We start from the raw sequence: 42,020 nt of genomic DNA, 5'->3' as shown, positions 1-42,020 counted from the left end.
GTATCACCTCCAATAAGTTTTGGGTACAATATAATAATACTACAAAAGTAAATCAACACCAAGTGTGGGGGTGATGCCCTTTTTCGAAATAGCTTATAATCAATATTCTGTAAATTGAATTTACACAATTAGTAGTAAAATAAAATGGGGGGATCCCCCATTTTTAATTTTTTATTAGTATATAAACATATTTTTAAGAGGTGTTTTTTTATGAAAAGAATTAGCATTAAGGATGTTGCCAAAGAGGCCGGTGTTTCTATTTCAACAGTCTCTAGAGTTATTAATAATAGTACTTATGTGAATAAAGAATTAAAAAAAAAGGTTGAAATTGCAATAAAAAAGTTGAATTACAACCCAAACATCTTAGCCCAAAATTTAAGACGTGGTAATACCAAAACAATAGGATTCGTAATTCCAGATATTACAAATCCTTTTTTCCCAAATATAGTAAAAGGGGTTGAAGACTATTTAAAACAGAAGGATTATACTCTTCTATTAAGTAATTCAGATCAGAATTTAGAAATAGAAACTAAAATAATCAATACTTTAATTTCCAAACATATAGACGGTATTATATTTACAGGAACAGGATTATATAATCCAACTTTAGAAAAATTAATAGATAAAGGTCTAAAAATAGTTTTTCTTGATAGGATTTTGGAAGATGTCAATGCTTCTTATGTTATTTGTGATAATAAATCTGGAATTTTAGATTTATTAAATTATTTATATAATAATGGAAAAAGGAGTTTTTATTTTATAAATGGAAGTAAAAATACATTTAGTGCAAAAATAAGATATGAAACATTTATTGATTTTATGAAAGAAAAAAACATATATAATTATAAACACGTTTATACTAATTTTTCTTATGAAGCAGGATTCAAATTTGGAAAACGCATAAAATCATTACCTGATGTAATTATAGGAGGAAATGATTTAATTGCATATGGTATAATTGATTCTCTTCAGGAAAAAGGAATACAAATTCCTCAAGATGTTGAGGTTACAGGTTTTGATGATATATTTTTTAGTAGACATTATAAACCTTCGCTAACTACTATAAGACAACCAATATATGAATTGGGGTACAAAGCAGCTGAATTAATTTTAAATTTAATTGAAGAAAAACAAAAAAAAATAAGAGGTATTATATTAAAACCCACATTGATAATTAGAGATTCAACGAAATAAATATTTATTTTAAATCTTTTCTTAAATCTCTCGCATTATGTAAATATATAAAATTTTGAGTATCACTCTCACAAAGAATTAAAAATCTTATTATTCCGTTTGCAGAATTCTCAAAAACAGCTTCCTGGAATGTCATTAAAGGTATATTATTTAATCCGAAGTGCTTTCGTATGGCTGTTATAGGATTATATGCTGTTATGTCTGGAGTTACAGAACATAATATAGCAATTATATTTTTTATGTTATTATTTTGAATGATTTTATTGTATAATTCTATAGAACGATTTTTTATATGTTCTTTTTCATTTTTATCTATAGAAGTAGCGCCTCTAATTCCTATCATAACACACCTCTTTTATTAGAATCATTTTACATTATATCATAAGAATACATAAAAATTATGATAATTATCAAATTTCTGTAAGATATTTCCAATATCGTTGAGGCATAAATTGTTTCTGAAGACGTATATTTTTTCTTTCTGATATAGCAACATTTTTAAAATATGTTTTCCATAAACTTTGAAACTCTTTTTCAGAAGAAGATATACTTTTTTCTAAGTTCATATTATAATTTAATATTTTGACTAACTCTAATTTTTTATCATATATAATAGCCAAACCATGCTTTAAATCGTGAATTATCCATATTTTATTTTTTAGTCTGTCACTAAAATGTGAAGCAAGCAAAGTGATTATATTATGATCCGGTTCAAATGGTGCATATAGGATTCCATTAAACAACTCTCTAAATCTCAATAACCCTAAAAATCTCTGTTTTTCCTTTATAACCTTATATATTGCATTTTTAACACTTAAAACATAGTTTTTTTCAATATGTATTTCTGCATTTCTTTGCATTTTAAGAGATAAATTAAAGTATTTTATTATACTACTCTCAATATTTTCTATTTCGGAAAGATATGCAAGATAAATATTTTTTAATATTTGTTTATCCAATTTTTTTATAATGAATTCGCCAACTATTCTTGATTTTTCAAAGTCCGATTCTATATAGTCAATTATGTTAAATATTGTTGGATTGCTTTTTTTGAATACAAGATCAGGTATAAATCTTTTATTATAACAATAAAAGATTAATGTTAATAATCCCTGAAAAGTCCCATCATAAATAAGTATTTTCATTATCTCGCCACCTTCTGTATTGAGTTTGGTAAGAATAGTGGAATTTTATATTCTTTGTTTTTTAACAACTCTTCTTTAATTGTGTCTGGTGTTAATAATAAATTTGAATAATATTTTCCATTACAGGTTATAAAATATTTTGCTCTTTTTAAAACAACTCCTATTTTTCTTAACTTTTCAAAGGTTAATGGAGAATATTTTCTAATTTTTATAATAGTTAAAGCTGATTTTACACCTATCCCTGGAACTCGTAAAAGCATTTCATAAGATGATTTGTTTATTTCCACGGGAAAATATTGAAAATTTCTCAACGCCCATGAGGTTTTAGGATCTAATTTTTCATCTAAATATGGATATTCTGTATTTACAATTTCCTCCGCTTTAAATTTATAAAATCTTATGAGCCAATCTGCTTGATATAATCTATGCTCTCTATTTAGCGGTGGTAAAATATCGGGTAATTTTTTGTCATTATTCACTTTTATAAAAGCTGAATAATAAACTCTTTTCATGTTGAATTTTTTATACATTATTTCTGCGAGTTTTAAAATTTGAAAATCATTTTCTGGTGAAGCTCCAACAATTAATTGAGTACTATGACCTGCAGGAATAAACACAGGAGCTTTTTTATATTTTTTTCTTTCTTCAATATTTGCTAACATATTTTTACCAAGGTATGACATTGGTTTTAATATATTTTCTCTTTTTTTCTGTGGGGCCAATAATTTCAAACTTTTTTCACTTGGGAGCTCTATATTTACGCTTAATCTATCAGCATAATAACCAGCTTCACGAATTAATTTCAAATCAGCTCCTGGAATTGCTTTAAGGTGTATATATCCGTTAAATCTTTCATCGATTCTTAATTTTTTAGCAACTCTTAACATTTGTTCCATTGTATAATCTGGACTTTTTACAACCGCAGAACTTAGAAATAATCCTTCTATGTAGTTCCTTTTATAAAAATTTATTGTTAATTTAACAATTTCATCTATTTTGAAAGTAGCTCTTTTCACATCATTACTCGACCTATTTATGCAATATACACAATCATAAATGCATGCGTTTGAAAATAGTATTTTTAGAAGAGATATACACCTGCCATCTCCTGTCCAACTATGGCATATTCCGCTATTCACAGCATTACCTAATCCATTTGAATTATTTTTTTCACTCCCGCTTGAAGCACAAGAAACATCATATTTAGCAGATGCTGATAATATTTTTAATTTCTCTAACATTTCCATAGTTTCACCTACTAAAAAATAATATTTTAAACATCTACAATTATTATACTACATTCAAGTATGAAAAAACAATAGAATTATGTAAATTTTATGTTATAGGAGGAGTTTTTATGAAAAAAAATTTTTTGATTATTTTTTTATTGAGTGTATATTCCATAATTTTTGCTATTTCAGAAGGGAATTTTATTATTAGTTCTAAAGATTTAGAATTACCTGGAGAATATTACGATGGAAATAATTATTTTTGGAGAGCAGATTATCATCTCGAAGATTTAAAAGAAGCAACTGATTTAAATATTGAAATTCATAATATCAGTGATGATTCGACTGTACTTTTTTTTGATGAAGGTAATAATGAGAAAAAAAATTGGAAATATATAAAATCATTATTGGATAATGCGAAAAAATTTGTATGGATAGCAATATACGATGTTAATTATTATCCTTTTATAAAAGAATTAAAAGAGCTAAAGAATAAAAATATCGATATAAGATTAATAATAGAATCACAAAACATCAATTCCTATATATCTGGATTAAAAAAATCTGGCATATTGGTAAAATATGATAAAAATTATAAATTAATGCACAATAAATTTATAATTATTGATGGTTATTGTGTAATAACCGGAAGCACCAATTTTACAAATAATGGTTTTGGATATAACTCCAATAATTCAATAATAATATTTTCAAATGAGTTGGCACAGGATTATATGAATGAATTTAATGAAATGTATAACGGATATTTTGGTAAAAATTCGATTGATAATAAACCATATAAAAAAGTAGAATTTGACAGTGGATTAATAGAACCTTATTTTACTCCAGAAGATGATTTAACAAATAGAATAATAAAATTAATAAATGAAGCCAATAAAAAAATCCATGTTATGATATTTACATTCAGCAAACGTCAAATAGCTGATGCATTAATAGATGCAAAAAAAAGAGGTGTTGATGTCAAAATTATTGCGGAAGAATATCAATCAAATTATAACTGGGCTCAGATAAATTATTTAAAACAAAATGGCATTAATGTTATATTAGATAAAAATGACAAAACGTTTCATCATAAAGTAATTATAATAGATGAAAAAATAACTCTTACCGGTTCTTTCAATTTTACGAATTCTGCACAATATAATAATGATGAGAATTCTTTAATAATTCATAGTAAGTATATATCAGAAGTTTATGAAAAGGAATTTGAAAGATTATGGCAAAAATATCAAAAATAAATTATGCTTTTATTATCGCGCACAATCACCACCTAAATCTTTTATTTTTTCTATCGCATGTGGGATAGCAGGTAATAATACCTGCAAGTTTTCTTGTACAGCTTTTGGACTTCCAGGAAGATTTATAATTAATGTTTTATTTGCAATTCCAACAACAGCTCTTGATAGCATTCCATGAGGAGTTTTTTTTAGAGCTGTTGTTATCATGGCTATTTCCATGCCATATATCCTTCTTTCAATAACTTCTAAAGTAGCTTCTGGAGTTACATCTCTTGTTGTTAATCCCGTTCCTCCAGTTGTTAATATTATGTCGATATCTTTTTTTATTAATTCTTTTAATTCTTGAGAAATCTGTTCTTTTTCATCTGGCAATATTTTATATCCAATTAATTTTCCGCCTATGTTATTCATTAAATCTTGAATTATTTTTCCACTAATATCTTCCCTTTCACCCTTTGAGCCTTTATCGCTTAAAGTTAGAACAAAATATTTCATAAATTATCCTCCCTTAAAAAATGTCCGCTTTTCCCACCAGATTTTTCAATTAAATATATATCCGAAATTTCCATTTCTCTGTCAATAGCTTTACACATATCATAAATTGTAAGGGCTGCAATATTCACAGCAGTTAATGCTTCCATCTCTATACCAGTCTGAGAATGTGTTTTTGCTAATGAAAATATTTCGATATTATTATCGTTTATTTTAAATTCAATATCAATTTTCGAAATAAATATATTATGACACATTGGTATCAATTCAGAAGTCCGTTTTGCTCCCATAATACCAGCTATTTTTGCTGTAGTTAAAACATTACCTTTAATTATTTTTCCAGAAACTATTGCTTTTAATGTTTCCTTTTTCATCTTTATCTTTCCATGAGCACGGGCTATTCTTAAAGTTATGTTTTTCCCAGATACATCAACCATATTAACATTTCCATTTTTATCAATATGTGTAAAATCCATTCTACCCCCCCATTTTATGCATAGGCGTTTTCTTTGTTAATTTACTTAAATAGTGTCGTTTGGGTTTCTCAAAAATAGCAAATTTTATTTTCTCTTTTAATTTATCTTCTTCTAAAATAACATCTTTTATTGAAATATGGTAATCAAAAGCCAAACATGGATAAATTTTTCCATCTGCAGAAATTCTAATTTTATTGCAGCTTGAACAAAAATTATGTGTAATAGCAGAAATAAAACCTATGTATGAATTTAGTTCCTTTATTAAATAGTAATTTGAAGGACCTGAACCGAATTTTATTTTTACAGGAATTAAATTATATTTTTCCTTTATTTTATCCTTTAAAGTTTTTTCGCTAATAAAATCACTATCATTATAATTTTTTCCAATAGGCATTAATTCAATAAATCTAATAGGCAAGTTCAATTTTGCCGCAAATTCAATTAAATCAAAGATTTCTGATAAATTTCTTTTTTGAATAACTGTATTGAGCTTGACTTTTAAACCTATTTTCAGTGATTTTTCAAGCCCATTTAAAACATTTTGCAGTTCATCTCTTTTAGTAATATTTTTGAAATTTTCACTATTCAGAGAATCCAGGCTAAAATTCACTTCATTTAAACCATTCTTTTTGAGTTCATCAGCAAGATAATACATTAAAGAGCCATTTGTCGTTATACTAAATGTTCCAAAATATTTTTTTATTATTTTAGCAACATCAACAATATCCATTCTCAATGTTGGCTCTCCACCTGTTAACCTTATCTTTTTAAAATTTAAATCCTTTAAAGTTTTAACTAATACTTCTATTTCTTTTAATGTAAGTAGTTCATTATCTTGCATAAATTTTACTTCTTCATTCATGCAATAATTACATCTAAAATTACATTTATCAGTTAACGAAAGTCTAATATATTCAACTTTTCTATTGTATTTATCTTTCATAATAATTACCTCGATTCTGTGTATTTCCAGAAATTTTGTACTATTCTAATGAATACAAATATAATCATTGACATAATAAATATTAAAGCGGTTAGCGCTAATGCCTGTTTTAATCCATATCCCTGAAATTTATCGTAGGTAAGGACAGATAAAGTCATGGGATAATATGCTAATATAGCAACAGCACCAAATTCTGAAATACTTCTTGCCCACATTAATAAGGAACCTGTAATTATTTCATGTTTTACCATTGGTAAAGCTATAAAAACAAAGCTTTTAAAAGGTGTTGCACCTAAAGAACGTGCAACTTTCTCATATCTTATATCAACTTTTTTAAACCCATCTTTTACCGAATTTACAAAAACACTAAAACTCAAAAAACTCATCGCTGCAACAATTCCCCAAAATGTATGTACAAAAGAAATACCAAATAACCCAAAACTTTTCCCTATAAATGAATTTCTTCCTAAAGTCATTAATAATGCGATTCCCGCAGCTGTGTGGGGAATAGTCTGAGGAATATCGATAATAGCCTCTAAAATGGCTTTAAAGGGAAAATCAAATCGAATAATACCATAAGCAAAAGGAATGCCAAATATTACGGCTATTAATGTTGCTAATATTGCTGCAGAAAAAGTTATTTTAACAGTATTTAAAAATTCCGGAGTTTTAGAAATCTCAATTAATAGTTGATAATCTACATTTAGAAATACAGTAAGAAAAGGTAATAATATCGCAAATACAAAAGCAAAACTAATAATTATAATTATATTTCTGAACATATGATTCCTCCGTCAAAACTCCATTAAAAATTTTATAAACTTTTGAATTATTAATAATTTCATTTTTATCATGGGTTACATGAATAGTTGTTAAATTATACTCCTGATTGATTTCATGCAATAATTTTAAAATATCCTTTTTTATATCCTGATCTAAAGCTGATAATGGTTCATCAAGTAATAATATATCAGGCTTTGTCACCAGAGCTCTTGCTAATGCAACTCGCTGTTTTTCTCCCCCGGATAGAACCTGAACTTTTCTATTTAAGATATGAGAAATATTTAATCTTTCTATTATATAATGGAAATATTCAAAATCACTAATTTTTTTCATTTTCATACCAAATTCAATATTTTTTCTTACATTTAAGTGTGGGAAAAGATGATAATTTTGATATACAAAACCTATATTTCTTTTCTCCGGCGGTAATAAAGTAATATCCTTTTTGCCAAAAAATATTTTTCCCTTATGTTTTACAAATCCTGCAATTGATTCCAAGAATAGTGTTTTTCCTGACCCTGTTGGACCAATTATATAAATATAATTTCCAGAATTTATTTTTAATCTATTTACATTTAAAAAAAAATGATTAAAAACAATCTCAAAATTTTCAATTAATATTTCCAAATTAATACCCCCATAATTCCTTTAAGTCTTCAGGTAAATTTTCTGGAAAGTCAACATTCGCAAATAAATTCATCCCTTTTTCTTTAAAAATTTCTTTTCCTTTTTTGGAATACATAAATTTTATAAATTTCACGGCAATATTATAATGAGGTGCATTTTTTAATATAGTAAAACTATAGTTTATAGGTTTCCCATAAATCTTTATTTTTTCCCCATCTTTTCCAGGAACTTCTACAAATACTTTTTTATAATTTTCTTTATATTTTATTGAAGAAAGATTTATTTTTTCAGGTAATTCTATATATTTTAAATTATATTGAAAAGCAATTGATTTATACAAAAATGCATAATCCATTTCATTAGCCTCTAAATATGCAATTAAATCAACTGATTTTTTTAGAATCATTCTATTTCTGGAATTCAAAAATTTTTTATATAATCCATTTTCATTATAATATTTTTCTGCTAATTGCAGTGTCATTAATGTTCTATATCCCGCTGGATCCAGTTCTGGATTAGAATGTCCAAAAATAACCTTTTTATTAAAAATAATTTTATACCAGTTTTTTTCATTTATTTGAACTTTATATTTTGAATTATCAGTATAAGCCAAAACAAGACTATTATTAGAAAAAACAACATTGAAATTCGCATATCTGTTATATAAAAACTCTGGGATAATAGTATAATCTGCGACAAAAGCAATATCGGCTAATTGATTTAATTCTGTAATTCTCCTTGCAATTACTAAACTTCCAGACCCCATTAATTGAACATTTATATCAGGATTTTCTCTTTCAAATTCAATGGATAGAGCTTTTAAAACATTGGTTAAAGAACCCGCATGAAAAATTACCAACTTTTCGGCCGGAGTTTGAACTGATAATACTAGAAAAACATATATCAAAATTTTTATCAAAATTTTTTTCATAATATCACCCCAAAAATTCAAACATTTACTGTCTTGCCAGTATAAAAAATAACTTTATCTCCAATTTTTATTTCGCCACCTTCAAGTACCTTTAAAAATATTCCTTCCAGTGGCATAACACATTTTCCAATAGTCTGATAAATTGCACAAGATGTATGACATTTTTTCCCTATTTGTGTAATTTCTAACAGAGTATTACCAATTTTTACTTTTGTTCCTACAGGTAATTTGTATATTTCTCCGCTTTTAATAGTAATATTTTCCGCAAAATCACCATATTTTAGCTCATATCCATACTTCCGCATCTTATCAATACTTTCTTCTGAAAGCATTGATATTTGCCTATGCCAATTTCCAGCATGTGAATCACCAACAATTCCCCAATTGACTTTTAATTCTGCTTTTTGAACTGGTTCTTTAACAACTCCCTTTTTTTTTGAAATATTAATAGAAACTACAACACTTTCTATCAAAGCAATCCCTCCAATAAACCAAGCATTATTTGTCAAAACACCATAATGTTCTTTATATTTTTGTTTTATAAATTATATCATTTTTCATATTTTTTACAAAATCCCATAATTACATTTCTAAAAAATTAATTTAAAAACAACTTTCAAATTCTTGTTATTTTAATGTATAATTTAAAATATCTTTTTTTATTCTATCTATTTGAATTCTTTTTTCTTTTATTTTTATACATCAGTTCGTCTGCTTTTGAAATAATAGAATCAAGTGTTTCCTTGTGATTATATTCGATAAATCCAAAACTTACACTGTAATTAATTTTACTTTTTTCACTGAGTTTTTTAAGTTCTTCTGTTATATTTTTTTCGAGTCTACGAGCATCTTCTAATTTACAATTATATAAGCCAACAAAAAATTCATCACCGCCATAACGAGCTAAAATGTCAGATCTTCTTATATGTTTTTTAATTGTTTCAGATATAACTTTTAAAGCTTTATCTCCTTCATTATGACCATATGTATCATTTATGATTTTTAAATTATCAACATCTATAAAACCTATTGTAACTGGTTTTTTTTCTCTTTTGGATAAAAATATCAATTCTTCTAAGAGGTGAAACCCGGCATTTCTATTATATATTCCTGTTAAAGAATCATAATGAGCTAATTTTTGCAATTTAAATTCATTTTCTTTTAATTTTGTAATATCTCTGCTGATTAAAGCTATACCAATAACCTTCGAATCTCGATATATTGGATAATAATTATTGCTTACCCAATATATGCTTCCATCTAATCTTTTTATGGGTTTTTCAACTATGAAATTTTTCTCATTTTTAAGAGAAAATTCAATTTCATCAAAAAACTGATCTTCTCCTTTAAATATTTCCTTTAAATTATCATTTTCTTTTATTTTTTTATTAAAATCTCTTTTAGCCCATTTTTTGAAAACAGAATTAGCCAAAATAATATTTAAATTTTTATCAACATATAAAATCCCATCCTGGCTATTTTCTATTATAGATTTTAATAACATTTCTGATTTTTCAAGTTTTTCTTTTGTTATATTTAACTCCTTAGTATATTCTTTTAAAGATTTTAATAAATATTCCAATTCCAAATTTTGATTTTTAGTAATTTGTATTTGTTTTCTTAATTCAGCTGTTCTTCTTTTTATTATATTATTCATAACCCATATAATTAAAGCTAATACTATGAGTATTAATAAAGATATTGTAAGAATTAATGTTATCCATAACGGAATTTTGGCATTATGTAAATATTTACTTGTAATTGTATAATATACAGAATTAGGGTTGCTTTTTAAATTTGTTAAATTGGAATCTATTTTATGTATAATATCCCGCAAATTGTCTTTATGATATATCAAATATGCATTGATAAGATAAAATGAAATAGGCGTTTCAAATGCATTATATTTTTTATAAAGCATCATTCCAACGTAATAATTTACCAATCCTGCATCAATCTCTTTTTTTATTAAAGCTCCAAATATGTCTTCATATGTATTGTATTCTAAAAATCTTATGTTTAAATCAAATGTATCATCAATTTTTTTTAGCCCTTTTTCTCCAAGATAAAAAATATCATTTTTTAATACTCCAATTGTTTTGTTTTTTAAATCAAAAAAATTATGTATTTTTGTATTTTTTAAAGTGAAAATTTTTCCATATGTGTCATATAAAGGAACAGTATTATACTTAAAAATTTCACTTCTATCTTTTGTATACCCAACTCCTAATAAAATATCTATTAAATCATTTTCTAAATATTCCAACCCTTCAGAAAAGTTTAAATAAACATATTTAACATCTATATTCTCTTTTTTAAATATATAATCCATAATTTCCGGAAGAATACCTTTTATTTTACCATTTTCGGCATACATAAGGGGAGGATTTTCATATACTCCAACTTTGAGTGTATTTCCAAATAAATATGTAAAAGATAAAATAACTAAAATAATAAATATTTTTTTCATTGGGTATACACCTCAAATAAAAGTTTTTTATTTATTTCACCATACTTATCGAATTTTACGACCCCAAAGGAAGTATTAAATGTATTATTTAAAAGATATTTTTTTATTTCTTCTGATCTATTTGGCGTATTTTTATAAGCATAATATAATATTTCCAAAGTTTCATAAATAATATTTGCATAAATATTCGGATATACATTATATAGCTCCTTAAATTTAAGGGAATATTCTGAATATTTTGAAAAGTAATAAGGTAATATTATATTTTTTTTATTATCTAACAAATCGATTAAATGTTTATCATTAAACCAAGGTAAAATTATTATATTTATTTTCGGATTCATTTTTTTCAATAAGTTTATTATTAAAGCACTTTTGTTGATAGAGCTTATCATAATATATGCATAATTTTCATTATTATAGTACAGTTTGATTTTTTCTATTGAATTTTCCGGTGTATTTAAAGGAATAAGATTAATATTTCCATAATAAAAATCCTTAAAATTCTCAAATGAATTATTTATATAAATCGGATTTTCATATCCTTTTATAATAAGAATTTCGTCTGTTTTTTCATTCAAATATTCTGCGATTTGCTTTTGTTCATTTTTATTACTAGGAATAACCCTTACAAACCAATCATCTTTGTTTGTATAAATATCGGAAGTAATAGAAGCACCTATTCCAAGAATTTTATCTTTTTTAAGCAGGGGATAGACAGGATTAAATGAAGTAGAATCTGTAGCAAATATCATTATGCTCACGTTTTTCTTTTTTAATTTATTATATACTTTTAAAGAATCCTCGGCATTTCCTTTTGCATCTTCATAATAAATCTTTATATTAGAATATTTATATTTTTTGGAAAATGTGTTGACTGCCTTAACAATATCTTCCATAGAAAATGTCTCATCTCCAGAAAAATTCCCAATTATGCCTATTTTTAATGGCGATTTTATAATATAAAAGAAAAGAATAAATATTAAAATAAAAATAAATATAAAATTTTTTTTCATGATATCCCCCATAAAAAATTTTTACATGAAGTAATTATACTATAATTTATTAAAAATACAAAACAATGATGTAAAAATTAATTATTGATTCCATAATTTATTGAATAAATCGAACAATATTTGTCTAATATCTTTATTGTATATAATTAAGATATATTCATCATTTTTTTCGCGAGCTCTATATGTTAGATTATAACTTCCCAACAATAAACCATGTTCATTTACTAATAATTTTAAATGCATATTTCTATATTTTTTTAAAATTTTATATTCTATACCTTTTAGATATTTTAAATTTGATACAAACTTTTCATTCCAGTTATCGGCAATAATTTTTACGTCAACATTTATGGATGATAATTTTTCAAATGAATATAATATTCGACCATCAGTAAATGAATAAGTAAATATATATAAAAATTTTTTAGATGATAAAATAAAATTATTTATAGCGTTGTATATATTTTTTGAGGGTCCGGTTATAAAAATTATTTTTCCAATATCTTTTGAATAAATAGATTTATTCTCTATATTCTTGTTTTTTCCAAATTTACCATTTTGAAAATTTTGAAATTCTTTTAAAAAAAGAGATGTTATTGCTTGATCTTCTGTATATATATAAACATTTAAATCTTCAAATATACTACCGCTTGTAAAATTCCCCGTTCCAAATAGTACACTTTTATTATCAAATATCATGAATTTTTCATGTAAATATCCCTCAGTATTTTTATCAGGCAGTATATTATTGCTTTTAATATCATACATATTAAATTCTATAAAACCTTCGACATTGTTCTTGTTATTTAATATAGACAAAAAAGGGGCATTCAAACTCAATGATACAAATTTTATATTGTTAGAAATAATAATTTTTTCCTCTATAAAATCTGCCAATTCATAAGACGGAGTAATAAAAATTCTATAAGAATATAAAAATAGAGAAAAAAATAAATATAAAATCAAAAAAAATTTTTTCATGATGTACCTCCAAAAACCAAAAAGCTCCAGAGGAGCTTTTTGGTTGATAATATAATATTAAAGTGTATTCAAACACTTAATTCAAAACATAAAAAAATACTGCAATAAAATGAGAAATACTTCCACCTAAAACAAATAAATGCCATATCATATGACTATAAGGTAACTTCCTCCATATATAAAAAACAGCACCAACGGTGTATAATAAACCTCCTATTACAAGCCATATTATTCCACCTAAAGGTAATGAAGATATTAATGGATTTATTGCGAAAATTATCATCCAACCCATTCCAATATATAGAAGCGTTGAGATTATTCTGAATTTTTTTACAAAAAAAGGTTTTAACCCTATACCGATTAATGCTAATACCCATATAGTTGTGAAAATCGTCCATCCAATTTTACCGTTTAGTGTTACTAAAGTAAATGGAGTATATGTGCCTGCTATTAATAAATAGATTGAAGAATGATCTATTATTTCTAATATTTGTTTTGTTTTTTTATGTTGAATACTATGATATAAAGTTGAAGCAAGGTATAATAAAAATAAACTTATTCCATATATAGTAACACTAACGGTTTGTAAAAAAGTTCCTTTTAACGTTGAAAAGACAATCAATAAAACTAAAGCAGCTATACTCAAGATAGCCCCTATACCATGAGTTATAGAATTTGCAATTTCTTCTCCTTTTGTATATTTTTCATAATTATCTAAATCTTTAATAATTCCACCTTCTCTTATTTAAATTTTTTCTCTATTTCTAATACAAGCCCTTCTGCTGTCGCTAAATTGGTAGCAAGAGGTATATTATGTACATCACAAACTCTCATTAAAGCAGAAACATCTGGTTCATGAGGTTGTGCTGTTAAAGGATCTCTTAAAAATATAACAAAATCCATGCTTCCTGCTGCAATCATTGCACCTATTTGCAAGTCTCCTCCATATGGACCTGACGCAAATTTTGTTACATTTAATCCAACCTTTTCTTCTATTAAAGTTCCAGTGGAACTGGTAGCATAAAGATTACATTTTTCAAATACATACTTCCATTCCTTTACAAACATAACTAAATCCAATTTCTTTTTATCATGAGCAATTAATGCAACATTTATCATATTTTCCCTCCATATTATGAATTTATGTTCAAATATAGTACACTCCTATAATTATAAATTAATAAAAAAAAAAGACCCTAACTAAATAAGCCGGGTCTTATAATAACTCTCACTAATAATTATATCATAAAAAACTCTTTTTGTCAAGTTAAATTTTATTATCTATATAGATTGTCTAAAAAGTCTCAAATGAAACGAAGACTCGAAGATTGCCCTTAAAATTATGAATGGAAGCCGTCAAAATTACATGGACGTAATTTTGAGCGAAACAATACACGATGTATTGTTTGAGCGACGGCTGAGAATGAATAATTTTAAGGATTAGCAATCAAGCTGTCTGAGTGAATTTGACTTTTTAGATATCGTAATCTATAATTATCTTTTTAATTTTTTTAATTTAAAAAATTCTTCTCTTTCAAATTCCTCAAGAGTATCCTGAATAAATTTAATAGAACTTTGTAGTTGAGGTATTACAATATTTTCAAGTGCAGAAACCCTTTTTTTAGTCTTTTTTACTTCATGTGCAAGTTTGTAAACCTTATTTTCAATCATGGAAGCTTCTATAATTAATCCCAAAACTGTTTTAAAAGATATATATGCTTGATCTAATGCAGCATCTGTTCTATAAATTTCATAAGGAATATCTATTTTTTGCTCTTCTTTATAAATTTCTGGAACCTCAACACCCATTATACTTCTGAATCTTATTTTTAAATCATCGTATTCTAAAACCCCATTTGCATATTCTTCAACATTTTCTATTCCTAAATCAAGATTTGCCAGTTGCAAAGATTCATAAGCTTTATTAAATATTTTTAATATTCTATCCTGAACACTCTTAGCCTGATCTATTAAATCTACTAATTCTTTCATTATAATATTTCTTTTTTTCTCCAGCAAATCATGTCCCTGTTTTGCAAGAATAATCTGTTGTTTTAAATTTATTAAATTTCCTTTTGTCGGTATAGTTTGATTAAAAATCATTATTCCACCTTCAATCTTAAAGGTTATTTTTTATAATATTTCTCTATATAATTCTTTTTTATTCTTGTTAGTTCTGTCTTCGGTAATATAGAAAGTATTTTCCAGGCAATATTTAATGTATCTTCAAGTGTTCTTTCTTCATTAAAACTCTGATTAATAAATTCATTTTCAAAGGTTTTTCCAAACTCCAGATACAATTTATCTATATCAGATAAATCATCTTCTCCAATTATAGCAGCCAAAGATCTTATTTCAAACACCCTAGAATAAGATGCAAAAAGCTGTGATGATACATCCGGATGATCTTCTCTGGTAAATCCTTTACCAATTCCATCTTTCATCAATCTTGAAAGAGATGGTAAAACATTTATAGGTGGGTATATATTTTTTCTATGTAATTCTCTTGATAAAACAATTTGGCCTTCTGTTATAAAACCGGTTAAATCTGGTATTGGATGAGTAATATCATCATTTGGCATAGTTAATATAGGTATTTGGGTTACAGAACCATTTTTCCCTTTAATCATACCAGCTCTTTCATATATCGAAGCTAAATCTGAGTAAAGATACCCAGGGAAACCTTTTCTTCCAGGAATTTCACCTCTATAATTTGATAATTCCCTTAATGCTTCACAATAATTGGTCATATCATTTAAAATTACAAGAACATGTTTTCCTAAATCAAAAGCCAAGTATTCAGCAACTGCAAGAGCCATTCTTGGCGTAGCTATCCTTTCGACGACAGGGTCACTGGCCAGATTTAAAAACACCACCATATTTTCTATGGCGCCACTTTCTTCAAAATTTTTAATTATGAAATTTGCATCGTCTTTTTTTAAACCTATTGCACCAAATACAACAGCAAATTCTTCATTTGATTTTAATTTAGCCTGTTTGGCAATTTGAACCGCTAATTTATTATGAGGTAATCCATTTCCTGAAAAAATAGGAAGTTTCTGACCACGTATTAATGTAAGCATACTATCAATTGCTGAAATACCTGTTTGAATAAAATCTCGAGGATATTCACGGGCGGCCGGATTTATTGCTGATCCGTTTATATCTACACTTTTTTGTGCAATTATTTCACCCATTTCATCAATAGGTCTTCCCAGTCCATCAAATGTTCTTCCAAGTATATCTGGAGATAAATTTATTTCTAGTGGTTTTCCTAAAAACTTTATTTTTGGTTCATTAAGAGATAATTCTTGAGTTCCTTCAAACACCTGAATAACGGCTGCATCTTCACTTATCATAATAACTTTACCCAATCTGGTTTTATTATTATGTTCAATTTCGACAACTTCATCGTATCTTATATCTTTAACATTTTCTATTATAATGAGAGGTCCTCGAATTTGAGATATCCCCTGATATTCTCGTATTGCCATATGTACACCTCCGATATAGCATACTACACACCCGCGGTGGAATGTTGAATATAGCTCATTTTTCATTAATACATTTTCAATATTGTGCTTTCGCACACCTGGAGTGGAAGTAAGGATTTATTATCATTTACTATATATATTTTCTAATTTTTCAAAATGTGTATTTAAAAATCCTTCTATACTTTTAAACTCTTCTATAGTTTTTATTTCTTCTTTCATTGTCAGCAATTTTGAAATAACCTCTGCAGGTAAAACCTGACTTATTGCTATTGATTTTTCAATATATTTTTTTGAACGTGAGTAGGTATCCATAATTGTTTTTAATAAATAATATTGTTTTTCTAACGGACAATAAGAATCTATTTCGCTAAAAGCACTTTGTTGTAATATACCTACTTTTATTATTTTCGATATTAAAACAGTAAGTTTTTGATCGTCAGGCAAAACATCTTCACCAACTATTTTTATAATCTGTTGAAGCCTATCATCTTCTGTTAATAATTTCATAGCTTCATCTCTATAATAATTCCATCGTTCTTTAACATTATTTGCGAACCATTCATTTAAATCTTCCTTATATTCACTATAACTTGTAAGCCAATTAATAGATGGATAATGCCTTGAATAAGCCAGATTTTTATCTAATCCCCAAAAACACTTTACAAATCTCTTCGTATTCTGAGTTACTGGCTCCGAAAAGTCTCCACCAGGAGGTGAAACAGCTCCTATAATAGTAACCGATCCAACGGTTCCATTTATATTTTCTGTAATCCCTGCTCTTTCATAAAATTGACCTATCCTCGATGCTAAATATGAAGGATATCCCTCTTCAGCCGGCATTTCTTCAAGTCTCCCAGAAAGTTCTCTTAAAGCCTCAGCCCAACGCGATGTTGAATCCGCCATAACAGCAACGTTATATCCCATATCTCTAAAATATTCTGCAATTGTAATCCCGGTATATATTGACGCTTCTCTTGCTGACACAGGCATATTGGAAGTATTGGCAATTAAAACAGTTCTATCCATTAACGGAGCTCCAGTTTTCGGATCTTTTAAATTTGGAAATTCTTCTAAAACTTCTGTCATCTCATTCCCTCGTTCTCCACATCCAATATACACAATTATATCAGCATCAGCCCATTTTGCGAGTTGATGTTGTGTAATAGTCTTTCCTGTTCCAAATCCTCCAGGAATAGCAGCAGTTCCACCCTTACTAATAGGGAAAAACAAGTCTATAACTCTTTGGCCTGTTATTAATGGTATTTTGGGTTCTAATCTATTCTTTACTGGTCTTGGAATTTTTACCGGCCATTCATGATACATTTTAATTTCTCTTATTCCATATTTTGTTTCTATTTTTGCCAGTATATCTGTAACTTTATAATTCCCGTTTTCTTTTATTTCAACAATTTTTCCATTTATATCCGGTGGAATCAATATTTTATGGGTTAAACTTTTTGTTTCCTGAACTTCTGCAAGAATGTCTCCACCATTAACTTCATCTCCTACATTTTTCAGGAAAGATACTTCCCAATATTTTGTTGTATCCAATCCAAAAGCATCTATTCCTCTTCCTATAAAAGATCCTGACTTTTCTATTAATTCATTTAAAGGTCTCTGGATGCCATCATATATACTACCCAATAATCCTGGACCTAATGCAACTGATAACATTTTTCCTGTTCCTTCTATTGGTTCAGTTGGTTTTAACATAGAAGTTTCTTCATACACCTGAATGGTAGCAATATCTCCATTTATTCTTATTACTTCTCCTGTCAGCTTAAATTCGCCAACTCTAACCATTTCATTCATAAACAGATTTTTAGCACCATCAGCTTTTACAACAGGACCATTAATTTCTTTTATTTTCATTATATATCACCTACCTCTTCTAATACAAGACGAAAGATCATATTTTTATTTTCCTGAAGATATGATTCAATTGTATTTTTAATACTTACATTTTTGCTTTTTAAAATGATTCCACCTTTAATTTCATTATCAGATTCAATTTTGCAATCTGATACAAATGTTTTTATAATTTCTACATCACCAGGATTACACAATATTATATAATCATCATTTACTAATTTTACTGCGTCAAAATATAGTTTTTGATAAAAATATTTTTTTCGCTCATTTTCCAAATTTAACATTTTATTTTCTATTTCATCTAATACTTTTTTTAATAAATTATTTTTAAGTTTTAACTTTTCCTCTTTTATACGAAGTTCCGCTTTAGATTTTGCAAGCTTTAATATATGTTTTGCTTTATCATTAGCTTCCTTTAATTTTCTTTGACTATATTTTTCAATATCTTCTTCAAAACTCTTTTTTAGTTTTTCAAATTCATCATCATATTGTTTTTTTAAAGATTTATATTCAACTTCATAATCTTTTTCCAATAATTCAAGCATATTTTTTAATTTTAATTCTGTATCATTCATTAATTCTCACCCCAATGGCTTCCTCTACATATTTTGTAATAAAATCTTTATCTCCACGCCATCCATGTCTATCTGGAATTACAAAGATTAGAGGAAGTTTTCCAGAAAGTTTATGTTCTTTCAGTTCTTCTTCTATCTTTTCAGCTGCTAATTCTGTTATTAATATAACCCCTATTTCTTTATTTTTAAGAACACTATTAAATGTATTCAAAATTTCATTTCTTTCATGAACAACAACTCCAGAAACTCCACTTAGTCTTAATCCTATAGAAGTATCTATGTTGTCGCTAATAAGAAAGAATTTCATGAATTATATCCTCCCAAGAATCATTATGGTTACAATAAGTCCATAAATAGCTATACCTTCAGCCAAACCTACATAAATAAGGGTTTTTCCTAACAACTCTGGCTTTTCACTAATAGCTCCAACAGATGCTGCACCAACCATCCCAACACCGACACCTGCTCCAACTGCGGCCAACCCTGTTGCTAATGCTGCACCTATTAAACCAAGACCTGTATTATTAGTAGTATCAACAGCAGGTGTTGTTGTTGTATTTGTTTCAGCAAATGCTGATGTAGGAGTTAAAGTTATAAAAGCAAAAAGCATAATCACCACAAACAAAACTATATTTCCAGCAAAAACTTTTTTTGCAAACTTTCTTGATTTCTCAGGATTCTTTGAAAAATAGAATCCAGATACAACTGTTAAAAATACTAAAACAAAAAGAGAAACAACATATGCCATAACTAACACCTCCACTAAAATTTGTATTTTATAGGATTAAATTCTTTACCGTTTCCTTTAAAAAATCTGGTGAAAAATTCATAATATTCTAACCTTAATGTTTGAATAAACACAACCAGACCTTCTAAAACTATAATTAAAATATTTCCTAACAATAGGATAATATATGAAAAAATGGTATTTCCTGTCATTTTAGACATCATATAAAACGCAAGAAATAGTCCTGCATGATTCATAGCAAAAGCTCCCAATCTGATAAAAGATAAAGTATTGCTTAGATATCCCAATAATATTTCGAATAAATCAAAAAAACCCTGTACAATCTTTTCTCCTAAAGTACCTTTTTCAAAAATAATACTTCTTAAATATATGATTATAATTAAACCAATAATAAATATATAACTGATTTTTGGGAAAGTACCATTTTTAATCATATAAAAGACAGAACCTAATAAAATCCAATAAAGAGCAATTCCAGCATATCCATTTGGATCAAAAACGAGTTCTTTTATATTTTTATTTTTTATTTTATTTACAATATTCAAAAACATTGCTAATGTAAGAATTGATATTCCAAAATATATAGAAAGTATTAAAAAATAATTTATATTATCCATTGGTCTTTTCCATAACGGTTTTATAACATTCTCAAATCCAAAAAAACTTCCATATAAAAAACCAAAAATAATTGAAAAAATGCCTGATGCTCCTATAACATAAAATAAATCGGATTTATTTTTTTTATAAATCCAAAAACCAAACAGGGATAAAACAGCTCCCTGCCCAACATCACCAAACATCATTCCATAAAATAACAAGAATAATATAGTAATTATAGGTGTCGGATCAATCTCATCGCTTGAAGGAATTCCAAACATTTTTACGATAAACTCAAAATGCTTAAAAATCCCTTTATTTTTCAATAATGTCGGTGATTTTTCCGAAAAAGCGTAATCAATAAATAAAATATAATCGTTTGAATTTGTATAATTTAGCAATTCATTATATATATCCCCGGTTGTCCATCCAGAAATTATAAAGAAATTTTCAGTAAATTTCATCTGATTGGTAAGGTCATAAATGTTTTTTAAAACAAATATATAATCAAAATACTTATATATGAATCTCCTGTTTTCAAAAAAAATTTTTTTTAAGGATATTTTTAGCATTTCTATTTCATATTCTAAAGAACGATATTCATCATATAATATCCATAATATTTCTTTTGGCGTACCAGTATAATCAGGAATAATATATTCAATAAAATTTGCTATTGATAAAGTTTTTCCTATTTCCATATTTGACTCATATATAAGCATTAACCACATAAAATTATCTTCTTCTGCAAGATTAATAGCTAATACATTTTCGGTTTCTAAACTATTTATAAATCTTTCGTAATATAGATTATTTATTTTTCCAACTTTAAAGTTTAACCTTTTCATCATTAATAGTTTTTCTATGTCTATTTCTATAGGTTTTAATTTTTCAAATAATTCTATTTCTGTTTTTAATCTTTCCTTCTTTTCTTTTAAAAAATTCATTTTATCAGAAATTTCTTTCATTTTATTATTTAAATTTCTTGAAAATTCCAGAATTTCATCTTTATCAATAACAAATGGAAAGTTTATTTTTTTAGTTTTTGGTTCTGGAATCTTTTCAGCATATTCAAAAATATTTATAAAATTATTGTATATATTTTTATATGCATTCTCTTTCTGTGTCTTCAATTCGTTTAATAAATCTACTTCAATAATCTTTTCTAAAGGTAATATTTCAACTTTTTCTGAATCCAGAATCTTCTTTGAAATCTCTTCTAATTCATATTTATTTGAAATAATAGTAAAAGGTTTTAATTTTTCATGCACTTTTAATCACCCGCCAATAATAAAAAAGTTTTTATCTTTTCATTTGAAAAATTATAACGTTTTCCTTCTATTAAAGTTATTAAATCTTTATACTCATATTCTCGTATATAAAGATATCCGCTCATCACATCAAATCCATTTTGCGTGTGACTTAACAATTTTTTAGCATATAACAATATAATTTTTTCACATATTCTCTCAATAACATATGGAAAAATATTTTTATCAATATTTTGAAAGTATTTACCATATGAACATGTTGAAATTTTATTAATAAAATCATCTATATTCTCTGAAGTTGCAATATTTTGTAGTTCAGTTTTTGAAAGATTAAAAGAAATAGGCATTAAAAAGTTTAAAACTTCCTCTGTGGATAACTTAAATAAAATTTTTGCTCTATAAATCCATTGAATATTTGCTAAATCCATCTGTATACAAAATATTTTTTTTAGATTTTTTCCAAATTCCGGAATTAAACTTAGCGTTGTTTTCATTTTAGTAAAATACCAGAAATCAAAAGCATTTAATAGATGTTGAATTTTTTTAGATTTAGAATAATTCTGGTAAGCAGAATCAATAATAGGCTGATAAAAAGTATTTTTAAAAATATTAAGAACATCATCAAAGTTTTTTATTGAGGATAGCATATCTTCGTCAATAGTTTTATGGTTTAGCGGAAAGAATTTTTCTTTTGAAATATATTCTGGATGGCCTGAATGAAGAGATCTTAGTACAAATTTAATATTTTCTATTTCAAATCGTTTCTCCATAACTCTAAAAAATCTTTGACCTTCTACAGGAAGATAAAAATAAATATTATAAAAATCCTTTAAAATAGATTTTCTTATAAGAATTTCAACATCACGTCTATGTATCTTTGAAATATCTGTATTTTCAAAAATTTTGCTATAATGAGTATTATTTTTTAAATATTCTGCTATTTCGAAAACGCTCGAAGAATTTACTAAATTTTGAAAATCATCTCTATTTAATATCTTTGAATTTAAAACTTTTACTTTTGCCATTAATGCTGGAAATTTCAATTTAATCATCTCCAATTATGAATTTGCTTTTTTATTCTTATATCATTTAAGAAATCATTTTTTCCAAAACGTTTGAGGCAAAATTATCAATATCTTTTTCCAAAAATTTGAATTTTTCTTTTAACAATAATATTTCTTTTTCATATTCCGAAAAAATCTTTTGTGCTGATTCCTCAGCATTTTGAATAATTTTTTCAGCATTTTTTTCGATTATAATATACTTTTCCTTTTTTTGATTTTCCAGTTCAAGAATTTTTTTTCTTAATTCAACTTTTAATTCTTTTTCAGCATTTTTTAATTTCTCCTGCATATTAAGTTCTGCATTAACAATTTTGTTTATAATACTATTTGGAGAATCCATACAAAATCACCTCCACTAAAAACTAAAAAATTCAAATTAAATATCTTCTATTAAGATTATACTCCTTTAATTGTTAACAAATGAGAAAAGAATTATGTATATTTATGGATTAATACTGTTAAAAAACAATTAAAGGCGATTATGATAAAAAATGTCATATTTTCTAACAAAAAAGAAGGCTTTAAGCCTTCTTTTTTATGCCAAAATTTATTTTTATACGTATTGTATTTTCATAGAAATTTTACATTTTCTTATTTTTTATATATGTATTGCTAAATTTTCCGTATCTTCAAATGCACCTAATATTGTTTCTGTTAATGTAGGATGAGGATGAATTAAATTTGAGATCTCATCAATAGTAAGCCCGTATTTAACAGCTAAAACTCCTTCCATTATCATATCTGTTGCTGATGGTGAAATTATTGTAAAACCTAAAACCTTTTTTGTTTTTCTATCTGCTATAATCTTAGCAAATCCTTCTCTTTCTTCCATTGTTCTTGCTCTACCATTGGCTGAAACAGGAAATTTACCAATAATAATTTTTTCAGGATCCAGATCCTTTTCCTTTAAACCTGTTGAAGCAACTTCTGGTGTAGAAAATATAATAGACGGAACTGCGGAATAATCCATTTTCATACTTTCACCAGCAATATTATGTGCTGCAACAATACCTTCAAACATTGCCACATGAGCAAGCATTATTTTTGCTCTTATATCTCCAATTGCATAAACATTATCTATATTAGTTTTCATTGAATCATCCGTAACAACACCTTTTTCTATCTCTACACCTAACTCCTTAACATCTTGTGGAATATATGGTTTTCTTCCTACTGCCAATAATATTTTTTCAGAAGATATTTCGATTTCACTATTCTCAGACTCTGCAACAACAGTATAAAAATCATCTTTTATAACATTTTTCACTCTAGTTTTTTCATAAATTTTTACACCTTTTTTAATTAAAGCTTTTTTTATTTCTTTAGCAACGTCTTCATCTTCAAAAGGTAAAATATGGTCGGCTAATTCAATTAAAAAAACTTTTTTACCCAGTGCTGAAAAAAATGTGGCAAATTCCACACCTATAACTCCCCCGCCAATTATCACTATACTTTCAGGTATTTCCTTCATAGTAAATACATCATCACTTGTCCATATTCCATCGATTTTATCAAAAGGAGGAAATACTGCCGGAATTGAACCATGAGCTAAAATTAAATTTTTGCTTTCTAAAATTTTATCATTTACTTTTATATGATTTTTATCTATAATTATTCCAGTTCCATTAAATACATCAATATTATTTTTTTTCATCAAATATTCTATTCCTTTTCGTGACATAACTATCGATTTATTCATATGTTTTAGAATTCCAGACAATTCATATGAAATATTTTCAACCTTTATACCAAATTTTTTAGATTTAGTAATAATATCTGTATACAAATGAGTGGCTGTAAGTAAGGCTTTGGTTGGAATACAACCTTTGTTTGTACATGTTCCTCCAAGATGTTCCTTTTCAATTAAAGCAACTTTTTTGCCAAGTTGAGATGATCTAATAGCTGCAACATATCCACCAGGTCCTCCACCAACTACAACAACATCATACATTTAATCCACCCCTTTGCGTTTTTTATCGCAAATATTTTACCTTTTATACAGAAATTTTATTTTACGAAAAGATTAAATATTAAACAAAAAATTTTTTGTAAACTGCAGTCTATATAATACACCCTTGAACACACACAACTATAAAAAATTAATTTCATTTTTCTAAAATTTTAATATAAATTCAATATTTTCTTCATAGAAAAATTATATCATATGTCTATATGAACATATAGTAATATAAAAGGAGGTCAATATGAATAAATTTGTTGAAATGATAAAAATTTTTTCTGATGAAACACGACTGAGAATATTAAATATATTATTCCAGGGTGAGCATTGTAATTGTGATTTAGAAGAAGTTTTAAATATTTCTCAATCCAATATTTCAAAACATTTAAAAAAAATAATGCTACTCGACTTAGTATCAAGTAGAAAAAGTTCATATTGGACATATTATAAAATTAATAAAGAGAATTTTGATAAACACCCATTTATGAATGAACTAATGAAAGAAATACAATATTTAGAACCTTTTAAATCTGATTTAATTAAACTAAAAAAATATAAAAGTATTCCAGGAAGATGTCAAATAAATTTAAAGGAGGTTTCTCATGAAAAAAAAGATAACCATTTTTGAAAAGTATCTTAGTTTATGGGTTATAATATGTATTATTTTTGGTGTTTTTATTGGAAATTTTTTTCCATTATTCCCAAAAATCTTGAGTAAATTAGAATATGCAAATGTATCTATTCCTGTAGCTATATTAATATGGTTGATGATTTTTCCTATGATGCTAAAAATCGATTTTTCAAGTATAAAAAATGTCCGTAAAAATCCAAAAGGTATAATTATAACTTTAATAATTAATTGGGTTATAAAACCTTTTACAATGTATTTTTTCGCATGGGTTTTTTTTAAATATATTTTTGCTGCCTTTATTTCCCCAGAACTTGCTGCTGAATACATTGCAGGAGCTGTCTTACTTGGAGCAGCTCCATGTACAGCTATGGTTTTTGTTTGGAGTTATTTAAGTGATGGAGATCCAGCTTATACTCTTGTTCAAGTAGCAATAAATGATATAATTATTTTATTTGCATTTGCTCCAATTGTATCATTTCTTCTTAAGGTGGGAAATGTTAATGTTCCATTTAATACTTTAATTTTATCAGTTGTATTTTTTGTATTATTTCCATTAATTATAGCTGTTTTAACAAGAAAACATTTAATAAAAAAAAGAGGCCTTGAATGGTTTAATAAAATATTTTTAAAAGAAATTTCCATTATATCACCAATTGGATTGTTAATAACATTAATAATATTATTTTCATTTCAAGGTAAAATTATTTTAAATAATTATTTTCACATATTATTAATTTCTATTCCATTAATAATACAAACTTTTTTTATTTTTTCTATAGGATATTTTTGGGCATACAAATGGAATTTATCACATAAAATAGCTGCTCCTGCCGCAATGATTGGTGCCAGTAATTTTTTTGAATTAGCTGTTGCCGTAGCAATATCATTATTTGGACTAGAATCTGGTGCTGTTTTAACAACTGTGGTAGGGGTATTAGTAGAAGTTCCTGTAATGTTAACATTGGTTAATATAGCAAACAAAACAAAAAACAAATTTATTCAGGAGGTATAATATGAAATTAGCTTTTATTTCAGATATTCATGCCAATTTAGAAGCTTTAAACGCCGTTTTAAAAGATATAAAGAAAAGAGAAATAGAAAAAATATATTGTTTAGGAGATTTAGTAGGATATGGCCCAAATCCAAATGAAGTTATTGATATTATAAAAAAAGAAAAGATAGAAAGTGTTATGGGCAATTACGACAATGCAATTGGATATGAAAAAGAAAGTTGTGGTTGTGCTTATAATCCTGGTAGAGAAACGGAGGTTGGAGATGAATCCATCAACTGGACAATAAAAAATACAACAAAAAAAAATAAGAAATATTTGAAATCATTATCTTCTAAAATCGAATTAAAAATTGAAGGAATTAATTTATTATTAGTTCATGGCAGTCCGTTAAATCATTTATTTGAATATATAAAACCTGATATAGATATTTTAAGGTTAAAAGAAATTGTTAATAAAACAAATGCTGATATTATTATTACCGGACATACACATTTGATCATGTCAAAACATATAAAAGGTAAAGCTATATTAAATCCCGGAAGTATTGGTAGGACAAAGGATGGTTCTCCTTTGGCAACATATTTAATATTAGAAATAAATAATGGCATATATAATTACGAATTCATAAAGGTAAAATATGATGTAAAGAAAACTGTGGAAAAAATCATTGAAGTTGGGCTTCCGGTAGAATTAGCAACTGTCCTAGCGTTAGGAGGAACATTTAACATGGGAAAATCAAAAAATAATAATATGATATTTAAAGTAAATAAATAATAATCAATTGAGCTGTCTGGGTGAATTTGACTTTTTGGACATCGTATTATATAGAATACATTTTAACAAAAACATGAATTGGATATCCAATTCATGTTTTTATATATATAATAAATATCCAATATATAATAATCCAATAATTAAAGAAATTAATACGGGCACTATTTTCCATTTCATATATTCGATAAAACCAAATCTTCTTCCAAGATTTTTTTCAAGATAATTTACGGCCACAATATTTTGTACTGCACCAAGCGGAGTTAAACTCGTTGCAAAATTGGCCCCAATTGCAAAAGTCCACCACAATATAGGATTTATACCCTGCGAAACAAGTATTTTAATAACCGGAGCTAAAATTAAAGCAGATGGAACATTGTTCAATATAGGAATGGTTATTATTGATATTAAATAAAAAATACCCAACAATAATAACATATTTCCTTCTAGAGGTATAAATAAGTTTGCAATTTTTTCAGTAAAACCTATTTCTTCGAGCGCATATGATGTCATATATAATCCAGCAAAGAAAAATAACATATCCCAATCTATATCTTTAGCAATATTCTCATAACCTCCAGAAAATTTAAAAACAAGTATAGAGCCACCCAAAAGCGCAATAACAGCTAATTCAAGATTCAACGATGTATGAAGGATAAATAGAATAATAACAATTATAAAATCCAGCAAAGAAAATATCATCATCTTTTTATCTGTAATAGCCTTATTTTCATCCATTAATTTTAACTTTTCTATATTTTTCAATGCTTTTTCATCAATAGTTAAATGTTTTTTGAAATATATCAATACCCCTATAAATGCTAAAATAGAAACAGGCCCCATTTTTATTATAAAATCATTGAAAGAATATCCGCTAATAGAACCTATTACAAGATTTAAAGGACTCCCGATTAAAGTTGCAGCTCCACCTATATTATCCATTAATATGGTTAAAGTTATTAAAGGTATTGGATTTATCTCAAGCATATCAGAAATTAAAAAAATCATAGGTGCCATAACCAATATAGTTACAACATTGTCTAAAAAAGCGGATGTAAGAGCAACTATTATCATCAATAACGTAACAGTAAGAAAAAAACGCTTTCCACCTAGTTTTATTATTTTTATTGAAAAATATTCAAAAAATCCAGATTTACTCAAAAAAGCAACTATCATCATCATTCCAGTTAATAATCCTAAAGTGTCAATATCAACAACATGGCTGAAATTCTCTGTGTCTAAACCATTTACCAACCTCAATGCTGAGATTATTAAAGCCAAACTAAATACTACAGCAGGTTTATTTTTCCGACCAAAAATAATGTAAAGATAAGCTAAAGTTACAATAAATAAAACAAGAATAGAATGGATAGTCATAATGTCACCCCAATTTAAGTTTTATCAAATGAATTGCTGATATATAATAAACCTTCAATATAATGAGAATTTTTCATTATTATTTAAAACAGGCAACCAAAATATTACAAAATAACTTTATAAAATTTAGCGATTTATCGCAATTAATTTTTATGGTATAATATTAATATAGCGAATGATTATTAATACTTTAATATTAAATTACAATAATATTTAAAAGAGGTGTTATTGTGTATTATTTAACAAAAAACGGAAATTTTATTTTTAAAAATACAAAACATAATGTGAAAAAATATATAACCCCGTTAATAACAGATACTCATATGCATATATTGGGTTTTGGTGAAAAATTATTAAATCCAGATCTTGAAAAATTAAATACTGAGCAAATACAAAAAATTATTATAGACAAATTAAACAAAGGGGAAGATAAAGTTATATTAAGAGGATGGAGTAATTTAAAAATGGATTTAGATCCAATTTCTAAAAACATTCCTATAATTTTGATTAGAAGATGTGGGCATATTGCTATTGTTAATTCTATTATTTTAGAAAAATTATCAAAAGAAATTGATAATAAATATATAGATTTCAAAAATAAGATTATAAAAGAAAAAGCCCTTGAAAAATTTTATGAAATATATGGATACTTTTCAGATATTAAAGGGGCTTATAAAAAAGCCACAAAATATTTGCAATCAAAAGGTTACGGATATGTTCATTCTGATGATTTGCACGGTATAAAAAAAGAAAATTTACCTTTTAATAATGAAATGAAAATTTTAGAAAAAGTTGCAATTAATAATTTTGATGAATTGCGAAATTATTATAATTTAAAATATTTTGAGAAATTTAAAAGCGTGAAATTATATATGGATGGCTCATTTGGAGGAAGAACGGCATTTTTAAGAGAAAAATATAATGATAGTAAAGAAAATGGTTCTATATTATGGCATAAAGAGGAATTAAAAAAAGTTATTGAATTTTGTGAAAATCATAATCTTCATTTGTGTATGCATGCAATAGGAGATAAAGCTGTTGATATAATTTTAGAATCTTTTAATGATTTAAAACCAAACAATTTTCATAGAATAATTCATGCTTCTATCTTACATGACGAACAAATAAAAATGATTAAAAAGCACAAATTAATATTGGATATGCAACCACAATTTTTCGACTCAGATAAAGAAATATTGGAAAGCAGATTAGGAAAGAGAAAAAAATTAACATATAGATTTAAAGATTTATATAATGAAAAAATACCTATGTTCTTTTCATCTGATGCACCAGTTGAGATGCCAGATTGGATTAGAGATGCTCGAATTTTAAATAATCTAGGACTTCCATTAAATTATATTATTTATAATTTAACATATTTTCCTGAATTCATTGATGGATTTGATAGAGAAAAACAATTTTTAATATTTAAAGAAAATCCTTTTGAAAAATTGACAATTCCTTATATTGGAGGAAAAAATGATATATAGTATTTTATTGTTTTTATTATTAAGTATATTTTTTATCATTATAAGTAAATATAATCTTAGGAGAACTATTAAAAATATTTTTATAGTTCTTAATAATTTGCCATTAATTATAATAATATATGACTTTGATAAAATTTATTATTATTCTTCAGAGATTGAAAAAATACTGAAAAAGAAAATAATTACAGTGGATGATTATATTACATTTTTTGACAAAAAAGAAAAATTACAAATAATACAAATATTATCCACAAAAAAAGATAAAGTTTCTTTGAACTTTATAAAAAAAATTAATAATGAGATTTATAAAATTTTTTCAATGAAAATTACTTTTTTTGGGAAAATAGTAATTTTGCAGGTTTTTCATAATATAACTGAAATTTATAAAAAAGATAAAATGATACACCAAATGAATCAAAAAATTGAAGTTCTGGATAATTTAAGAAATTTAACATATACTGAAAATTTTAATTTATCTGGAATAATGGAAAGTATATTTAATTATTTAAGAAAAGTCGATCTCGTAGACTTATTTGCTTTTAGTATTTTTTCAAAAGATAAAAAAAGTGCTAAAGTAACAATTTATTTTGAAAATAAAAAAATCGAAACAACTATTTACGAAAAACAAAAAGGTATTTCATGGTATTTTTTAAAAAATAATTTAAAAAAATTATATATTCAAGACTTATCAAATTTCTCAAAGGATGAATATAAAAGCGTTATAAATATATATGAAATGGATAATTCGTATAAAGATTTAACCTTATATTTATTTCCATATAAATTTGAAAAAAACATTCACGGATTATTTTCATTTGGAAAAAAAGGAATAGATTCATATTCGGAAATGGATAAAAAATTAATAGAATCTATAGCAGAACATATAGATTTCGTTGTTAGGTATCAATATATATTAAAAAAATATAATGAAGAAAATAATCATTATAAAGATTTACTAACCAAAGATACCTTAACTCAACTATATTCAAGATACTATTTTAATGAATGGATATTAAAACATGCTGAATATCTTAAAAGAAATAATAAAAAATCCATATTGGCAATGATAGATATAAATAATTTTAAAAATATAAATGATACATATGGTCATTTGACAGGAGATAATGTATTAAAATTTATTGCCAATATCTTTTTAAATAATATAAGGTCAATGGATATAGCTGTACGGTTTGGCGGTGATGAATTTTTATTAATATTTCCTGATGCTACAATTAAAAATATCAAGAAAAAAATGAAAATAATTATTGAAAAAATAAAAGAAAATAATTATTCTTTTGATGTTTCTATTTCATACGGACTTTCTGAATTCTGCGGAGAATCATATATAGAATCTTTAAAAAGAGCTGATAAAAAAATGTATGAAATGAAGAAAAATTTAGGCAAAAAATTTTAAGCGGAAATATTAAGTCAAAAAAATAAATAAAGTTAAAAAATATATCATTTTATGATATATTTTTTGTGGTATAATTTAATGTTGCGATGATAATGATTATACTGAGGAGGTGAATAAATGTTAAAAATAAAATTCATGAGTAATTTAAGAGCAATTCTTGACAAAAAATCAATAAACTTGGATATTGAACAGGAAAAAGAACTAGCAGAATTGTTAAAAATAATCGGAAATAAGATTAAATCAAAATTTGAAATAATAAAAAAAGAAAAAGATCATATGGTATTGAAATTATATGTAAATCTAAATGGTCAAGAAAGTTATATTACAATGAGAGTTAAATTTCTTTATAACAATGAATTTATCTCAATGGATAAAAAAATAAAAGATGGAGAATTACAAATATTACCGCTACTTGGTGGAGGATAAGAAAATGATAAAGGAGTGATGATGATGGATTACATGAAAGTATACGAAGAATGGTTAAACAGCCCCCATGTGGATGAAGAAACTAAAAAAGAACTATTATCAATAAGAGAAAATGAAAAGGAGATTATGGAAAGATTTTATAAAGAATTAGAATTTGGTACTGCTGGATTAAGAGGTATATTAGGTGCAGGAACAAATAGAATGAATATTTATACAGTGGGTAAAGCCACGCAGGGATTGGCAGATTTTATTGTTTCAAAAGGTGAAGAATATATGAAACGCGGAGTTGTTATAGCATATGATGTTAGACATAACTCGGAGTTATTTGCAAAAACAGCTGCACTTATTTTAGCAGCCAATGGAATAAAAGCTTACTTGTTTGATCATATCGCACCGACACCTTTACTTTCATTCTCTGTTAGAAGATTGAATACTGCTGCTGGTATAGTAATTACAGCAAGCCATAATCCAAAAAATTATAACGGTTATAAAGTTTACTGGGAACAAGGTTCTCAAATATTGGATGATGTGGCTATCCCGGTAATGGAAAATATCAAAAAATTAACAGATTTCTCAATGATTAAGAAAATTTCTGAAAGCGAAGCTCTTGAAAAAGGTTTATTAGAATATGTTGGTAAAGATATTGAAGATGAATATATAGAAAAAGTAAAAGGATTAGCAATAAGAGATGATATTGATAAAGATGTTAAAATTGTATATACACCTCTTAATGGTACCGGGAATAAACCAGTTAGAAGAGTACTGGCTGAAAGAGGCTTTAAAAATATATTTGTTGTACCTGAACAAGAAAATCCGGATCCAGATTTTAAAACCGTCGGATATCCTAATCCTGAAGATATAAAAGCTTTTGAATATGCAAAAAAATTGGCTGAAAATAAAGATGCAGATGTAATAATAGCAACCGATCCAGATTGTGATAGAACTGCTGTAATGGTAAAACATAAAGGAGAATATGTGCCTTTAAACGGAAATCAAACTGGAGCTATATTAATAAAATATATTATTGAAGGAAGAAAAGAAAAAGGAACATTATCTGAAAAAGGAATGATTATAAAATCAATAGTTACAGGTGATTTAGGAAAGGAATTAGCTGAAAAATATGGTGTAATCACATTTGAAACATTAACAGGATTTAAAAATATCTGTGGATTAGAAAATGAATTAGAAGGAAAATATGATTTCGAATTCGGGTATGAAGAAAGCATAGGATATGTAACAGGCACGTTCGTAAGAGATAAAGATGGCGTTATCTCTTCTATGTTTGTTTCAGAAGCTGCTGCATATTATAAAAAACAAGGAAAAACGTTAATAGATGTACTATATGATTTATATAATGAAATAGGATATTATTTTGAAAATAATTTTTCAATTATCATCGAAGGGTTAGAAGGTATGGCAAAAATGAAAAAGATTATGGAAGTATACAGAAAAGAATTTCCGAAAGAAATTGGCAATATGAAACTTATAAGATATATTGATTATTTAGAAAAAAAAGATATGAACTTAACGACAAATGAAATAAATGAAACAGATGTTCCAAAATCAAATGTATTAAGATTTTTCTTCGATGATGGCTCATGGTATGCGGTTAGACCATCCGGAACAGAGCCTAAATTAAAGATTTATATTTACTCTAAGGATAAAGATGAAAATAAATCAAAAGAGAAATTAAAATTAATGAAAGATAAAATAATGGAAATTATTAATTCTGTAGAGTAAAAATAATCCCCTGAACCAGGGGATTATTTTTATTCACTTTAATTTACATAATTTTGATCATATACTTCTTCTGTTTTCCCAATATATTTAATTTTTCCCTTTTCGATAATAATAATTTTATCTGACAGAGCAATAGCATCATTCTTATCATGAGTAACTAAAATTGTTGTAATACCTGCTTTATTCAGAATTTTTTTTAATTCCGTTCTGATTCTATCTTTTAAATTTTCATCCAAATTACTAAAAGGTTCATCTAAAAGCAATAATTTTGGGTTTGTTGCAAGTGTTCTTGCCAATGCAACTCTTTGCTGTTGCCCGCCACTTAATTCATGAGGATATCTATTTTCGTATCCTTTTAAATTGACTAATTGCAACATTTCCTTTGTTTTATTTTTTTTTGCAAATTCTATATTTTGTTTTACTGTCATATGCGGAAATAATGCATAATCTTGAAATACAAACCCTATATTTCTTTTTTCTGGAAAAACAAAATGCTGTTTTGAAGTTAAAATTCGATTTTCCAATCTAATAATACCTTTTTGCGGCCTTTCAAATCCTGCAATTATTCTAAGTATAGTACTTTTACCGCTTCCACTTTCACCAACAATAGCAACTGTTTCCCCTTTTTTAATTTGAAAATCTATTCCTTTCAATACAAAATCTTTATCATATTTAAACCAGATATCTTCTATATATAAAAACATTATTTACCATCTCCTGTTATTTTTCTTAAAATTAGTATAAAAATAAAAATTATTGATATTATTGTTAAAGATGCTACAGAAGCTTCATGTATCATTTCATCATTTGCATATTCAAAAACTTTTGTAGCTAATGTATCAAAATTAAAAGGTCTAAGAATTAAAGTCAAAGGTAATTCTTTTATTATTTCAATAAACGAAAAAATAAAAGCACTAATAATAGCAGGTTTTATAATTGGAATATCGATCTTTAAAAATGTAATAAAAAATGATTTCCCCAAACTTCTGGAAGCTTCATGATAGGATTTTCCAGTTTTTTCAAAATTACTATCAATAGGACTATAAGCTATATTTAAAAAACGAACAATATATGCATAAATAAGCATTAATATTGAAGAAGTTAATACTAATCTTGATTTAATACCTAAAAATGCATATAAAGAGGATAAAGTTTTATCTAAGTTTATGAAAATTATCATTACACCAACAGCAATAACTGCACCAGGTATAGAATAACCCATTGTAGCTATTTTTGACAAAATAACTGTATTTTTTCCACTAAATCGGATAGTATCTGAAATTATAAGAGCCAGAATTATTATAACAATTGAAGATATCATGGCTATAAGTATTGAATTAAAAGTTAATTCAATAAATTTTATATTGGTATTTTTAAACGAAAATATAGACCATTGTATTAATTGCAATACTGGAAACAAAAAGGATAATAAAAACAAAGCTGTCATATAAGAAAAAATTAGATATAATTTAATACCTTTTAATTTTCTTCTTTTTATTGGTTTGTTTTTTTTAGTAGCATATGATTTATTTTGCCTTAAAATTTTTTCAAAATATAAAATACTAAAAACAAATAATAATAAAATAGCTGATAATTTTATTGCTGTATTAATATCGCCTAGAGAAAACCATGCTTTAAAAATTCCCGTGCTAAAAGTTGGAATTCCGTAATATTTCACAACACCATAATCATTTAATACTTCCATTAATACAAGACTAGTCCCGCCCACTATAGCGGGTCTAGCCAATGGCAAAACAATTTTAAAAAATGTCTCTAAAGTTCCCTTCCCCAAAGAATAAGAAACTTCTATAATATTATGTATTTGTTTTGAAAAAAAAGATTTTACTGTTAAATAAACATATGGAAATAAAAACATTGAAAATATAAATACCGATCCTGAAACTGACATAATATTAAATAAATACGATTTCCCATTAAATTCCGTATACTTCATTAAAAATGTCTGTAATGAACCAGTATAGCTAATCATACCTGCATATACATATGCACCTATAAACGGAGGAATAGTTAATGGCAATATTAGCAACCACTCAAATTGTTTTCTAAAAGGAAATTCGTAATAACTAACAAACCATGCACTTGAGATACCTAATACCGCTGATAAAAATCCTGTCCCTATAATAAGTTTTAATGAATTTAGAACATAATCTTTTAACAAATAATTATAAATATGCGTCCAATTCTTATTAGAAGGAATTATTAAATTGTATAAAACAACAAAAATAGGTACTGAAATTAAAAATAATATAATATAAGTTGTTTTTTTCATATATCCTCCTATTGGTTTTATTATTTCCAACCAGCTTTATCCATTATTTCAACAGCTTTAGAATTATACTCACCTAATAGTGTTAAGTCTATTCCTTGAGAAGTAAAATTTCCCCATGATTTTAATAATTCAGATGGTTCAACTTCTGGATTTGCAGGATACTCATAATTTGCTTTAGCAAATTCACCCTGTGCTTCTTTACTTGTTAAGAATTCCAAAAGTTTAATTGCATTTTCTCGGTTTTTTGAGTATTTTACAATACCAGCACCACTTACATTTATATGAGTTCTTTCAGGAAAAAATATTTTTATTTTTTTAGCCGCTGCTACCTGTTGTTTATCAGATGAATTTAACATCTTCCCTATATAATATGTATTTACTATTGCAATATCCCCTTCACCAGATGCAACAGCTATAACCTGTGCCCTATCATTCCCTTGAGGCTTTCTAGCCATATTATTAACAATACCTTTTGCCCAATTTAAAGCCCATTCTTCACCATATATTGCAACAAATGAAGCTATTAAAGATTGATTATATATATTAGAAGAAGATCTGACAACAATTCTTCCTTTCCATTCAGGATTAATTAAATCCTCATATGTTTTTATCTTCGATATATCTACTCTTTCGGGTGAATAAGCTAAAACTCTTGCTCTTACAGTTAAAGCATACCAGTAATTTTCTCTATCTCTTAGATTATTCGGTATATTTTTTATTAACACATCTGTAACGATAGGTTGTAATAATCCTAAAACTTTTGCTCTGTGCAGCCTTCCTACATCAGCAGTTATAAATAAATCCGCTCTTGTGTCACTACCCTCATTTTTTATTCTTTCAATTAATTCATCTTCTCCAGCTTTAATTACATTTACTTTAATTCCTGTTAATTTTGTAAATTCATCATATAATTTCTGATCTGTATCATAATGTCTACTTGTATATACATTTACTTCTCCACCTTGGCCATAACCAAACATACCTGCATATAACGAAATAGATAATAGAGCTAAAACAACCACAAAAATTTTCTTCATAAAACATTCCTCCTTTTGTTTTTATTTTCACAATTTATTACCAGTTTAATTATAACAAATTCTATCCATTTTTAAGCTAAAAAAAAATTACATGTTTGATATTTTTCTTTTTATAATCCAAAATAGTTAAAATAATGAAAATAAAAAAGAAATAAAAAAGAAATAATACCCGTGGTAGGTAGGGGTAAAAACGTTTTATATTTACCATAAACAACAGAAAACAACAATATTTGTCAACAATGTTAAAATGTTACATAAAATCAACAAATAGTGTTGTAAAAGTTTTTAGGTTTATATTATTTTAGATTTAAATCAAAAAATATATTCTATTTGTTTTTAATCTTTTTTTGGTATAATAATAAAAAAATTGGAAGGAAGATAATATGCTTGAAATAGTAGCAGTATCAGATGAAGAAAGAGGATATTTACCTAAAAAAATTAAGAAATGTGATGTATTATTGTGCTGTGGAGATTTATCGCCAGGTTATCTTGATTACTTATTAAATACATTAAATCCCAAAATAAGTTATATGATTTATGGAAATCATGACAAAAAATATTTTAAAAATTTATTTGATGTAGAACTTTCAGGATATTCAAAAACATATAAAGGCTTAATAATAATACATGAAAAAATTGAAAATTTGAAAAGAGTATTAAATATAGAATCAAATATCTATATAGGAGGTTTTTCTGGAGCTTTTTCATATGGAAAAAAACCTTTTCATTTTGCAGAAAAAGACGCAAAAAATTTTGAAAAAATATTATCTCGAAAAAAAAGATTAAATTTTATCAAACAATTGGACATTTTAATAACTCATTCTCCTCCAGGAATTGAAAATATGTTTGAAAAAGAAATCAGTTCATATCATAAAGGCTCAAAAAATATGGCTTTAATATATAAAAAATATTTCCCTAAAATATGGTTTTATGGCCATATACATCCAAGATATACAGATCAAAAACTAAATTTTAAAATTCATTACAAAAACAAAGTTTCTTATTTGCTTAACACCGTTCCTTATAAGTACGTAAAATATGATGAAGAGAAAAAAGAAATATTAGAAATTATAAGTGAAGAAGGAATCATTCTTTTTAAAGATATTTATATTTAAAAAATTCGGGAGAGGGTAATATGAACAATATGAGGTTTGATAGTTCAAAAGAATATAGAAATGCAAAAAAGATGGCCGAAAGAGAATTATTATACTGGCAAAGCAGAGGGAAAGATGGATATCTACCTGCTTTAGAAGAAATAATAAAGGATAAAAATATTATTAGTGAAAATTCTTTAGGAGTAATAGAAATACCTATAAAAAAAGTAAAAGGTACATATTATGCTTCGAGAAAGAGTGCATTTGCAAAAAACTTTATGCCTCTTTTAGAAGAAGATAGTGAGTTTGCTATAAAATGGATGAATTTATTCGAGGCACAACAGGAAGAAGGAATTAGAGATGCTATTGTAGCTTATGAATATTTAAATAAATTTTATGTAATGGAAGGAAATAAAAGAACAAGTGTTTTAAAATATCTAGATTCTCCATCAATAATGGCTAATGTTAAAAGGCTAATACCTAAATATGATGAAATGGATATAAATATAAGAATATATTATGAATTTCTTGAATTTTATGAAAAAACTAAAATAAACATGATCTGGTTCAAAAGAGAAGGTGGATTTAAAGAATTAGAAAAAATATTAATTGATTACGTTAAAAAAAATAATGAAAATCCAAAAGAATTTTTTAACTTTCTTGAAAAATCAATATATTGGGATTTTAGAAAAATATATCATGAATTAAATGGTGAAAAATTACCTATAACAACTGGTGAAGCATTTTTGTTTTATCTAAAAAAATATGGAATAGAAAAAAATTTAAAGCATAAGAATTTAAAACCAAAAATCAGGATGTTAATAAAAGAACTGGAAAATATTTATATTGAAGAAAGAAAAAATATATTACAGGAAGTTTTTACATCTTTAATAAAAAGCCCAACAGAAAAGCAATTAAAAATAGCTTTTATTTATAGAAACTATATTAATGAAAGCACATGGGTCCAATCACATGAAAATGGAAGAATATATATCGAAAATAAATTTGGAGATAAAATCTCCACCTATTTCGTTGAAAATGTAAAAAAAGAAGAATCTTATAATTTAATTAAAGATTTAATCAACCAGGAATATAATCTAATTATAACAACAAGTTATGATTATATGGATTCAACATACAAAGCAGCTATAGAATTTCCAAATATAAAATTTTTAAATTGTGCAGGATATAAAAGTTATAGAAATTTGTCTGTCTATTTTGGAAGAATATATCAACCGAAATTTTTAACGGGATTAATTGCTGGTGCAATAACGAAAAAAAATAAAATAGGATATATCGCACCTTATCCACTACCACTTTTTGTCAGAAGTTTAAATGCTTTTGCCCTTGGTGTTAAAGTTGTAAACCCTTATGCAAAAATTTTAATCAAATGGACAAAAAAATGGATAGATCATGATATTGAAACTCAAAAAACTAATGAGTTGATTAATGAAGATATAGATATACTGGCAACCAATATGGACTCATTAGTGCCACAAAAAATAGCAGATAAAAAAAATATTTTGAGTATTGGATATAATGTAATATCCGACAATATTACATCAAAAACATATATAGCTTCATCCTACTGGGAATGGGGAAGATTTTATAAAAAAATAGTAGGAAGGCTTCTTGAAAACAAATGGTCTGTTACTACTTCAAAAAATCTGGAAGATTTAAAAAAATATTGGTATGGTATGAATAAAGGTGTTGTAAAATTATATAAAAATAGCAAATTAATTCCAGGTCAAACTCTAAGAATAGTTGAAGCAATGGAAGAGTTAATTAAAAATAATAATTTTGATATATTTAGCGGTCCAATAATAAATAATACTAATAAAATAATAGTGGATAAAGACGAAAGTATTTTAGATGAAGATTTGCTAAAAATGAATTGGTATCTTAATAATATTGAAGGAGAACTAGAAAAAGTAATCTTTAGTACAGATAAAAAGTATTAAATAAATTGGAGGATATATAATGTATTTAGTCGTTTCTTTTTGAATAGACATCACTTATCTAATTTCTTAACTCTGAACATGTACAATAAAATATATATCTACCAATAACAGCAGGAAAAAATCCTGCTGTTATTGTAATCTATAATTCAAAATATAATTCAAATTCTTTAGGGACAGGTATTGAATAAATCATATTAGCTTCTTTTATTTTTGTTTCTTTCCATTTGTTTATCAATGAATCTGGAAATGTTTTTAAATATTCTTTATCTTTTTCAAGGCCTTTTACAACATCCTTTAAATTTAACGGAAATTCTTTATCGTTTTCACCTTTAGAATGAAATCCCAAATCTACTGGATCTAGATTATTTTCAATTCCATTCACTCCGGCTAAAACCATTGCAGAGAGGAAAAAATATATATTTGCTGTAGCATCACCTGTTCTGAATTCAATTCTCGTATCTGCTTTGCTTAAATATCCCGGAATTCTAATAGCTGCACTTCTGCTTCCTTTTGAGAACGATGCAGAAATAGGTGCTTCAAATCCCGGAACAAGCCTTTTATATGAATTTGTACTTGGATTAGACCAGGATAGCAACGACCCAGTCAAACTATGTTTTAAAACACCCGCTGTATATTTCAAAGCTAAATCACTTAAATTATATAATTCATCTCCTACAAATAAACTTTTGCCTTCTTTTTCTAAAAATTGATGCACATGCATACCATTTCCAGGCATATTATATAATGGTTTAGGCATAAATGTTACAAAAAGTCCATACTCATTTGCAATTCGTCTTATTAAATATTTTGCAAGTGTTACACTATCAGCTGCATCAACTAAACTCATAAAATTTAATTCTATTTCGTGTTGTGACATTCCAACTTCATGATGATGATATTTCACAAGAATACCTGCATTTTCTAAAGTTTTAACGATTTCGTTTCTTAATTGAAAATGTATATCATATGGCTCATTTAAATGATATGATGAACCATTTGCTCTCGGATAATATTGGCTATTTCCCAATCCTTCAGAACTTTCAACACTATAATATGATTCTGTTGATGAAGTATTATACTCAACACCATCAAATATATGAAATTCAAGTTCAACAAGCATTTTTGCATCATCAGCTATTCTTGAATCTTTAAGATATTTTAAAGTTTCTTTTGCTATACTCCTAGGATATTGATCAAAATACTCTCCAGTAGAAGGACTTATTACATCCGATAAAACATGAACAATTTTCATATTATTATTTATTTCTAAATACATATTTGTCCTATCTGGAATAGCAACCATATCAGAATCAGTAACCTTTGCGAAACCAAAATTTGAAGCATCAAACCCTATACCTTCTTTGAAAATTTTTTCACTTACATAACTTTTAGGTAAAGTTACATGTTTCATTTTTCCATATATATCGATTACCATAATGTCTAAAAAATCATAATCCTCAGGAATTTTGTCTATTTTAAAAAATTCCACAATATGTCACCTCCATAATTTATTCCAATATACTGTGTAAATTCAATTTACAGAATATTGATTATAAGCTATTTCGAAAAAGGGCATCACCCCCACACTTGGTGTTGATTTACTTTTGTAGTATTATTATATTGTACCCAAAACTTATTGGAGGTGATAC

General features: G+C 26.2%; 41 protein-coding genes. 11 read left to right on the top strand and 30 right to left on the bottom strand.

What is annotated here, in order from left to right; genetic code table 11:
* Positions 1 to 210 precede the first annotated feature (210 nt).
* Positions 211 to 1,194: a LacI family DNA-binding transcriptional regulator gene (locus tag XO12_RS08990; RefSeq protein ID WP_047267273.1), complete on the top strand. Its 984-nt coding sequence runs from the start codon at positions 211 to 213 to the stop codon at positions 1,192 to 1,194.
* 4 nt (positions 1,195 to 1,198) lie between these two features.
* Here XO12_RS08990 and aroH read toward each other — a convergent pair whose 3' ends face one another.
* The 3 genes from aroH to XO12_RS08975 form a co-directional block, all read right to left on the bottom strand.
* Entirely contained in the window at positions 1,199 to 1,537 is a 339-nt protein-coding gene (gene aroH / locus XO12_RS08985) for a chorismate mutase (RefSeq protein WP_047266447.1), read from the bottom strand.
* A 67-nt stretch (positions 1,538 to 1,604) separates the two neighbouring features.
* Positions 1,605 to 2,339, bottom strand: a complete 735-nt coding sequence (locus tag XO12_RS08980) for a TIGR03915 family putative DNA repair protein (protein WP_175420151.1) — start codon at positions 2,337 to 2,339, stop codon at positions 1,605 to 1,607.
* A complete protein-coding gene (locus XO12_RS08975; protein ID WP_047266445.1) occupies positions 2,339 to 3,586 on the bottom strand; it encodes a putative DNA modification/repair radical SAM protein in 1,248 nt (415 codons plus the stop codon). The genes XO12_RS08980 and XO12_RS08975 overlap by 1 nt, the downstream gene beginning before the upstream one ends.
* Before the next feature lie 110 nt (positions 3,587 to 3,696).
* Here XO12_RS08975 and XO12_RS08970 point away from each other — a divergent pair, with 110 nt between their 5' ends.
* Positions 3,697 to 4,827: a phospholipase D-like domain-containing protein gene (locus XO12_RS08970; RefSeq protein WP_047266444.1), complete on the top strand. Its 1,131-nt coding sequence runs from the start codon at positions 3,697 to 3,699 to the stop codon at positions 4,825 to 4,827.
* A gap of 12 nt (positions 4,828 to 4,839) precedes the next feature.
* Here the strand turns inward: XO12_RS08970 and XO12_RS08965 are convergent, their stop codons facing one another.
* The 22 genes from XO12_RS08965 to lpdA all read right to left on the bottom strand — a co-directional run bounded on the left by XO12_RS08965 (position 4,840) and on the right by lpdA (position 25,118).
* Positions 4,840 to 5,322, bottom strand: a complete 483-nt coding sequence (locus tag XO12_RS08965; RefSeq protein ID WP_047267270.1) for a MogA/MoaB family molybdenum cofactor biosynthesis protein — start codon at positions 5,320 to 5,322, stop codon at positions 4,840 to 4,842.
* A complete protein-coding gene (moaC, locus tag XO12_RS08960; protein ID WP_047266442.1) occupies positions 5,319 to 5,795 on the bottom strand; it encodes a cyclic pyranopterin monophosphate synthase MoaC in 477 nt (158 codons plus the stop codon). The genes XO12_RS08965 and moaC overlap by 4 nt, the downstream gene beginning before the upstream one ends.
* Before the next feature lies 1 nt (position 5,796).
* Complete coding sequence (gene moaA, locus XO12_RS08955) at positions 5,797 to 6,738, bottom strand: GTP 3',8-cyclase MoaA (RefSeq protein WP_047266441.1); 942 nt, start codon at positions 6,736 to 6,738, stop codon at positions 5,797 to 5,799.
* A 5-nt stretch (positions 6,739 to 6,743) separates the two neighbouring features.
* On the bottom strand, positions 6,744 to 7,520 hold the full coding sequence (locus XO12_RS08950) for an ABC transporter permease (RefSeq protein ID WP_047266440.1): 777 nt from the start codon (positions 7,518 to 7,520) through the stop codon (positions 6,744 to 6,746).
* Positions 7,492 to 8,148 (bottom strand): ATP-binding cassette domain-containing protein, encoded by a 657-nt coding sequence (locus XO12_RS08945; protein ID WP_052913268.1) that lies wholly within the window; start codon positions 8,146 to 8,148, stop codon positions 7,492 to 7,494. The genes XO12_RS08950 and XO12_RS08945 overlap by 29 nt, the downstream gene beginning before the upstream one ends.
* A 1-nt stretch (position 8,149) precedes the next feature.
* The gene (locus tag XO12_RS08940) at positions 8,150 to 9,079 is read right to left on the bottom strand and encodes an extracellular solute-binding protein (protein ID WP_175420150.1); all 930 of its coding nucleotides are present in this window, start codon (positions 9,077 to 9,079) and stop codon (positions 8,150 to 8,152) included.
* 17 nt (positions 9,080 to 9,096) lie between these two features.
* Positions 9,097 to 9,552, bottom strand: coding sequence for an MOSC domain-containing protein (locus XO12_RS08935; protein ID WP_217683676.1), 456 nt, complete (start codon positions 9,550 to 9,552; stop codon positions 9,097 to 9,099).
* 191 nt (positions 9,553 to 9,743) lie between these two features.
* Entirely contained in the window at positions 9,744 to 11,549 is a 1,806-nt protein-coding gene (locus tag XO12_RS08930; RefSeq protein WP_175420149.1) for a diguanylate cyclase, read from the bottom strand.
* Positions 11,546 to 12,565 carry an ABC transporter substrate-binding protein gene (locus XO12_RS08925; RefSeq protein WP_175420148.1) on the bottom strand — a complete coding sequence of 340 codons (1,020 nt, stop codon included), beginning with the start codon at positions 12,563 to 12,565 and terminating at the stop codon, positions 11,546 to 11,548. The genes XO12_RS08930 and XO12_RS08925 overlap by 4 nt, the downstream gene beginning before the upstream one ends.
* Before the next feature lie 81 nt (positions 12,566 to 12,646).
* Entirely contained in the window at positions 12,647 to 13,546 is a 900-nt protein-coding gene (locus tag XO12_RS08920) for a phospholipase D-like domain-containing protein (protein WP_175420147.1), read from the bottom strand.
* Positions 13,547 to 13,622: 76 nt separating this feature from the next.
* A complete protein-coding gene (locus tag XO12_RS08915; RefSeq protein WP_047266434.1) occupies positions 13,623 to 14,273 on the bottom strand; it encodes a hemolysin III family protein in 651 nt (216 codons plus the stop codon).
* A 14-nt stretch (positions 14,274 to 14,287) separates the two neighbouring features.
* On the bottom strand, positions 14,288 to 14,665 hold the full coding sequence (locus XO12_RS08910) for a methylglyoxal synthase (protein ID WP_047266433.1): 378 nt from the start codon (positions 14,663 to 14,665) through the stop codon (positions 14,288 to 14,290).
* A 375-nt stretch (positions 14,666 to 15,040) separates the two neighbouring features.
* Positions 15,041 to 15,649, bottom strand: a complete 609-nt coding sequence (locus tag XO12_RS08905) for a V-type ATP synthase subunit D (RefSeq protein WP_047266432.1) — start codon at positions 15,647 to 15,649, stop codon at positions 15,041 to 15,043.
* A 23-nt stretch (positions 15,650 to 15,672) separates the two neighbouring features.
* Entirely contained in the window at positions 15,673 to 17,040 is a 1,368-nt protein-coding gene (locus XO12_RS08900) for a V-type ATP synthase subunit B (protein ID WP_047266431.1), read from the bottom strand.
* Between the two features lie 123 nt (positions 17,041 to 17,163).
* Positions 17,164 to 18,912, bottom strand: a complete 1,749-nt coding sequence (locus XO12_RS08895) for a V-type ATP synthase subunit A (protein WP_175420146.1) — start codon at positions 18,910 to 18,912, stop codon at positions 17,164 to 17,166.
* Positions 18,912 to 19,487 carry a V-type ATP synthase subunit E family protein gene (locus XO12_RS08890; protein ID WP_175420145.1) on the bottom strand — a complete coding sequence of 192 codons (576 nt, stop codon included), beginning with the start codon at positions 19,485 to 19,487 and terminating at the stop codon, positions 18,912 to 18,914. The genes XO12_RS08895 and XO12_RS08890 overlap by 1 nt, the downstream gene beginning before the upstream one ends.
* Positions 19,480 to 19,794 (bottom strand): V-type ATP synthase subunit F, encoded by a 315-nt coding sequence (locus tag XO12_RS08885; protein WP_047266428.1) that lies wholly within the window; start codon positions 19,792 to 19,794, stop codon positions 19,480 to 19,482. The genes XO12_RS08890 and XO12_RS08885 overlap by 8 nt, the downstream gene beginning before the upstream one ends.
* Before the next feature lie 3 nt (positions 19,795 to 19,797).
* Entirely contained in the window at positions 19,798 to 20,235 is a 438-nt protein-coding gene (locus tag XO12_RS08880) for an ATP synthase subunit C (RefSeq protein WP_175420144.1), read from the bottom strand.
* 14 nt (positions 20,236 to 20,249) lie between these two features.
* On the bottom strand, positions 20,250 to 22,103 hold the full coding sequence (locus XO12_RS08875; protein WP_175420143.1) for a V-type ATPase 116kDa subunit family protein: 1,854 nt from the start codon (positions 22,101 to 22,103) through the stop codon (positions 20,250 to 20,252).
* Between the two features lie 2 nt (positions 22,104 to 22,105).
* Positions 22,106 to 23,146: a V-type ATPase subunit gene (locus tag XO12_RS08870; RefSeq protein WP_175420142.1), complete on the bottom strand. Its 1,041-nt coding sequence runs from the start codon at positions 23,144 to 23,146 to the stop codon at positions 22,106 to 22,108.
* A gap of 46 nt (positions 23,147 to 23,192) precedes the next feature.
* A complete protein-coding gene (locus XO12_RS08865) occupies positions 23,193 to 23,507 on the bottom strand; it encodes a hypothetical protein (protein ID WP_175420141.1) in 315 nt (104 codons plus the stop codon).
* 258 nt (positions 23,508 to 23,765) lie between these two features.
* Positions 23,766 to 25,118, bottom strand: a complete 1,353-nt coding sequence (gene lpdA / locus XO12_RS08860; protein ID WP_175420140.1) for a dihydrolipoyl dehydrogenase — start codon at positions 25,116 to 25,118, stop codon at positions 23,766 to 23,768.
* Between the two features lie 253 nt (positions 25,119 to 25,371).
* Between lpdA and XO12_RS08855 the strand changes: the two genes are divergently transcribed.
* From XO12_RS08855 to XO12_RS08845, 3 genes are read left to right on the top strand one after another with little or no spacing between them, the layout of a single operon-like run.
* Positions 25,372 to 25,755, top strand: a complete 384-nt coding sequence (locus tag XO12_RS08855; protein WP_047266422.1) for a metalloregulator ArsR/SmtB family transcription factor — start codon at positions 25,372 to 25,374, stop codon at positions 25,753 to 25,755.
* Complete coding sequence (gene arsB, locus XO12_RS08850; RefSeq protein WP_047266421.1) at positions 25,730 to 26,770, top strand: ACR3 family arsenite efflux transporter; 1,041 nt, start codon at positions 25,730 to 25,732, stop codon at positions 26,768 to 26,770. The genes XO12_RS08855 and arsB overlap by 26 nt, the downstream gene beginning before the upstream one ends.
* A gap of 1 nt (position 26,771) precedes the next feature.
* Positions 26,772 to 27,545 carry a metallophosphoesterase gene (locus tag XO12_RS08845; RefSeq protein ID WP_175420139.1) on the top strand — a complete coding sequence of 258 codons (774 nt, stop codon included), beginning with the start codon at positions 26,772 to 26,774 and terminating at the stop codon, positions 27,543 to 27,545.
* Between the two features lie 99 nt (positions 27,546 to 27,644).
* Here the strand turns inward: XO12_RS08845 and XO12_RS08840 are convergent, their stop codons facing one another.
* The gene (locus XO12_RS08840) at positions 27,645 to 28,919 is read right to left on the bottom strand and encodes an SLC13 family permease (protein ID WP_175420138.1); all 1,275 of its coding nucleotides are present in this window, start codon (positions 28,917 to 28,919) and stop codon (positions 27,645 to 27,647) included.
* A 230-nt stretch (positions 28,920 to 29,149) separates the two neighbouring features.
* Between XO12_RS08840 and XO12_RS08835 the strand changes: the two genes are divergently transcribed.
* From XO12_RS08835 to XO12_RS08820, 4 genes are all read left to right on the top strand, one after another.
* Positions 29,150 to 30,409, top strand: coding sequence for an amidohydrolase family protein (locus XO12_RS08835; RefSeq protein WP_047266418.1), 1,260 nt, complete (start codon positions 29,150 to 29,152; stop codon positions 30,407 to 30,409).
* A complete protein-coding gene (locus XO12_RS08830; RefSeq protein ID WP_175420137.1) occupies positions 30,399 to 31,823 on the top strand; it encodes a GGDEF domain-containing protein in 1,425 nt (474 codons plus the stop codon). Before XO12_RS08835 ends, XO12_RS08830 begins: the two co-directional genes overlap by 11 nt.
* A 117-nt stretch (positions 31,824 to 31,940) precedes the next feature.
* Complete coding sequence (locus XO12_RS08825) at positions 31,941 to 32,249, top strand: MoaD/ThiS family protein (RefSeq protein ID WP_047266417.1); 309 nt, start codon at positions 31,941 to 31,943, stop codon at positions 32,247 to 32,249.
* 24 nt (positions 32,250 to 32,273) lie between these two features.
* A complete protein-coding gene (locus XO12_RS08820) occupies positions 32,274 to 33,989 on the top strand; it encodes a phospho-sugar mutase (protein ID WP_047266416.1) in 1,716 nt (571 codons plus the stop codon).
* A gap of 38 nt (positions 33,990 to 34,027) precedes the next feature.
* Here the strand turns inward: XO12_RS08820 and XO12_RS08815 are convergent, their stop codons facing one another.
* The 3 genes from XO12_RS08815 to XO12_RS08805 are packed head-to-tail and all read right to left on the bottom strand — an operon-like array spanning position 34,028 to position 37,316.
* Entirely contained in the window at positions 34,028 to 34,693 is a 666-nt protein-coding gene (locus tag XO12_RS08815) for an ABC transporter ATP-binding protein (RefSeq protein WP_047266415.1), read from the bottom strand.
* Positions 34,693 to 36,279 (bottom strand): iron ABC transporter permease, encoded by a 1,587-nt coding sequence (locus XO12_RS08810; protein WP_047266467.1) that lies wholly within the window; start codon positions 36,277 to 36,279, stop codon positions 34,693 to 34,695. The genes XO12_RS08815 and XO12_RS08810 overlap by 1 nt, the downstream gene beginning before the upstream one ends.
* 20 nt (positions 36,280 to 36,299) lie before the next feature.
* Positions 36,300 to 37,316, bottom strand: a complete 1,017-nt coding sequence (locus tag XO12_RS08805) for a Fe(3+) ABC transporter substrate-binding protein (protein ID WP_175420136.1) — start codon at positions 37,314 to 37,316, stop codon at positions 36,300 to 36,302.
* A 383-nt stretch (positions 37,317 to 37,699) separates the two neighbouring features.
* Here XO12_RS08805 and XO12_RS08800 point away from each other — a divergent pair, with 383 nt between their 5' ends.
* Entirely contained in the window at positions 37,700 to 38,431 is a 732-nt protein-coding gene (locus XO12_RS08800) for a metallophosphoesterase (RefSeq protein WP_047266413.1), read from the top strand.
* 20 nt (positions 38,432 to 38,451) lie between these two features.
* Entirely contained in the window at positions 38,452 to 40,371 is a 1,920-nt protein-coding gene (locus tag XO12_RS08795) for a BMP family ABC transporter substrate-binding protein (protein ID WP_052913266.1), read from the top strand.
* Between the two features lie 139 nt (positions 40,372 to 40,510).
* On the opposite strand, the gene XO12_RS08790 is transcribed toward XO12_RS08795, so the two are convergent.
* On the bottom strand, positions 40,511 to 41,860 hold the full coding sequence (locus XO12_RS08790) for a glutamine synthetase beta-grasp domain-containing protein (RefSeq protein ID WP_231580401.1): 1,350 nt from the start codon (positions 41,858 to 41,860) through the stop codon (positions 40,511 to 40,513).
* Between the last annotated feature and the right edge of the window lie 160 nt (positions 41,861 to 42,020).

Source organism: Marinitoga sp. 1154, assembly GCF_013363285.1.
Taxonomy (GTDB): Bacteria; Thermotogota; Thermotogae; order Petrotogales; family Petrotogaceae; genus Marinitoga.
This window is presented reverse-complemented; position numbering and strand designations above follow the sequence as displayed.

What these genes read in the sequence shown, in the direction of transcription:
- XO12_RS08825 (WP_047266417.1), top strand. Translation starts at nt 31,941, where the DNA reads ATGTTAAAAATAAAATTCATGAGTAATTTAAGAGCAATTCTTGACAAA.
- moaA (WP_047266441.1), bottom strand. Translation starts at nt 6,738, where the DNA reads ATGAAAGATAAATACAATAGAAAAGTTGAATATATTAGACTTTCGTTA.
- XO12_RS08895 (WP_175420146.1), bottom strand. Translation starts at nt 18,912, where the DNA reads ATGAAAATAAAAGAAATTAATGGTCCTGTTGTAAAAGCTGATGGTGCT.
- XO12_RS08885 (WP_047266428.1), bottom strand. Translation starts at nt 19,794, where the DNA reads ATGAAATTCTTTCTTATTAGCGACAACATAGATACTTCTATAGGATTA.
- moaC (WP_047266442.1), bottom strand. Translation starts at nt 5,795, where the DNA reads ATGGATTTTACACATATTGATAAAAATGGAAATGTTAATATGGTTGAT.
- XO12_RS08815 (WP_047266415.1), bottom strand. Translation starts at nt 34,693, where the DNA reads ATGTTTTTATATATAGAAGATATCTGGTTTAAATATGATAAAGATTTT.
- XO12_RS08890 (WP_175420145.1), bottom strand. Translation starts at nt 19,487, where the DNA reads ATGAATGATACAGAATTAAAATTAAAAAATATGCTTGAATTATTGGAA.
- XO12_RS08830 (WP_175420137.1), top strand. Translation starts at nt 30,399, where the DNA reads ATGATATATAGTATTTTATTGTTTTTATTATTAAGTATATTTTTTATC.
- XO12_RS08925 (WP_175420148.1), bottom strand. Translation starts at nt 12,565, where the DNA reads ATGAAAAAAAATTTTATATTTATTTTTATTTTAATATTTATTCTTTTC.
- lpdA (WP_175420140.1), bottom strand. Translation starts at nt 25,118, where the DNA reads ATGTATGATGTTGTTGTAGTTGGTGGAGGACCTGGTGGATATGTTGCA.
- XO12_RS08920 (WP_175420147.1), bottom strand. Translation starts at nt 13,546, where the DNA reads ATGAAAAAATTTTTTTTGATTTTATATTTATTTTTTTCTCTATTTTTA.
- XO12_RS08805 (WP_175420136.1), bottom strand. Translation starts at nt 37,316, where the DNA reads ATGAAGAAAATTTTTGTGGTTGTTTTAGCTCTATTATCTATTTCGTTA.
- XO12_RS08810 (WP_047266467.1), bottom strand. Translation starts at nt 36,279, where the DNA reads ATGAAAAAAACAACTTATATTATATTATTTTTAATTTCAGTACCTATT.
- XO12_RS08845 (WP_175420139.1), top strand. Translation starts at nt 26,772, where the DNA reads ATGAAATTAGCTTTTATTTCAGATATTCATGCCAATTTAGAAGCTTTA.
- XO12_RS08990 (WP_047267273.1), top strand. Translation starts at nt 211, where the DNA reads ATGAAAAGAATTAGCATTAAGGATGTTGCCAAAGAGGCCGGTGTTTCT.
- XO12_RS08820 (WP_047266416.1), top strand. Translation starts at nt 32,274, where the DNA reads ATGGATTACATGAAAGTATACGAAGAATGGTTAAACAGCCCCCATGTG.
- XO12_RS08940 (WP_175420150.1), bottom strand. Translation starts at nt 9,079, where the DNA reads ATGAAAAAAATTTTGATAAAAATTTTGATATATGTTTTTCTAGTATTA.
- arsB (WP_047266421.1), top strand. Translation starts at nt 25,730, where the DNA reads ATGAAAAAAAAGATAACCATTTTTGAAAAGTATCTTAGTTTATGGGTT.
- XO12_RS08900 (WP_047266431.1), bottom strand. Translation starts at nt 17,040, where the DNA reads ATGGCAATACGAGAATATCAGGGGATATCTCAAATTCGAGGACCTCTC.
- XO12_RS08795 (WP_052913266.1), top strand. Translation starts at nt 38,452, where the DNA reads ATGAACAATATGAGGTTTGATAGTTCAAAAGAATATAGAAATGCAAAA.
- XO12_RS08905 (WP_047266432.1), bottom strand. Translation starts at nt 15,649, where the DNA reads ATGATTTTTAATCAAACTATACCGACAAAAGGAAATTTAATAAATTTA.
- aroH (WP_047266447.1), bottom strand. Translation starts at nt 1,537, where the DNA reads ATGATAGGAATTAGAGGCGCTACTTCTATAGATAAAAATGAAAAAGAA.
- XO12_RS08865 (WP_175420141.1), bottom strand. Translation starts at nt 23,507, where the DNA reads ATGGATTCTCCAAATAGTATTATAAACAAAATTGTTAATGCAGAACTT.
- XO12_RS08910 (WP_047266433.1), bottom strand. Translation starts at nt 14,665, where the DNA reads ATGATAAATGTTGCATTAATTGCTCATGATAAAAAGAAATTGGATTTA.
- XO12_RS08980 (WP_175420151.1), bottom strand. Translation starts at nt 2,339, where the DNA reads ATGAAAATACTTATTTATGATGGGACTTTTCAGGGATTATTAACATTA.
- XO12_RS08855 (WP_047266422.1), top strand. Translation starts at nt 25,372, where the DNA reads ATGAATAAATTTGTTGAAATGATAAAAATTTTTTCTGATGAAACACGA.
- XO12_RS08840 (WP_175420138.1), bottom strand. Translation starts at nt 28,919, where the DNA reads ATGACTATCCATTCTATTCTTGTTTTATTTATTGTAACTTTAGCTTAT.
- XO12_RS08930 (WP_175420149.1), bottom strand. Translation starts at nt 11,549, where the DNA reads ATGAAAAAAATATTTATTATTTTAGTTATTTTATCTTTTACATATTTA.
- XO12_RS08970 (WP_047266444.1), top strand. Translation starts at nt 3,697, where the DNA reads ATGAAAAAAAATTTTTTGATTATTTTTTTATTGAGTGTATATTCCATA.
- XO12_RS08950 (WP_047266440.1), bottom strand. Translation starts at nt 7,520, where the DNA reads ATGTTCAGAAATATAATTATAATTATTAGTTTTGCTTTTGTATTTGCG.
- XO12_RS08975 (WP_047266445.1), bottom strand. Translation starts at nt 3,586, where the DNA reads ATGGAAATGTTAGAGAAATTAAAAATATTATCAGCATCTGCTAAATAT.
- XO12_RS08965 (WP_047267270.1), bottom strand. Translation starts at nt 5,322, where the DNA reads ATGAAATATTTTGTTCTAACTTTAAGCGATAAAGGCTCAAAGGGTGAA.
- XO12_RS08880 (WP_175420144.1), bottom strand. Translation starts at nt 20,235, where the DNA reads ATGGCATATGTTGTTTCTCTTTTTGTTTTAGTATTTTTAACAGTTGTA.
- XO12_RS08800 (WP_047266413.1), top strand. Translation starts at nt 37,700, where the DNA reads ATGCTTGAAATAGTAGCAGTATCAGATGAAGAAAGAGGATATTTACCT.